Consider the following 57,671-nt stretch of genomic DNA (forward strand, 5'->3'; position numbering starts at 1 on the left):
GAAGTTATGCCAGCCAAGAAATATTCTGAGGCGTTTTTTAGAACTGCTGCGGGTCTACGTTAAAAACACTACAATCAACTCTAGAGCAGCTTGACACACTCAATGAACAATTCTATCCCCGCGATTATTTTTGACAATATCGAAAAAAGCTTTGGTTCCTTAAAAGTCCTCAAAGGAATCACAGGCGAAATCAAACGGGGAGAAGTTGTTGCAGTTATTGGTTCTTCAGGCTGTGGTAAAAGTACGCTCCTGCGCTGCTTCAACCGCTTAGAAAAGATTGACAATGGACGCTTGATAGTTAACGGGATCGATATATCGCAACCCACTGTCAACTATAGCCAACTGCGGCAACTGCGGACACAGGTAGGTATGGTTTTTCAGCAATTCAATTTGTTTCCCCATCTAAGTGTTTTGGAGAACATGACACTCGCGCCACGTAAAGTCTTGGGGAAAACACCGAAAGAAAGCGCCCAACTAGCAGGTTTATATCTAGAAAAAGTCGGTCTATTTGACAAAGCCTCTGCTTATCCCGAACAACTTTCTGGCGGACAAAAACAACGAGTAGCGATCGCCCGTAGTTTATGTATGAATCCGCAGATCATGTTATTCGATGAACCTACCAGCGCCTTAGATCCGGAACTGGTTGGCGAGGTTCTCCAAGTGATGCAACAATTAGCAACAGAAGGGATGACAATGGTGGTTGTCACCCATGAAATGCAGTTTGCTAAAGAAGTAGCGCATCAAGTGATATTTTTAGATAAAGGTATTGTGGCAGAACAAGGATCAGCCTACGAAGTTCTCACCAATCCGCAAAGCGATCGCCTGCGTACTTTCCTCAGTCGCCTCCAAATAATTCGTAATTCGTAATTCGTAATTCGTAATGACGCTCGTTCCGACGCTCGTTCCGACGCTCGTTCCGACGCTCGTTCCGACGCTCGTTCCGACGCTCGTTCCGACGCTCGTTCCGACGCTCGTTCCGACGCTCGTTCCGACGCTCGTTCCGACGCTCGTTCCGACGCTCGTTCCGACGCTCGTTCCGACGCTCGTTCCGACGCTCGTTCCGACGCTCGTTCCGACGCTCGTTCCTCGCTAACGCTTCGCTATCGCTAACGCTTCGCTATCGCTAACGCTTCGCTATCGCTAACGCTTCGCTATCGCTAACGCTTCGCTATCGCTAACGCTTCGCTATCGCTAACGCTTCGCTAACGTAATTCGTAATTAAAGACTTCTTTTAAGCTGCCTACTTTTGTACAAACGCGATTAATCGCATCTACCCACTCCCTATTCTTTACAGATATTCACGTAAGAAGTCAAAGGGGTCATCTTCCCAGCAAGGTTCAGGTATCAGCCAAAACAAATTAGTGTGGATGTCGTCTTCAATTTCATCACCATCATCTCTGTCAAAGAGTTCTATTAAAGCTGTCCAATCACGCTCTCTAAGTGATGTTAACGATGGGGTATATACCTGGAAATTAGTTGGGTAATTCACGCGCTAATTTGTAATTTAATGATACAAAATGCTAGTTTAATACTTTTTAAATAATTAGCTTCTAACTTTGATAACTCTAATTCAATAGATACTTTGATGCTATGGTCGATAGATGACTCCTACGAGTGTCTCACAATTTAAATCAAACTGGTATAGTATTTATTACATAATTTGCAGCTGAATTTATTTATACTAAAAAAATTCTTTAGGCTGTGATTCTACTATTTCTACTCCAAACACTTCTGCAAAGCACTGTGCTACATAAAAACGCACTTCTTCGCAAGTAATACTCGGAATCCATTCGGCTAAACTGCCTACAGGTTTATCAGAAATTCCACAGGGTACAATGCGCTCAAAGCCTGTCATATCCGGACAAACATTTAATGCGAAGCCGTGCATCGTAATCCAACGGCTAACTTTAATCCCAATAGCTGCAACTTTTCGTCCTTGTAACCAAACACCAGTAAAAGCCGGAATTCTTTCTCCCTGCAATTTATAAACTGCCAATACGCGAATTAACACTTCTTCAAGTTGCCGTAAGTACCAATGCAGGTCTTTACTGTAACGTTGCAGATTTAAAATTGGATACCCCACCAATTGACCGGGACAATGGTAAGTAACTTCGCCACCTCGTTCGACTCTATGCACATCATACACATTTTTGTCAATATCAAATTTAAGAAAATCTGAGTTGGCTCCTTGTCCTAAAGTATAGACGGGGGGATGTTCTAGGAGAATCAACACGTCATCTAAATTGGGGTCATGGATGCGATCGCCTTGGAGCGATCGCTGCCATTCATGAGCTTCTAAGTAAGGCATTAACCCTTGGTTATACAGCAAACAACGGTTTTTGTGTAGTTTACTACTATGGCTCATACTAAAAATCAACTGTGTAAGGAATGAAATATATTTCAAGTTGCAGGAATGCAATCAAAAAATGTCAAGCTTTGCAAAGGATTTTAAAGGAAAGTCAAGGGAAGATGCATTAGAAAATACAAAATGCTAGCTTGAATATATAACCTCAATAGGTGTTAGGAGGAATTCTCTACAATCAGCATCAGACCAAAAGAATAGAAATGAATGCACTGGCTGATGACTTTAGTAACATTGTTTGCATTTGAAATAAAATCTACTTCTACAAGACTTGTGTTCTTTATCAACAGGGAGCAAACCTCAATCGAACACAAAAGGAGCAATTATCAACAGTTCTGTAAGTTTTGCTTTCAACGTAAAAGTAGTTACAGCTGCTACTGCTAAGATTTATTTAACAAAAAGTTCTAAGTGGATATCGAATTGGATATCAGCGCAGAGATGAGGAGGTAAATTAAGGATATACTTGGCAAAAACTCATATGCAGTCAGCTTAGAGACAGTTTAGCAGTAATACATCACAATCACAATTTGTTTTGGCAAAAGTGATAGACCTTAAACGGAACTTTTCATCCAAGGCAAATTCACACATCAAAATATTCAGCGGGAGAGTTTACATGAAGCTTGTCATCCACGGCAAAAATATTGAAATCACCGATGCAATTCGTGAGTATGTACATCAAAAAATTGAAAAAGCAGTTAGTCACTTTCAGAATATTACAAATGAAGTGGATGTGCATCTTAGTGTAGCGCGGAATCCCCGAATTAATCCTAGACAAGCAGCTGAAGTAACTATTTATGCCAATGGTAGCATCATCCGTGCGGAGGAAAGCAGCGAAAACTTATACGCCAGCATTGACTTAGTGGCAGATAAAATTGCCCGTCAACTGCGGAAATACAAAGAACGGCGTCAAGATCACAAAACTCATGCCCAACCAACAGAAGAAGTTGTTGCAGAGTCGGTAGTCACAGACTTGATTGGCGATCGCACTCCTGAACTACCCAACGAAGTAGTCCGCACTAAATATTTTTCCATGCCTCCGATGAACCTTGCAGAAGCTTTAGAACAACTGCAACTCGTAGGACATGACTTTTATATGTTCCGTAATGTTGAAACAGGCGAGATAAATGTCATTTACGAACGCAACCACGGTGGTTATGGTGTGATTCAACCACATGGTAATGGTCATACCAATGGTAAGAATGGTAAGTCAGCCAATATCAGCACATCAGAAAAGTCGCATTCGAGTAAATAAGGACTAGTGACTAGGGACTGGGGATTGGGGGCTGCGGGAAATAAGCAAACAAGGTGAATAAGCAATAACTTGTAACAAGTCTTTCTTTTCCCCGTTCTTTTCCTTCCCCGCGTTCTTTTGCCAGTACCCAGTCCCCACTTCCCTATTTCACAAGTTGTTGCAGCGTTTTTAGCGCTTCCTCAACGTGACCTTTAAAGTTAAACATTGAATTAAATACATATTGCACAACTCCCTGTTCGTCAATGACGTAAGTAACGCGACCAGGGAACAAGCCGAAGGCTGCTGTTGCACCGTATAGTTTTCGTACTTGGTCGCCTTTGTCGGTCAACAGAGTAAAAGGTAGATTGTACTTAGCTGCAAATTTTTGGTGAGATTCTGTGGAGTCGCCACTGACGCCGAGAACTTCAGCACCAGTGCTTTTAAAAACTTCATACTGGTCGCGAAAGGCGCAGGATTCGGATGTACAACCGGGTGTGTCGTCCTTGGGATAAAAATATAGGACAACGGCTTTTTTGCCGCGAAAATCCTGGAGGCTAACTGTTGAGCCGTTTTGAGCAGGTAAACTGAAATTAGGAGCGGTATCTCCAACTTTGATTGACATAGCAAGTAGTATTAGTTAGTTAACAAAATTTTACCTTGTATCTAATTCTATAAATTTTGCTTGATTAGCTGCATCAAGCGGAGTAGCTTGGATACTCATCTAACACAAAATTCCGCTTATGCGCCTGAATTCACTGGATGTTTTTCGCGGTATCACCATTGCTGGGATGATTCTCGTCAACATGATGGGAGTTGCAGATGACGTATATCCTCCCTTCGCCCATGCTGATTGGCACGGCTGTACACCAACTGACTTGGTATTCCCGTTTTTTCTCTTTATTATCGGTGTAGCGATGACTTTTTCTCTATCGAAATACACCGAAGCTAATAAACCACACTCAACTGTTTACTTGCGGATATTGCGCCGCGCCGCCATTCTTTTTGTTTTGGGATTGCTATTAAATGGCTTTTGGAATCAGGGTGTTTGGACTTTTGATTTAAGTAGCATCCGGATTATGGGGGTGTTGCAGCGCATCAGCATTACCTATCTACTAGCTTCTTTAATAGTTCTCAACCTCCCGCGTAAAAGTCAATGGATACTAGCAGCAGTGCTACTCATCGGCTACTGGCTAACGATGATGTATGCACCAGTGCCAGATTATGGGGCGGGAGTGCTGACGCGGGAAGGAAATTTTGGTGCTTATGTTGACCGCCTAATTATTCCTAAAGCCCATCTATATAAAGGTGATGGTTTCAAGTTTCTGGGAGATCCGGAGGGACTTTTTAGTACTATTCCGGCGATAGTAAGTGTCCTGGCTGGTTATTTCACTGGGCAATGGATACGCAGCCAGCCTGTACAGTCGCGCACGAGTATTGGGTTAGGATTATTTGGAATTGGTTGTTTAATTATTGGTTGGGCGTGGGGATTGACATTCCCGATTAATAAAAAACTGTGGACAAGTTCTTATGTGKTATTTACAACAGGTTGGGCATTATTGTTGCTAGCAGCTTGTTATCAACTCATCGAAGTACGGTTGATACGTCGCTGGGGTAAACCTTTTGAAATTATGGGTTTAAATGCGATCGCTCTTTTCGTTGCCTCTGTTTTATTAATTAAAATCTTAGTCAAAACCACTATCGGCACAGGAGAAAACGCTCCTAATACCTACAATTGGATTTACCAGAATTTTTTCGCATCTTGGGCGGGGGCGCTTAATGGTTCCCTGTTGCTTGGAATGGTCACAGTATTGTTGTGGTGGGCTGTTGGTGTTTTGATGTATCGCCAACAGTGGTTTCTCAGGGTGTAAATGGGGAGATGGGGAGAGCTGACTTTTCACAGGAAGTGGTTATACTGTTTCACTTTAAAATTGATACAAATAGGGAGCAGGGGAGCAGGGGAGTAGGGGAGCAGGGGAGCAGGGGGCAGGGGGAAAGAATTAAAGACCAATCATTTATTTCGTGAAATGGGGTTAGCTCTTTTGTTGGTTTTTACAGATGACGTAAACAGTCAAATCGTTAATGGAGTTCAAAGGTTCATTAATGAAGTTGAAAGCCTCATTAATGGAGTTGAAAGCCTCATTAATGGAGTTGAAAGTCTCATTAACGGAGTTCAGAGGTTCATTAATGGAGTTCAGAGACTCATTAACGGAGTTCAGAGGTTCATTAATGAAGTTCAGAGACTCATTAATGGAGTTCAGAGACTCATTAATGAAGTTCAAAGCCTCGCGCGTGATGTGCTATTTCTTCCACTTCCTCTTTCTCTGACAATTTTTATGAGGCTGCCATCTTCTATACCCGGCCAGCTACTTTCCCGCACCAGATGAACTTTATCTGTAGACATACTAACTTGGTATTGATAATTTGGTTACAAAATGGAGACCAGGAAAAAGACGCGGGGAGGCTAAGAAAAACAAATGACTAATGACCAACTAATAATAACTGCCAGATTTACGGTGTTCGAGGGCTGTTAAACCATCGGTTGCTAAGATTTCACCTTTATCTATTCCGGCGTAAATTAACCATCTGTCACCACATTTCATTTGATTTTGGACGGTACATTCTAAATAGGACAATGCTTCAGTGAGAATCAGACAGCCATTCTCAGCAGTTTGACAAGAAAGATTAACAAAGGGATTATTTCCTAAAACACTATTACAGGAAAAATAGCGGCGGACATTTCTACCTTCTTTGAGAATATTTAAGACAAATTTATCGCCGGGATGACACATTAAATCTGCATTTTGTTCGTCACCAACAGCAATCATAATTCCTGGCGGATTAAAAGTTGCTTGAGATACCCAAGAAGTTAAAACTCCTTTGTGGCTTTCTTCATCACGAGTTGTTAAAACACACAAGGAACCAATAATCCGCCCTACAGCTTGTTCAGTACGATCTACGTGAGTTTCTGTAACAACTTGACGCGCAGTTCGCAATTTTTTAGTTTTTTTCAAGTTTTGGGCAAAAATAGCGCCCGCTTCTTGACACTGTTGGAGAATTTCATCTGTAGGAGTGAAGCGGACTCGAATTGTTTCAAATCCTAAACGATAATTGGCATCTTTAAACTTACTTTCTAGTAAATCAATTGCTTCTCCACTCCAGCCAAAAGAACCAAATACTCCTGCTAATTTTGTTTTAGCTGCTGTAGCCAGAACTATTCCTAAAGCTGCTTGAATTTGAGTTGGTGCATGGCCGCCTAAAGTGGGTGAGCCAATAATAAATCCGTCGCAAGCTTCCACAATGCGGGTAATTTCTGCTGGTTCTGCTAGTTCGCAATTGATGGACTGTACATTAACGCCATTTTCAATTAAACCTTGAGCGATCGCACTAGCTACAATTGCTGTATTTCCATAAGCGGAGGCATAAAGTAAAGCAACACTCAATTCTTGTAATTTTTGTCCTTGACACCATTGACGATAATCAAAAGTAAATCGGCTAAGACTATAACGAACAACAGGGCCATGAGCCGGAGCGTAAGATTTTGCTGGGAAAACCGAAAGCTTTTCTAAGGCGACTTCGACTTGTTTGGCTTGGGGGGCGTGGAGACAGTCAAAATAGTAATGACGTTCTGCATCTAAACTTTTCCAGTCTTCATCGAAGAGGGTATCTTCGCAAATATGAGCGCCAAAAAATTTGTCTGTGTAGAGAATTTTGGTAGCAGAATCATAAGTACATAATCCATCTGCCCAGCGAGGAGTAGGTACGCTCACAAATGTGAGATGATGTCCTTGTCCTAAATCCAGAGTATCCTCCGATCGCACAGCTTGAATGCGTGACTGCCATTCGGGAAAAGCAGTTTTGATGGCATTAGCAGCAGGGCGAGAACAAATTAAAGTAGCTTGAGTAGCTTGAGAAAGCAATACTTGTAGGGTGGTTCTGCGGTTGGGGTTGACATGACCAAGAACGATGTAATCTAGGGTAGCGAAATCTAGATATTGTGCCAGTTGTTGGAGATAAATTTCGGTAAAAGATTCGCCGGGAGGGTCGATTAAAGCCTTTTTATCAGCTTGAATGAGATAAGAATTTGCCGTAGTTCCTCGTTGGCGGGAATACTCAACCTCAAATTTTAGTCTCTCCCAAGTGCGCGATCGCAAAACCAACGTATCTTTACCAATTTCAGCAACCTGCACATCTCTGGGTCGACTGGTAATTACAGTATTAGCAGACATAGTAATCTCTCTCTGGGTATGGGGCATGGGGGAGATAAAACTCTTGTACAGACGAGATTAATCACGCTCTTGTACAGACGCGATTAATCTCGTCTCTCTAATTTCCATTGCTTTCAGCTAATTCTGATTTGACTCGATTTTTAAAGCGTTTAGCTATTGTTTGTTCGGGATCGATGCCTTCAAAGGTTGGGGGTAGCCAAACTCGAACTACAAGTATTATTCCTAAAACTAATAAGAAGGCACAAGTTGCTAAAATTTGACTCCAATTAGTTTCTAAAACTCCTTTAACAATTACTTCTCGCAAGGCAGAAACAATGGAGACTTCTACAGCTACGCCAATAGATATTCGTTGCTCTTGCAAATAAATAATCAGCAATCGAAATAACTCAACTAAAATGAGCAAAAAGAGAATATCAGCAGTAACAGTATGAAAATCTAATGGGGGAAGCAGGGAGAAAAACATATCTCTCACCTGAATTACCATGAAGGTAAACAAACCCATGCACAGAGAAATCACAATCAAATCTTGAATCAATTCCAAGGTTTGGACGACGCGTTTCCGATGCATTTCATATTGAGAAATTGGGCTATCTTCAACAGATTTATACATAGCTTTATGTGGGTATTGGGGAGTGAAGAGGACGTAGAGACGCAAAGAATAACTAATGATTAATGACCAATGACAAATTTAGTAATGATTGCCAATTTTGCGGTGATGAACGGCGGTGAATCCGTTGACTTTGGCGACTCGCCCAGTTTGGACGGTGCTATAAATAACCCAATGGTCTCCACAATCCATACGGCTGGTGATTTCACATTCGAGATAAGCCAAGGCTTCTGCCAAAATTGGAGATTCGTTGGTAGCAGCAGGATATGTTTTGATTCCAGCAAAGCGGTCTGCACCGGGAGCAAAACGCTTGAGGAAATGTTTCATTAATCCTTGATATCTGCCTTCTTCTAAAATATTTAAAACAAAGCGATCGCCAACGTGCATCAATGATTCTATCGCTCGGTCTTTGGCAACGGCGATGGCTACACCTAAGGGATTCAAACTTGCTTGTGTTACCCAAGAAGCGAGCATTGCACTTTGAACTTCTGCTTTTTTGGCTGTGATAATATACAATCCGGTGCTAATTCGCCCCAAGGATTTCTCTAATTCGCTGTTAATGGATTTGATTTGTTTGATAGTGCGATCGCGATTCAACCATTGACCCATATCTGTCCCTGCTTCATCGCAAAGTTGTTCTAATACTTTAGAGGGAGCTTCTTTAACTAAAATTGGCGTAAAAGCTTCAATTAATCCCAGTTCTTGAAACTTATTGCGTAAGGGAAAAACAGGCTCATCTTCTCCTCCTCCAGACTCTAATAAACCAATTGCTTGTTTATTGTGAGCAGCAGCTAAGATAATTTTTAAACCTGCCTGAGCAATATCTAATGATTGGGGAGGCATTCCAATAACTAAACCAGCAGCTTGGTCAACTAATTCTCGGACTTCTTGAGGTTCAGTATTATTTAGAGCTACTAATTCTACCGCCGCACCTGTTTTGGCAATTCCATGTGCGATCGCCCTGACTAAATACTCGCTATGTCCATAATCTTCAACGTAAAATAAAGCTACTAAAGTCTCTGTTTTGGCTTGCTCTAAACTCCAATTTTGATAGCGTCCCAGCCATTCTGGAATATACTCTTTTAATAAAGGGCCGTGTCCTGTAGCAACTGTTTTTATTTCTAACTTTTCGATTTTCTTTAAAGCTGCCAATACAGACCGAGCATTAGGAKCCATCAAACACTCATAGTAATATTTAAAATCTTCTTCGATGATGGCGATATTCTCATCATAAGTATGGTCATCACAGTAGTGCATTCCAAATACATCGCAGGTGTAAAGAGTGCCTGTTTTGTGGTCATAAGTCAAGATGGTATCAGGCCAATGTAAGTTAGGAGCCGAGATAAATTCTAATTGATGACCGTCGCCTAAATCTAATAACTCTCCACTTTTTACCACCTTTGATTTAAAAGGCTGGTGAATCATATTCTGCAAAAACTGAATCGCTATCTTCGCACCAACAATAGTAATATTAGGAGCTAGTTGTAAAATATTTTTTACTAAGCCACTATGGTCTGGTTCGGTATGACTAATAATCAAGTAATCTATCTTGGTTGGGTCAATTAATCCTGTTACTATCTCTGGATATAACTCCTCAAATTTGCCATGAGAAGTATCAATTAAAGCTACTTTTTCTCCCTGAATTAAAAAAGAATTATAGGTCGTGCCATTCCGTAAACCAAACTCGACATCAAAACGTTCTCTATCCCAATCGAGGCAACGGATAGCAGTCGTTTGAGAAGCAATTTCAACAGTTTCAATTGTTAAGCGTCCAGGATGAGAAATAATTTGAGTAAGCTGTGTGAGTGCAACCATTAGTTTTCTCCAATCAAGAGATTATCTAGAGCCAGTGTGCTTACTTCTTATATTTACTTGAAATGTTTAATTAGTAAAATCTCAATTTCTAAAGCTAACTATCAAAAATATTTATTGTTATTTCTCTCAATTTATCATTGAAAAAATTAATGATTATCATTAGTTTTTTCACAAAGATTGAATCTATTAAAAGATAAATACGCTTGAGTTAGTGATATTTAGCCCCAGAAGAAAGAGTTCGCCAAGTTCCTTATTTCTGCTATCAATGCTGCTAAGTAGCCAATTTTGTCTTGAATAAGGCGATAAGGCCAGAGGTCAAAATAATTCGTAATTGATAATGAGGCTCGTTCCTCGCTAACGTAATTCGTAGTTACAATCAGTGGGGGCTTGTACCCTCTTTAATTACGAATTACGAATTACGAATTACGAATTAGTAATTATTTGGTCACCTTTATTAAAGGCATCCATTGTTCCTGTTTTTATATTGGCAACAGTTTGGGCTGCTCGTACTCTGAGCAATTTAACATGGGTAAAAGTGAATACAGCGGTAAAGGGTATTGAAGATTTGAGTTCGGTGAAGAGGAATTTAGCGCTGGTAGTTTCTAGTGTTCGTTCAGGACTAATATTAACAATAATTTAGAAGACTTTAACACCAAGGTAAATAAGCGTCAATTCGACGAGTCAGATTGTGTCCATTTAATTACCCGTAAAAAAAGACCTCTGAGAGGTTTTTTGATTGAGCTTAGGATATGAGCTATCGAACTCACGTGAAATTACATCATAATTTCTTAAGTTCATTGGCTGCTGACGGTTAACACTCAACAGTCAACACGAATGAATTTTATATTCTTTAAGTAGTGTATTCTGCGTTAATCCTCACGTAGTCATAACTCAAATCACAACCCCAAGCTTTAGCTGTACCATAACCATTGCCAACGCTAACAGAAATTAGCACTGTATCTTCTTGAAGATAAGCACCCACCGCTGCTTGTTTCAAATAGGCGCTGGCTGCTACACGGTCAAATGGTAAGGGTTGCCCGTTTTCTAACATTAAAAAATTCCCAAGCTTAATTTGCAGGCTTTCTTGCTCAAAGGGCACACCTGCACGTCCGGCAGCTGCGGCGATGCGTCCCCAATTTGGATCGCGTCCAAAGATTGCAGATTTAACTAAGGATGAACCAGCGATGGTTTTGGCTATTTGTCTGGCTGAGATTTCATCAAGGGCGCCAGTCACTTCCACTTCTACCAGACAAGTTGCACCTTCACCATCACGAGCGATCGCTTTGGCTAAATGCTGGCAAACTGCTGTTAACATCGCTTCTAATCTCTCTGATTCTGCACCCACTTCTGTAATTGCTGGGGTGCGAGATTGACCGTTTGCCAAGGCGATTAAGCTATCGTTAGTACTGGTATCACCATCCACAGTAATCGAATTAAAACTTCTATCAGCTGCCCTAGCTAACATCTGCTGCCAAAGATTTGGTGAAACGGCTGCGTCACAAGTCACAAATGCCAGCATGGTTGCCATGTTGGGGTGAATCATCCCAGAACCCTTGGCAATACCGCCAATCCGCACCGGGCGATCGCCTATAGTTGTCTCTAAGGCAATGGATTTTGTGACTAGATCTGTGGTGATAATTGCACTGGCAGCGGCATCTGAGCCTGTTTCGGAAAGTGCTTCTACTAGCTTGGGAATCCCACTCCGCAAAGCATCCATCTTGATACGTTGACCAATCACGCCAGTAGACGCTAATAACACAGATTCAGACGGAATTTTTAGTGCTTGGGCTATTGCCATCCCCGATTCTAAGGCATCAAACCAGCCTTGATTTCCTGTAGCCGCGTTTGCTTGCCCAGCGTTGCAGAGGATGGCACGAGCGCTTTGTTTGGCTTGCAAGCGTTGGCGACAATATTCTACGCAAGCAGCTTTCACTTGGCTGGTAGTGAACACACCTGCTGCGATCGCTTCTACATCTGAAAATATCAAAGCTAAATCTGGTAACCCCGAAGGCTTCAGTCCTGCGGTAATTCCTGCCGCTTGATACCCCCTTGGTGCCGTGATCCCACCTGTTATTTTTTGCCAATCTGCCATAATTCTTCCTTACAACTGCTGAGTGCTGAGTTAGGAGTTATGAGTTAAGAGTTATTCTCCTGACCTATACGTCCTTACGTCTACCCACTCCCTAGTTGCTTTATTGTGAGTTTATTTGCTGATGGCAATAAATAATAATGCACTACTTGACGATTAGCATAATTATTTTTACCTTTCTTATGACGAAAGACAAATGCAAAAAAGGAGAGCTACTTAAGTCGCTCTCCAGATCATCAGGGTGCATCTACTTACCAGAGCATACCATTTTATGTATGCGTGTTGTCACCAGTTTAATTATAAAGATTCTGTAAAGAAACACCGGGAAAATACTTAGGTAATAGGGGATTGGAAGGATGGGGAGGTGAGACGGTAGAGAGATGAGAAGAGAATTTCACCCCATCTCCTCATCTCCCGCATCACCCTATCTCCTTAATCCTGACTCTAGGCGTTGAGTTTTTTCTCAACTAATTCGTTAGTCAGCTTTGGATCGGCACGTTTGCTTGTCTTTTTCAAAACTTGTCCAACGAAGAAGCCTTTGAGGTTGGTGTTACCGTTGCGATACTTTTCTAGTTCTTTGGGATTAGCGGCTATAACCTCATCAACGATCGGTTCGAGGACACTAGGATCGGTGATTAGTTCTTGTCCAACAAAAACTTTTTCTGGAGAAATACCATTGAGCAAATCTGGCAGTTTTTCTTTGGCTTGGGCGTTGCTAATTTTGCCCTTTTCAATTCTGTTGATGATATCTGCTAAATTGTTGGGAGTCAGGGCGATTTCACTGATAGTGAGTTTTTGCTTATTAAGGTATGCGGCGATATCTTGAGTAATCCAGTTGGCGGCAGCTTTGGGATTTGCTCCAGCTTTAATAGCCGCTTCAAAATATTCCGATACAGGACGATCTTCTGTCAATACTCGCGCATCGTAGGCCGAAAGTCCCAATTCATTTTCGTAATGATGGCGTTTTTGGGCTGGTAGTTCTGGTAGTTCGCTGCGCCATGTTTCTAATTCTTCGTCTGACACCTCAATTGGCGCTAAATCTGGTTCAGGAAAGTAGCGGTAATCACTCGAACCTTCCTTCACCCGCATACTACTTGTACGTTGTGCGCCTTCTTCCCACAGACGAGTTTCTTGGATAATGCGATCGCCTGCTTCGATGGCTGCGATTTGGCGTTCAATTTCGTAGTCAATCGCCCGTTGGATGGCGCTAAAGGAGTTCATGTTTTTAATTTCTACTTTCGTGCCAAACCTCTCTTGTCCTACTCGACGCACAGAAATATTGACATCGCAACGTAAAGATCCTTCTTGCATGTTGCCATCGCTAACACCGAGATAGCGCACAATCCGGCGTAGTTCTTGGGCATATTCAGCAGCTTCGAGTCCAGAACGCATGTCTGGTTCTGAGACAATTTCTACTAATGGTACACCTGCACGATTGTAGTCCACTAGAGAATAAGCAGAACCAGAAAGGCGATCGCTGCCTGCATGTACTAATTTTCCAGCATCTTCCTCCATGTGCAAACGCGTAATGCCAATGCGTTTGCGAGTGGGGTTACCCTCACCATCTACCAACTCAATTTCTAACCAACCATGTTCAGCGATCGGCAGGTCATATTGAGAAATTTGGTAATTTTTTGGTAAATCTGGATAAAAATACTGTTTACGGTCAAATTTACTATATTTAGCTATTTGACAATTCAGTGCCAAACCTGCTTTAACGGCATATTCTAATACCTTTTGATTTAGTACAGGTAAAACCCCAGGTAAACCCATACAAACTGGGTCGATGTTAGTATTGGGGTCAGCACCAAAAGCTGTAGAGCTAGTAGAGAAAATCTTGCTATTAGTACTGAGTTGACAATGGGTTTCTAGACCAATAATCGCTTCGTACTCAGTTTTTACAGTTGTAGCAGAGGTCATAATATCACTAATTTGGGCATAATCCTTCCTAGTGGTACTATTGTAGCGGCGTCTGGAGTTGCCCTGAAGACGGTTATTTGGGTGAATTATCCTGACTTAAAAAAAGTTAGTCAAGTGTTTGTCATTAGTCATTGGTCGTTGATTACTAACAAACGAGGAAACCTAACACCTTAATATCATATATTTTTACTATATAAATATTTCTCAAGGATTAGTTTGGCATTTCTTTGCAATACTTAACTACTTTCTAATTAAAAAAGATTAACATAGATTAAAAATAATAAATAACATCATAATTTATTAAGTTTATCAAGCTAAATTGAGAGTATGCTTAATCATTAGAAGTCTAGTTGAAAAATTAAGTAATTAGGTGCAAACAAAATTAAATATTTCTCTTGATGTTTTATAGTAATAAAGCAAAATTTATTTGTGCCAACTTACTAACTAGATTATCAAATTAAGACGGTGAAAATCCGATCGAGAGCAAGTAGTTATAGCGAGAACAAAAGTAAACTTAACAACAATCACGTAAGATGATACAAAAAATTTTGCTGGCTGTATCGGGATTGGGACATGCAGAAGAAATGCTCAAAACCCTCAAAGAAATCCCTTCAATTCAATCTGCAAAAGTTACAATTTTGCATGTTGTTCCTGCAAAAAGTACTGCTGCTACGATGACAGCTAAATGGGAAGATGGCGGGAAAATTTTGGCTAATGCCATTCAAACTTTAAACCTAGATCCTAGCCAGGTTTCTTCAATTTTGCGCCAAGGTGACCCTAAGGATGTGGTTTGTCAAGTAGCTGATGAAATCGACGCTGATTTAATTATTATGGGTTCACGCGGACTCAAGCGGCTACAATCAATTTTATCGAACTCGGTCAGTCAGTACGTTTTTCAGCTATCTTCTCGCCCCATGTTGCTGGTGAAAGATGACATTTATGTCAAAAGAATTAAGCGCATTATGGTGGCAATAGATAATTCGGATGCAGCAAAAAACTGCTTGAAGTTGGCACTGTTTTTACTGCGAGATATTCAGGGCGGTGAGTTGATTTTGGCAAATATTAGCGCAGATTTCGGCGGTAAAAAATCAGAAATAACTCAGGTTACTTCCGATAAAAGTCCAGTTTTGGCAGCCGCAGTTACAGAAGCTCAAAAATTAGGCATCCAACCTCGTTGTTATGTCAGCAGTGGTAAACCTGGTGAAGAAATTTGTCGATTAGCAGAGCAGCTGAATGTAGATTTATTATTACTCGGTTCTCCAGATCGCCGTCCATCGATCGCTAAGAGTTTTGTTGATATAGACCGACTCATTGGCGTTTCTTTGTCTGATTACGTTCGAGTCAATGCCACTTGTCCAGTACTATTAGCGCGAACCATCGATTAAGATAAACGCTGCTGAGTATCATAACTTTTGTACTCACATAGGAAGCAAGCCAGATTTGTCTTTACAACTAGGCAGGCTGATAAATAAAAACCCCTACAGTATTAATGCAGGGGCATTTATTTTATACACAAATTTTTAACTATCTTTTCCACCTTCGCGGCTAGCAGTTTGGATGTACAGAATTAGTAAAAACACAGTGGGCACAAGTACGAACAAAATGCTCGCTACGAACCCCAGGTCATTAACTTGCATGGCAAGAAAGCCTCTCTTAAATTTCCAGTCAACAACATTAGGATATCATCATCGATGACAGAGTTAGCTCAAATTTTTTACTCACTTGAATACTAACCACGCATAATTCCAAAAAAACTTAAGGCTTTGTGACCACACTCACAGGGCCATTTACTAAAGTTTGACAAGCAAGCCGATAATTTTCCGGCTTTTTCTTTAATTTTCGGTTCTCTACATCTGTGCGGGGGGAAAGATTCTGTTGTCCTTCCACTATCTCAATAATGCAAGTGCCACACTGACCATAGCCACCGCAATTTGTCATTTTGCCAATTAATGTATATATATCAATGTTATTTTCCATAGCTTTGAGCCGGAGATTTGCACCATCTGCCGCCACTACTTCTTTATTTTCTTTAACAAATTTGATATTACCCATAGCTGATTCCTCCTTGACTGTAAGCTTGGCTTTCAAGGCTTCATATTGACATGGCTTGATTCATATCTTACTAATTATAATAATTCATTACAAAATATTAATAAATATTAATTTTAAAAATATAATGCCACAAAAATAGGACAGGCATAGTACCTGTCCAAAAAAAATGCAAAATAAATTAACTTACCTAAACCCCACAGCCGCTTGCCAAACAAAAGCAAGCAACAGGAAGAATACGGGGATAACTGGGAGAACATCCACTAAAGGATCGAAGATTTGGTAAGCTTCAGGCAGTTTTGCTAATAAAAGTGCTGCTTCCATGTTTGTTTAAATCCACCTATCCAACACAGCGTTAATAATTGAGAAGTATCTTAACATGGTTTGGCCATCAGTCATTTGTCATTGGTGATTGGTCATATGTCATTTGTCATTGGGAGTCTTGACTGATGAGTTAAGAATTATTTTCTTTGTCCCCTTGTCTCCCCACCTCCCCATCTTCTCATCTCCCTCATCTCCCCATTCACTCAAGCCAGTGACCAAATTCACTGGTGAAGCGATCGCTTAATATTGCCTCTCTAATATGCTGCGTAAAACGAATTAGTTCAGTAATGTTGTGAATGCTCAACAAGGTGTAAGCTAAAATTTCTTGCGATCGCACCAAATGAGATACGTAAGCACGGCTGAAATTTTGACAAGTGTAGCAAGGACAAGTTTCATCTAAGGGCGCAAAATCTTCACGAAATTTAGCATTTTTTAAATTCCAGCGATCGCCTTGGACTATTGCTGTCCCATGTCTAGCCCAGCGTGTGGGAATTACGCAATCAAATAAATCAACACCAGAGGCGATGGCGATCGCCATTTCTCGATAAGTACCTACACCCATTAAGTAACGCGGCTTTTCGGGGGGTAGAAGTGGTGCTGTCACTCGCACAATTTCAGCCATCAATTCTGGCGGTTCTCCAACACTTACGCCACCAATGGCATATCCCGGCAAATCCAACTTAGCCAAAGCTTCAGCAGCACGACAACGCAAATCCAAAAACACGCCTCCCTGCACAATGCCAAACAACGCTTGCTCGCTACGCTGATGAGCTATTATGCAACGTTCTAACCAACGATAAGTCCGCTCAGTAGCAGTTTCTACCTCTTGGCGAGTCGCTGGATAGGGCGGACATTCATCAAAAGCCATGATTACATCTGCCCCTAAAGTATTTTGAATTTTAATGGATAGCTCTGGTGTTAAGTTAATAATTTGTCCATCATGGGGTGAGCGGAAAGTTACACCTTCTTCAGTAATTTTTCGCATCTCGCTTAAACTAAAGACCTGAAACCCACCCGAATCTGTGAGCATTGGCCCATTCCAACCCATAAACTTGTGCAACCCACCACCCCCTGCGACAATCGCTTCTCCTGGTTGCAGGTGAAGATGATAAGTATTCGATAAAATCATCTGTGCCCCAGTATCACGCAACTGAGATGGGGTGATAGTTTTAACATTTGCCAGCGTCCCTACTGGCATAAATCTGGGAGTTTCTACAATACCGTGAGGGGTAAAAAACACTCCTGCTCTGGCTTTTGTATGGCTACAGCAAGCAAGACATTGAAAAGAGAAATTGGCACTCATACCATTTTGGATTTCTGAAAATGCGCTTATATAACTTACGCCAAACTACACGATGCAGAGGCAAATTAGAAATTCCCCTAGAGCAATAAAGCCCAACCTCACGTAGAATTGCGATAAAGCTTACTAAGCGAATGTGCGTCAAAGTTACATATTCTCTGCTTAAAACCCTCCTTTGTCCAAAGTCCAATTGGTAATGACAAAGAACAGCCTTCATCAGTTGTTATACAATATTAAATATCTTTTAATTTATTTAAGGAACTGACAAATAAAAAATATCCCATTGCTTATAGTCAACAGTCATCAACTTCAAACGGGATAATTTATTAATTAAAGTTCTCTATATTTAAAAAGAATCAGAACAGTCATCATCCATTTCTGCATCCCATCTAGCTGAGAGTACTTGCTCCATCATCGCTTCTATGGCACTGACATTGAAGCTTCTTTCTCTTCGCTCTTGCAGAGGAGTTGACCGAGGAATCAACCGTAAACACACTCCTTCTTGCATCAAATTCAAGTATGTTTCTTGCTGCGACGACTGTTTGAGTTCTAAATAATCAAAACTACAAACATTCAAATATAACGCGTGGTTAGCGACTAAGGTAGACCTTTGCGGATTGGCAAAAACTTCCATTACATCCCCTTCACCCTCGCTCAGTACCTTGTCTTCTTGGGTGTAGATGTAGTGGACTCGACCTAAATCTGTCAGCAATCGCCGCATGTCGAGTTTATTCACAATGATGCCCGCATTCACAATGCACGGAGCTAATATTCTGGTGTCAGGTAGATGGTGACTCATAGGGAAATAGCAATTGAGCAAGGGAAAGTAACAACATAGTTAAACAGTCAAATTGAGTAGCTTGTTTACTCCCTATTTTAAAAAAATATCAATTTTCCGGGGTAATTGTCTATCGATACTCTCCCAAATTTGATTTGGGAGGTTCTTGAAGCAAAGAGTTCACTAGACTAGGTTCCTTGCGTCACCTAAGCTAGAGGTGGTTCTTTCTTCAAGTTTTGACTTGCCACCGCTAGGGCGGTAGTTTGTTGTTAAATACTATTCATCTAGTTCCCACGAAAATTTAACCTATTCCTGGGAAGGTAGCGGAGTGGATGAGTTCGTCAACATAAAGAAGCCAGCGCTGTGGGCGGATTTCCCGACTTGTTCGCGCAGCGTCTCCGATAGGAGAGGCCATTGGCGTCAACTGCCGTCAAAAACTAGAATTATGGAATAGAACCCCATATCTTCAATTGTCAAGGTGCAAAACAGCAGTTGCTCCAGAGGATACCCCAAGACCATACTGCCCTACTTGTAAGGTAGTAGTAGGGTTTTTTAAGTGGTTGATTAGTTTTACCACTATTAATATTTTACCATGTTGACGCTTTCTTAAAATCTGCGTTAGTGCTACATTTCCAATTTCAAGATATGGAGTTTTGCTTCTACCGCTCAAGGCGATAATCTAAAGTAAGTTCTTAATTCAGCAATACAAAATACAAATTTACTCCTTGACGGAATTGTAATGTTTTCAATCAAAATGTTTGTATAAGACGATACTCATAATTTATGAGTTACCACTGAAATTTAGCATAACAAAATTTTCAGGAATAATCTCTAATAGAAGTAAATCTTATCTAAAGCTTTAAAGTTTACTGATGTCAGTTGTACTGAAACTCAGACTAGTATCCAGCAACTAACTATTAATCTAACTCAAATGCTCGAACAGCACCAGTGGTGGAAAAACCTACTGTTAAAAATATCAGCAGGTATTATATTTTACACAATAATTCCCCTGCCGTATTTGAATGAATTAGACTTTCGAGGGGTAGCACGTCTTGCTTCAACTGTAGGGTTGATAATTGGGATAATTTTAGGGTTACTGGATACAGGGATGAATTACGTTGGTATACCAGTGCTAACTCGTAGTGCTTTGGTAGTAATTATTTGGATTGCTATAACTGGAGGACTGCACTTAGATGGGGCAATGGATACTGCTGACGGCTTAGCAGTAGGCGATCAAGATCGGCGATTGGAGGTGATGGTAGATAGTGCCACAGGTGCCTTTGGGGCAATGGCAGCGATCGCCTTAGTACTATTAAAGATAACAGCCTTAACAGATATTTCAGACAACCGTTGGCTGGTATTGATGGCTGCTTGTGGTTGGGGACGTTGGGGACAGCAGGTAGCGATCGCTCGATATCCTTACCTCAAACCAACTGGCAAAGGTGCTTTTCACAAACAAGCCATTCGTTCTTACAAAGATTTGTTACCAGGATTATTGTTGCTATTGGGTTTGAGTGGTTTAGTCTGGCTGATGGATAAACAGCAGTTATTTTTGGCAATAGGAATGATAGTAGCTGGAAGTGCGATCGCTACTTTCACAGCCGCTTGGTTCAACTACAAATTAGGTGGACACACAGGAGATACCTACGGTGCAGTTGTTGAGTGGACTGAAGCCTTATTTCTGTGTATATTGACAGCTTTTTAGGGAGTGGGAGTGTTCAGTTAGAAGTGGTGGCGAGCTGGGGAGATGAGGTGATGGGGGTGAAATTCTCTTTATCTCCCCATCTTTCCACCTCCCGATCTCCTCATCTGCCTCATCCCCACTCCCCCCTTCATTTAATCGGTTGCAACTTTGTCACCTTAAGCTTAAATGCCCCAACCCCAGTTTCTCCAAAAGAGCGGACGCGAATAACATAAGTCCCTGTCTCTACAATGCGGGTAAATAGTAGAGAATTGCTAGTACCATCAGGGCCATCATCATTTTCTGCCAAAGTTGAACCATCAGGTGACAGCAGTGTGATAATGCTGTCAAAGCTTTCAGATGAGAGGTCAACTGCTAAATTATCGCCTTTTTGTAGCTTGACTGCGTAATCACGGGCAAACCCACCTTGACCTGTGGGAATATCTTTGTCTGAAAGGCTATCGTCAATTTCAGTACTGTTAGGTACAACAATTGGACTATACAACTTATTTTGAGCAAAAGCTGCACTTGTACTTATACTTATTGCCAGTAACGTAGCAGGAACGATCCAGAACTCTTTTAAACCCAACCTAAAAGCTTTATTCATACATTTCAAGCAATTTTTCCATAAAAATACGGTAATTTGGTCAACTTATATGCTTTTGTGTCCAGGTTGCCGATTAATTCTTGATTGAGCCGTCTTTGACGGTAGTGGCTACTGCTACTAGTCCTAAGACTACAATTCCATACTCCCGAAGTGTTTGCACAGCAGATCTGGCAGTAGCACCAGTAGTATAAATGTCGTCCACTAATAGCACTGGGACATTTGGGTGACTATAGCGAAATTCTTGACTAACAGCAAAAGCTGTCTTCAAGTTTTGTTCTCGTTGAGATACTGATAAACCAAATTGTGCTTCAGTTTGTCGCACTCTTGTTAAACCATTTCGTTTCAATTTTAATCCAGTTATTTGGCAGAAGCTTTGTCCTATGAGTGCAGCTTGATTATATTTACGTTGCTTTTGCTTGCTAGCGTGGAGTGGAATAGGAACTACTATAGGTTGGCTATCTCGTCTCGGTGAATTCAACAACCAAGCTTCCCCTAACCATTGACCCAAAGGACGAGCTATTTGGGGTTGATTTTCGTATTTCATCGCCGCTATTGCCCTTTTGACTACACCCCCATATTCACCCCAGCTAAACACTGGTAGTGGTTCTTGCCACTGAGAAACCGGATCTTGACGCTGACATTTTTGGAGTTGTTTAGTGCAATTGTTACAGAATTCTTGAGAAGTTGAACGTTGGCACAGGGGGCAATGGGATTGGAGAAAAAGATTAAGTAAGCTTGTGAGATTTTGAGTCAAAGTGTGCATTTAAAATTATCCTTTGTCATTTGTCCAAAGTCCAATCGTGAATGACCAATGACTAATGACCATTGACTAATGACTTAAAATAGACACGATCGCAGCGTTTTGTTTCTACTCCCGTTGCTGGTTTGTAGCCGTTGCTTTCATACAGCTTGACTGCTTCCACCAAAACACTGGCGGTTTCAATCCAAATTTGCTCAAAACCACGTTCTGCGATCGCCGCTTCTAGCTGTTGTAACAAATATTTCCCCAATCCTAAACCCCTAATGCTGGGCAAAAGATACATTTTGCGGATTTCTACAGCTTTTTGTCCACGTTTTATGGGGTAATATGCCCCAGTACCTACTAATTGGCTTTGGTGTTCAATTACCCAAAACTCCCCGCCAGTAGCTAAATAAAATTCCTCTACTTGCAGCACGTCTTTGTCAGCACCATTTGGTTCCCAACCCAAACCATATTCTGATAATACATAACTGATGACTTGGACAGCTCTTGTGCGATCGCTTTCCACCCAATTACGAATTAAAAACTCTTGATAATATTTTTTCATACCATTTACTGGTCAAGTTTACCCAGAAAATTTTTCTGGTTCTATATCCCAATTTACTTAGCAAATAGCTTTTCTGGCAGAGTCTAGTTCTGGCGCTGCGAAATTAAAGTATGAATTGACATTCTTCGATATGACTAAACAACGATTCTTTGAGCCTTTGCGCGGTAAGCCAGTTCCCTACAAAGAGAAACCTTCCTTCAGGACTGAACTCACCATGCTGCCTTGCAAAGCCCTGAAACTAAGGGACTTCTAGAGAATAAAATATACAGTTACTTAAAATGATTATCATTTTAAGAGGATAAAAGCGGTTGCCAACAATAACCGCTTTTTCCCTCACCCTCAATAAATATTGCAAGATAAATGTCTACACTCAACAACTATTGAGTGTAATGAGCAGAATTGCTATGGACTATTTTGCAACGCATTGTCCCTCTCTTATATTGATTATCATTCTAAATAATTAGTGATTTTATTATTTGGAAGTCCCTAAACACTAAAATTGCGAACCTCCATAAAGATGAAAGCTTTTAGGAAAGAGTGCAAGGGTGCAGTCCATTCTGGCGACTGAATTCTTAGTTTTTTAATTGTCCCCAGCCCCAATCAAAAACAATCTTCTGACTAAAATTCCGCCAGAGATGATTTCAAGCGTTCTGCTAAGACTTGTAAATGAGGTTCCAAAATACATGTATAGTGATTACCAGAAACATCAATGATTTTTATATCTTCTGCATCCATAATAGAGAATAATTCCACCCATACCAAAGTTGGGTCGGAAGCCATAATATGCTTTTCTTTGGCTCTCAAAACAGTGACTTTTCCTGGATATGGCTGTGGCAGATAAGAATAAGTTGCTTTTAGCGTTCCAACTAATACATCAAGAATGCGTCGGTTTTGTTGGCTTTGATTTGATGGCGGTAATATCTTGACTTCTATTGCCTTGTCAAGGATGTAGTTAATTTGTTCGTTAATACTCAAGTGCTTAATTTCATCAGGTGTTACCAGATTATCTTGACCTGCTATTCCGCCAAAATATCTGGAAAGAACACCAACCAAATAGGGGGCGTCAATTTTCTTGTTTTTATCCAAGAGAATTGGAACATAAGAATCAACTATTACTAAAGAGACTTCCTGTCCCTGTTTGTGTAATTGTTGTGCCATTTCATAGACCACAACTCCTCCAAATGACCAACCACCAATAGAGTAAGGACCATTGGGCTGAAACTTCCTAATTGCTTGGATATACAAGCTTGCCATATCCTCGACTCGTGTGAGTGGTTGTTCTTCCCCATGAAACCCTTGAGCTTGCAAGCCATAAAACGGTTGATCGTCACTGAGAGAATGCGCCAATTTGAAGTAACACATAACATGACCTCCAGCAGGATGTACGCAGAAAAAGGCTGGCTTGTTACCTTTTGGCTGGATGGGAACTAGGAGGGAGTTTTCAAAAGTATCAGAACTAGTATTAAGAAGATTTGCAAACTTTTCAATCGTGGGATTGGTGAGGACTGCTGATAAGGGTAATTCCTTACCAAAGTGCTGCCCAATTGAAGCTATTAAGTAGATTGCTGAAAGAGAATTGCCACCGATTTCAAAGAAGTTATCTTTAACACCTATTGGCTGAATATTTAAAATTTCTGACCAGATTTTTGCCAGTTTCTGTTCGGTATCATTGCGCGGTGCGACAAATTCATTGTGTTGGCTGAAGCTAGAAAGTGTTGGCTTTGGCAAAGCGCGACGGTTGACTTTTCCACTAGGAGTTAAGGGTAATGCTTCTAAGATTACAAAAGCTATTGGCACCATGTAATCTGGTAGCTTCTGTTTGAGGAAATCGCGCAGGGTGTCAGGAGTTGGTTCATCCTGTTTAGTAGTGATATAAGCTACTATTTGTTTTTCTCCTGGTTGCTCACTACAGGTAATCACAACCGCTTCTCGCACTTGTGCATGAGCAGATAAAGCGTTTTCTATATCCCCAAGTTCGATCCGAAAACCTCGAATTTTTACTTGATTGTCTATTCGACTAACGTATTCAATATTGCCATCATCCAGGTAACGAGCTAAATCTCCTGTTCTGTAAAAACAGGAATTTTGCGAGAAAGGATTAGCAATAAACCGTTCAGCAGTGAGTTCAGGACGATTGAAGTAACCGCGTGCAACCCCAGCACCACCTATATACAATTCGCCCAAAACTCCGATAGGAACTGGTTGAAGATGGGAATCCAATATGTAAGTTTGTGTGTTGGCGATCGGATGACCGATGGGGACTAAAGCATGAGATAATTTTGCAGTTTCTACTTGACAGACAGTTGACCAAATAGTCGTTTCAGTCGGCCCATACAAATTCCATACAGTATCACCTTTTTCTAATAAATGCTTTGCCAAGTCACTATTTAAGCCTTCGCCACCGCAGAGAATTTTCAATTGAGGAGAACTAGTCCATCCAGCCGCAAGCAACATCCGCCAACTAGCTGGGGTGGCTTGCATAATCGTAGCACCAGAAGAATGAATTAGTTCTCTGAGTCGTCTGCCATCGCTAGCAACTTCTCGACTTGCTAATATCAACTTAGCACCCGTAATTAAAGGCAGATAGAGCTCTAGGGCAGCAATATCAAATGATATTGTAGTAACTGCCAAAAGGACATCTGACTCTGTGATTCCGGGTTCATGCTGCATGGATTTTAAGAAATTGACCACAGCACCGTGAGGAATTTCTACTCCCTTAGGCTTACCAGTTGAACCGGAGGTATAGATAACATAAGCCAGATTTTTAGCAGTTGCACATGGTGCAGGATTATCTTTACTATGACTCGCAATCTTTTCCTTATCTGTACGTAAACAGATGACTTTCCTATGTTCATTCTCAGCAAATAATTTTTGGTTATCTGTCAGTAACACTGGCACCTGAGAATCAGATAAGATTAATTCCAACCGTTCTTGTGGAAAACCTGGATCTAAAGGTAAGTAAGCTGCGCCAGCTTTCAAAATACCCAAAAGTCCCACCAGCATATCTAAAGAACGCTCAACGCAGAGACCTACTAAAACCTCTGGTTTAACTCCCAGTGTTTGTAAGTACTGCGCGAGTTGATTTGCTTTTCTGTTGAGTTCACCATAGGTAAGCTGTTCTTCTAGAAAAGAAACTGCGATCGCATTTGGTGTTCGCTCTACCTGTGCTTCAATCAATTGGTGGAGACATACACTCAAATCATAATTAGTCCTAGTCGCATTCCACTCAACCAGTATTTTCTCTTGTTCCTTCTGACTCAGCAATGGTAACTGAGCTACTGGCTGTTCTGGATTTGATACAATACTTTCTAATAAATTCTGGAAATGTTCGCTTAGATGAGCAACTGTCGCTTTATCTAACAAATTACTGTTGTACTTAAAGGAACTCTGTAATGATTCAGAAAACTCGATGACTTCTAAGCTTAAATCAAATTCTACTTGTTGCTGGAGTAGTTGTCGGTACTCTAGTTCGAGTTGACCACAATTTGCATTCTGTTTCTTGCCTGCCACCTCGAATAATTGTGATATGTCTTCGAGTCTATTGACATTTTGGAAAGTAAATGAAGTTTGACAAATAGGTGAATGACTTAAATCAGACTTTGACTGTAATTCTCTTATCAATAAAGCAAACGGATAATCTTGATACTCCCTTATTTCTAAAACAGTCTGACTAACTTGTTTCAAAAAGTTTTTAAATGATGTATTGTCTGAAATCAAATCTCGTGAAACAACTACATTAGCAAAGTTGCTCACAACTTTTGTCGATTCCGGTCTATCATGCTGAGTTAGTAGCAAACCAACAAGAATGTCTTTCTCACTTGTATAACGGTAAAGCAGAACTTTAAATGCTGCTAAAAGAAGGGTATCAATGCTAACTCTTTCACTATTTGCTAATTGTTTCAGTAACGCGGTTAGTCTATTGTTGATGACAAAAGTATAAGAGGAGCAATTGTAAGTTTTTATAGAAGAGCGAGGTGAACTAGTGGGGAAATTGAGTAAAGGTAATTTACCAAATAAGTATTTTTCCCAATATTCTTTAAGTTCTAAGTTAGAAAATGACGCTTTCATGCTTAACAATTTATTTCTGTACAATTGCAAATCTGACTATTAATTTTGGTTTTTAAGTACCGATGATGCTAAAGTTTTTCCCCACTCATGCTATCAGCAACGATCGCCGAAAAAACGAGGATACATCACCACCCACGATCGCGATGGGCAAAGCCCCGCCTTTGGCGATCGCATCCTGGAACTGATGAGCTGCATTGGGTTTGTCACCGACCATCCTCTCCTCGATAGCGACCTCGTTTGGTATGCTACCCAGTCCCTCATTATGACACGGGACGGCTTGCTGCGTGGGGCGGCGATGCCAAAACCAATTGGTGAATGCTTTTTCGTCAATGATTTGACCTGTGAAGAACTTGATACCGCTCTCAATGACCACAACTACATTTGTGCCGCCTATACCCACGCCGATGCTAGAATAAACGCTTACGCGGAAAGTCGCGAATAAACCTCTGTTGAGAGTGTAACAAATGTCTAGTGTTGTGAACGAGGAGAAAGCTCAAAGCGTCACGCTGCTAGGTATTAGCTTTACCATGAAGTTTGGTGGCTCAATTCAATCAGGTAACTAATGTCCAACACTATTAAGCAAGATTCGATGACAATACAGCAACTTATTGGCATCATGATCCTGTTTTACTTAATTCAAACTTACGGATGTTATCCAGGACTTTTCGGTCTTCCACTGACCATTTATCTTAAAGAGAGCCTTGGACTTTCACCAGCACAGTTAGCATCCTTCAGCACTTTAATTTTCATTCCCTGGTTAATTAGACCACTTTACGGAATTATTGCAGATGCCGTTTCATTATTTGGCTATCAGTTCAAAAGCTACTTTTTTATCTGCTATGCGCTAGCGCTTGCCGTCTTGTTAGGCTTAGGTGTCTTTCAATTTAACACAATTTTTCTACTGGCGATCGGTCTAATTTTAGTCAACTTATTCATAGCCTTTAGCGACGTACTAACAGATAAAATAATGGTCGTTCAAGGCAGGATTTTAAACAACACGGCTCGCTTACAGGCAGCTCAATGGACATCTTTAAGTTTTGGTCAAGCTTTGATGTATTATATCGGCGGATGGCTTGCTCAAAATTCTAATCTATCAATGGCGTTTCTGCTCACTGCAATTGTACCGTTGATTGGTTTAGTTGCAACCTTCCTATTATTTGCAGATGAGAAAAAAGAGCGAACAAATGTTTCAGTTAAAAGTAATCTGAAATCTATTTGGTTAGCAATAAAGTCGCGACGGTTTCTCGCTGTTCTGGGCTTTATTGCTTGCCTTGAGTTCACTCTCGTCCCACCTTTGGTAAATTACCTTGTCTATTACTACAAGGATGCTTTGAAGTTTGACGCTCAATTTATAGGGATTTTGGGTACGTTTGAAGCTTTGGCTAATGGTGTAGGCGCTCTCGTTTTTGGTATCTTTGCCTTTAGGATTTCCCGACAGCTACTACTAAATTTAGCAATTGGCTTAACTACCGTTTCTACCATTGGTTTATTATTTATACACAATACACAGAGCGCTATCTTGGTTAGTATATTTTTTGGATTTTTTGCCATGATAGCCATGCTGGGTGTCTTAGAAATTGCAGCAAGATCTTGTCCTGTTGGTGCAGAAGGTGCAACCTACGCAATGCTAATGTCAGTTTATAACCTGGTTAAACAACCGGGTCCCATTTTAGGAGGTCACTTATATAGTTGGGGAGTTCCAGTTTACATTCTTGTCATTATCAGTGCCGTATTTACAATGCTTTGCTGGTTTCTAATTCCTCTATTGAAATTAGAGCAAGAGTAATTGAGCACGAAGAGCAACAATTTTTTCAAAAGGCACGCAGCTCGCCTCTATTGAATCAGTAACAACAGGGGTAATGCTTAAGCTCTATCCGACCTAGTACCGCAAGGCGGAAGTCAAAAGTCAAAAGTATTATCGAATAAGCTCTTTAGGGATTTTAAATGGTGAACCAGCGCTACAGGAGGGTTAGCCCGACCTAGGCGACTGGTGTTAGCGCTGCGGTAGCGACGCAGGAGCGTCACCCGTTAGCGCAGCGTTAGCGATAGCGAAGCGTTAGCGACGGAGGAGCGTCGGAACGAGCGTCAGGGTTGCCCTATTTACGCCGTTCTGTACTAGTGATTTCAACGACTTGTTAATAAAGCGGGTTTGAAATCGCGAATGTTGCACATATTGCCGAAAGCAGTCAGTATTTTTCGTTTCAGTTTAGTATTGAGTCTACTATGAGCAACTTGTAGGTTATCGATTACAAGAATATCGCCTTGCTTCCACTGAAATATGACTGCATTTTTCCATTCAGCTTGCCCCAACTCTTTCGCTTCTGCTTCCGTCATATTGGTGCTTTGACCATCTTTGTTCAAAAAATATGCGTTCAAAGTACTAGTTCGTTTTTGCGAACCATCAACAACAGTTGCTGCTGTTGTTGCTCTTTGTAGAATATTTTTGTACAATTTGGCAGGCAGCAAGTTGTAATAGAGCCTTTGTTTAAATGAATACCGTTGCCCAATATTTCGATACCATTCTCTACTAACTAAACAATCAACAATACTAAGGCAAAAGCAAAGTCTATTCGTTCTTGGGTGACTGAATAAGGGAATATAAGAACATTCAAAAGAAATAGAGCCATCCTCTTCCCAATTAAAATCAAATCCTTGTTCCTGGAGAAGTTTGGTAATCTCCTCTGGCGAGAGATCCTCGAAGACCATTTCTAATAGATGGTTGGGAACATATCGCACAAACTGCTGAGGAAAGTTTCCAATTTTGTGCTGTAAGCTAGGAGATAAGTCATAAAATAGCTTTTCTGTATTGATGATGGGAGTCTCCCCATATAACTCTGGCTGAACTTGACAAAAAAAAGCAAGTACACTCGGTCGCACCGGCACCATATTGAGTTCATTGTGAGGAGCTATAATCACATTTGGTGGAGCTTCAGAAGAGGTGAAGACTTTATCAGTTATTCGTACACGATGAGCGCTGCCAAAATGATAAACTGACTCCAGTTGGATATTCAATAGCTCTAGGGCTTTTTGAAATTGCTCTGCACCCTCAACCTCAAATCCCCGAAACAAAATCGCTCCGTATGTATCTAGTTGTTTATTGAACCAGTCGCCACTTTCCTTCAGCAATGCTTTGAGAACTGCAAAGGATTTTTCTTTGACTGGCTCAATAACTAGAGGTAGTTCTTTTTCAGTACTGTCAACAGTTTTCTCATCATCCTGCAAAAACCGTAATCTCATATCTGAAGAAATTGAAATTGGGAGATTATAGATAGTATTCATAGAGTGAAAAAATCATATACTTAACAATCGACCAATAACCTTTCTCTTCCCCATTCTCCAATCTCTCTACATAGCTGATTCTACCTCTGACTTGATAGCAAATTCGCTAGATGAAGTTAGATATACCCCTGAAATAATCACAACAAAACTTATCAATGTAGACCAGTTGAGGCTTTCCGAAAAGATAACCCAAGCTTGCACAGAGCTAAAGACGGGAACAAACAGATCGCATAAGGAGACAAATCCTGAAGATAACTTGTTGAGGCTATAGGCATAAAGTCCCAAGCCTATTATTTGGCATATCAGGGCTAGGCAAATCGCGTAAAGCCACCCACTCAACGAATAGGGGAAAAGCCTATCTTCAGTAAGTAAAGCGATAGGTAAAAGTAACACCGAGCCGATCGCAGAACACCACGTCATGATTATTGTTGGACTCAATTGACTTCGTAGTTGTTCGACAATGAGTGGATAGAAACCAAGAAACACAGCTGATAGTAACGCCATTAGATCTCCTTGGAGTTTGTCACTCGTCAAGGAAAAATCATTGTATACTATAATGCCAGCACCAACAATAGCTACAAACGTACCGATAATAAATTTACCATCAAAGCGCTTCCCAAAAATCAGCCATCCTCCTAAGACGGTGAACAGTGGAGCCAAATAGTGCATGAGTGTAGCGTTAGCGACGTTGGTCTGAGTTAATGACAAAGCCCACAGAGCGAGAGTAGCAAATATTACAAAACTTCCTCCGATTAAGAGCAAAACTAGCCGGATTGGGTAAAGTTGTAGTTTTTCCGGTTGGTTATTAGATAGTCGCAGACGCGCAGCTGCGAATCCATTCCACAGCACTAAGGCGACAGTAGAGATCCAAAAGCGATTAAAGATTGTAGCATTTGGACCGAGTTCGCCTTCACTCAAGCGGATCAGAATTGGTGAGAAAGATAAGGCTACTAAGCTGACTACCAATGAAGCAACTGCTGCGGTAGTTGGTGTTGCTAATAACTGTTCGTATGGGAATTTCAGTTTAGCTTTGAGTATCAATATTTTTTAATAACATGACTAAGTGTACTTATCTTTCTGGCTACTTTGTTGGCTTGTTTAGTCAACTAAAGTAATATATATATACTAATTATCCTCACATCTAGCTGTTATGTCAAAAAACTACGTTTACACAATAGATTAAGTACAAATACTTAAATAAGTATACAGTGATTTGAGAAAATTGTTATCATAAAATATTACACCAAATTCAAATTATGCCGGGATATGTCTTTTAGCTTGCTAAAAGACATATCCGTAATTTTGGCGGTGGATGTAAAACTTTGTTTGTATTTGTGCGAGGCTCAAAACACTGTGCTAAATTCCATCACCGTCAGGCTAGTTCCCGTGTAAATGACTTTTTCGAGTTGAAAGCCACTAGTTTCAAACAATTCCTTATACTCTTGTTCCGTGCGCCAGTACCCCCCAGGATTTGTTACCATCATCTGAACTGCGGCAAGGGCTGGGATAGTGCCATCTGGATATTCTACTGGCGCACCACGAGGTGGAACAAGTGTCTGTAGAAGTACAACCTTACCTTGTTTTGGGAGAGCTTTTCTACACCCAGTTAGTACTTTAATTGTGTCTTGCGAACTGAATACGGAAAGAAAATACTTCATCACGATCGCATCTGCACCCTTTGGTATCTCCTCCAAGGCATTACCACCAATGACTTTCACTTCATTTTCGTCGAGTCCCTGCTTTGATAGGTAATCTGGTGCTGTCTCAACCTCATGCGGTAAATCAAACAATATACCTTTACAGCCAAATTTTTTGACAATATAGGCAATCAGTGCCCCTTGATTGCCTCCAACGTCCATAACTGTATCAAATTGACCGAAATCATAGACCTCAAACAGCGAATCAATTGCTTGATTCGTTAAAAAGCTCATGGCATTGTTGAACAGATTTCTGCTATCAGGGTTTTCCGTCATGAAGAATTCGTAGAATTTCTTGCCATGTGCCCTCTCAAAAGCTACTTCCCCTGTTTTCAAGGAATCCCCTAGTTCCCTCCAAGCATCCCACATACTGGGTTCTGTAATATGCATCAGGAAATGTCCAACAGAAGGTTCTGCATTTGTAATCAGCAGTTGGGACAGTTCTGTTGCTGCAAATACACGTCCGGGCTTTTCTACGAACACCCCTAAATGAGCTAAAGCACGGAGAAGAACATAAAGAGTTTCTACTTTCGTAGAGGTTGCTTTTGCTATTGCTTCTACAGTCATTGGTTCCGACTGTAAGAGGTTAGGTATACCTAAGTTTGTTGCTATATAAAGGCACTGGCTTTGCCAGTAACCATAGATCATTTGAGCAAGCTTCTTAGATGCTGAAGTAGTTCCTAACAAATTCTATTTCTCCGTGTAAAATAGTAGACGCCAATTATTTTTTATCTAGTCCAGTCCAAAATTACCAAGCTAAAATTCTCAGACTCACCTGCTTTTATAAACATGTATAAACATGTTGATTTATTGGATAACTCCAAGCACACTGCAAACTGAAACTAGTTTGTGAGGTACAAGCCGCGCCATGAACCGCAGTAAGAGATTACAACTAAATATCATTAACATCCCAGTCGATAACAATGCCAACGCAACAGAAACAAGTACATTTGTCAAGTGACGTATCTTGCCTCTGACTACAATAGTGACAAGTTTTTAATGTATTGCGTTGAGCAATTATATGAACAAAGTTTTTGGTTAAAACACGCTTGTATTTAAGTTACCTTCAGAAAAACCTCTAAATAATATACATACCATAATTAGTGACAAGTTAAAGAATCTAAAGCTATTTCATTTTCAAAAGTAGCACTTGATGACCTAATTTCAGATTATACCGTTTGTAAGGATTCTTCTAAAAGCTCTTAGCGCTCTTTCATTACTCTAAGCAGAGGAAAATAGAAAATCCTCATATTCATAGCAGTCTGGAACAGCGCCGCGCATTCGATTCATCAATGCAATTAGTGTTAAAAAACCATGTGACAAATGTGAAATAGGAAAAACCTTGAGCCAGGGTTTGATTAGATTAAAAAATTGGTATGGTTGGATAATCAGGCGTAGATTGTTGAGTATATTCTTCCAACCTAAACCAAAGTCCCACCAATCATGCTCTCGGAATTTCTTCACAACTGGGTCTATGGGATGGTTTATCCCTTGAACAGCAGTATTATTCCAAACTTGAGAATGAAGACTGACCATGAGATAAGCACTTATTACAATTTCCCACCATTTCTGAATTTGAGAATAGTCAGTCACTCGAAAATCAGCCCAACCCAATTCATTTTTACTTTGCTTCAGTCCATATTCAACCCAGTTCCTTAAGCCATATAAATTTCCAAATCTGTTGTACTCCCCTTCTTTGGGTCTCTTGTTTCATCAATAATTAGTATGATTTCATTTATTTTCTCACGAAAGTGATGGAAGAGCGCTAAACTTGATAGCAATAAATTTTGAAAAGCTCTTCTGTTCTAGATTACTATTAACACTTAAGCAGCAATTTAATTGTTGCTGCATCAAGTAAGAAGATAAATTTCTTCTACAACGTCCAGCGTCAATTCCACCTTAGTTTTTATTTTGTAACAGCAAGCACTCGGCTTGCGATCGCACCAGAAGCGCTTGTGCGTAGTTTTTATTACTTTTATGAGCAATCCTAAAGATTTCTCAAAAACCTCGCCACTCCTTGCCAAATTGAAGTTGACTTCCTATTACTCTCACTACCGCGACTCAAATCTGACAAAGTGGGAAACGATGCAGATTTAGCATAAACTCCATTTTGCAAAACTTTTGCTAGGGCATTATTATCTTCTCGCAACCCTTCATAAAAAAAGAATACCTCACCTTGAATACCAATTTGACGATTGTATTCAATTGCTTGTACCAAATATTCTGGACTAATACAATAATTGCCAAGCTTCATCAAAATTCCTGGCGCTAACTTGGACAAAGTTGCATCAGTGAACTGCTGAGTTACCAGTTGATTGGCGATCGCCTGATAACTTTTAAAGTCACGGCGATAAATCTGCGGGTTTATAATATCGACTATTCCCCGCTTCAGCCACGCAGGGGAATCTTGCAGATATTCCTGGAAAGCCCAATCATAAATATTAGGTGCGATCGCCACTAATAAATTAGGATTCACTGCTTTGACTTGCTGATACAGATGCGCCCAGAAATCAGTGAGAATATCAGCACGCCACTGTAGCCATTGCCTATCCTTAGGATTTGGCGGCGGATCGCGATCAAATTCCTGGCGGTAACGTGTTAAAGTTAATCGATCGTAGCCTCCTTCACTAGGGAATGCTGGCAAGCGATCGTCTCCTTGGATACCATCAACATCATAATTTTTTACAACTTCTAGTACTAAGTTTAATAAGAATTCTTGAACTTGCGGGTTGAGGGCATTCAACCATTCAAAGCCGTTTTTCTTTAGTAAATTACCATTGCGATCGCGCCCACCCCATTCTGGTTTTTGAGCTAAAAGAATACCGCCATTCAAATTATAGGAACTTGCAAAACCATATTCAAACCAAGGGATGACTTTCAACCCAACTCGCCGCGCCTCTACTACCACTTCTTCTAAAGGGTCGCGTCCTACACACATCGTGTCAATTTCAACTCCAAAAGTCTGCTGCATTGTTTGACTCGGATACAAAGTTACTGCTTGGTTCCAAACTACTGGAAACACTACATTAAATCCGGTTTGGGCAATAAAATCCATTGCCTTAGCAATACCTTGCTTTGACCTAAGAACTTTACTATCAGTAGTGGTCAGCCAGATACCACGTGTTTCTATTATTGCCATTTGCAGAAACTTAAATTATCAAAATTTGCAAGTTAATACTTGGAGTCTAGATTAGCTATTAATTATCAGAACTTATCTCTATCTTTGGATATTTTTTAAAATTTTTCTTATTCTATCTTTCAACAGATTTTATAATACTTTAAATATTTTTAAATATAGTAATAAAATCAAATAGTTTATTTAACTTAAATTATATTAATGATGTCTGAAATCGAACCTTCTTGGAAACATGAATATATAAATACTAATGGGGTGAAGCTACATTATGTTACCCAAGGCGAAGGGCCATTAATGTTGATGTTGCATGGTTTTCCAGAATTTTGGTATTCTTGGAGGCATCAAATACCAGAATTTGCCCAAGATTTTAAAGTCGTCGCCATTGACTTGCGTGGCTATAACGATAGTGATAAGCCAACAGAGCAATCAGCTTACGTTATGGATGAATTTATCAAAGATGTTGAGGGAGTAATTAAAGGATTAGGATATGAAAAATGCGTTTTAGTTGGACATGATTGGGGAGGAGCGATCGCTTGGGTTTTTGCTTATGCTCACCCGCAAATGATAGAAAGATTAATTATTCTTAACCTACCTCATCCTGCTAAATTTGCCCAAGGCTTACGCACTCTTCAACAATTGGTACGTAGTTATTACGTATTTATTTTTCAACTTCCGTGGATACCAGAATTACTTTTACAATTTTCAGATTACCAAATAATTGCAATAGCTTTTAAAGGTACAGCAATTCATAAAACTGCTTTTACGCAAGCAGATATTAATGCGTATAAAGATGCTGCGGCAAAACGCGGTGCGCTTACAGCAATGTTAAACTATTATCGCAATATTTTTCAGCAGAAAATGCTAAATCCAAATTGGGGAATTTTGGAAGTACCAACGCTAATGATTTGGGGAGAAAATGACACCGCACTTGGCAAGGAACTAACCTATGATACAGCAGCTTATGTTAGAGATTTTCAAATCAGGTATATTCTTAATTGTGGCCATTGGGTGCAACAAGAACAGCCACAGTTAGTTAATCAGTATATGAAAGAGTTTCTTCAGACTTAGTTTAACAAATACTATTAAGCAAAACGGTTAAATTCAAAGTATAAATACTTATTTAGATAGACCAGCTATACCAAGCAGTGTAAGCTTTTCGAGATATTTAATTCTAATTTAATATCAGCAGCTTTTCAAGGTTTATTCCGGTAAAATAGCCGAAAATTAGGATAAATCGCATTTTGGGTGTCCCTGTTATCCTTGTTTACTTATCACAACAAGCTTCCTGTGTCAATCTGGAACCTAAAGAACTTTGATGAGATAATAGAACTGTGAGGTAAAGAACGGACGCAACTTGATAATCAAGGGGGAAAATTATGAAACTCCAGCTATTAGTGGCCGCAGCCTTAGCAAGTCCCCTATTTTTCATTAGCTCGGTTAGAGCTGAAAATCCGCAGGACTTACAAAAACTACTTTCGACTGGGGAATGTATCCAGTGCGATTTATCGGGAGCTAACCTTAGTGGCGCTCATTTAATTGGTGCTGACTTAAGAGGATCGAAGCTTCAAAAAGCCAATCTTGTAGGGGCGAATCTCGAAGGTGCTGACTTAACTGGTGCTAACTTGGCGGGTGCTAACTTAACATCAGCTTACGTAACCAATGTAAACATGAAACAAACCAATCTAGATGGTGTAAATTTTACTCGGGCGACGATTCACGATTCTAATGTGTATAAAGCATCAATGAACGATCTGAATCTCACTGATGCCGAAATATTTAACACTGGAATCGGTATTGGTGGAGAAGATGCCGAGATTCCCGATTGGAAATAAGCTCAAGCAAGTGGGCGGGTTAAAATAAATACAACATAAGTTTTGAGGGATTTTTAATCAAAGAAACTAGTTGTTCGCAAGCATTTTCTTGAAACCTGCCTTTCCAATAATGTTAAGATAAGTAAAACCCTCTACCTTGCAGTTACTTCACCATGATTAAGGTAGAGGAATTTTTTTATAAAAATAGAATTACAATTAGTAATTATTGTTTAATAACTGTTTTAAAATTTTAACTAATCTGCTTGACTGTCTTCAATTAATTACTTAACTGTTGACTTGTGCGTTGGATGCGACAGTTTAAAGATAAATGAGGGCATAGCAATTTGTAAAGTTGTCAATACCCTCAAAATAAGCAAGCTAGATTTTTGTAGGAGCGTCTAATTTTAAGTTAGTGCCTGAGCAACTGCTGAAAGTGATTCGTTTGCTGCTTGCTTCAACAATTCCGCTCTATCTGTCTGTTCCCAAGGCAAGTCTAAATCACCCCGTCCAAAGTGACCGTAAGCCGCGACGTCCTGATAAAAACGTCCGCCTCGTTCATTTGGTAAGTTGCGTAGGTTGAAGGTATGGATAATTCCCGCTGGACGCAGTTCAAAGTGCTGCTTGATTAATTCCAGCAAAGTTTCTTCATCGACTTTGCCAGTACCAAATGTATCCACCAGAATACTAGTTGGTCGCGCTACGCCGATAGCATAAGATAGCTGGATTTCAACTTTTTCTGCCAACCCGGCGGCAACAATATTTTTTGCCACATAGCGAGCTGCATAAGCAGCAGAACGGTCTACTTTGGTGGGGTCTTTGCCAGAAAAAGCACCGCCACCATGTCGTGAATAACCACCATAGGTGTCAACGATTATTTTCCGTCCTGTAAGACCAGAGTCTCCTTGGGGGCCACCAACCACAAATTTGCCAGTGGGATTGACTAAAAAGCGTGTTTCCTCATTTGGCTTAACGTCGATGTCGCCAAAAACAGGTTCAACAACAGCTGACCATAGGTCTTGTTTAATTTTGGCTTGTACTGCCGCCTCATCTGTGATTTCCCCAATATTGGCTGTATGTTGGGTAGAAATCAAGATAGTATCAATCCCTACGGCACGTCCATCTTCATAAACTACAGTAACTTGGGTTTTGCCGTCAGGACGCAAGTATGACAATTCACCTGTTTTGCGAACTGCTGCCAATCGGCGAGCAATGCGGTGAGCCAGACTGATGGGCAAGGGCATCAGTTCTGGTGTTTCGTTGCTGGCAAAACCGAACATTATACCTTGATCGCCAGCGCCAATTTTGTCGAATTGTTGATCGCTATCTTCTTGGCGGGTTTCTTGAGCGGTGTTAACCCCTTGGGCAATATCAGGTGATTGTTCGTCTAAAGCTAGCAGAACGCTGGTGCTGTTCGCAGAAAAGCCGTTATCAGCATTTGTATAGCCGATTTCGGCAATTTTCTTCCGGGCAAGATTGACAAAATTTACATTCGCTTTGGTAGTGATTTCACCAGTAATTAGCACTAAACCAGTATTAACTACTACTTCAGCCGCCACCCGACTGCTGGGGTCTTGTGTCAGTAGGGCATCAAGAATGGTATCAGAAATCTGATCGCAGATTTTATCTGGATGACCTTCTGTGACTGACTCGGAGGTAAATAAATATCGACGAGACAAAGGTAATTCCTCCTTTGAGAGTATTTTCGCTGACTAAATATAGGTATTGAGTTCAACTACCTAATTTATGAAATCATAACAACATTTATACTGGAGTCGTTAGTGTCTTTTGAAGATCGAGTAAAACTACTGCATGAGTCGGATTTGATTGCGAAAAAAGATTACCAGAAAATACGGACGGGTAGATGAGAGCAAACAATGAGAAATCAGCATTTAGAAGCTGCGATGCTCGTAGAGAAAATCACTCAGCAAGCGATCGCCCAACTACAATAATTTATTAATTTTGATTCTTTGTTAGTGTCAGGTGAGGGACTTCCAATTAAAAAAATAATCAATCGCTTTTAAGCTAGGGGGGTATACTTCGACTACTTCGACTTCACTCAGTACAAGTGCGCTCAGTAACCGAGAGCTCTTAGCAGAGGGGAAAAAGAAGAATATCATTTAAATAAATTGATTAATTTATTTTCTGCAAGTCCCTGAGGAAAGTGTTGACACTCATGCTGGTTTATTATCACTACTTGGATGAAGAAATTTAAACAATTTTAGATGTGTCTAACCACCTGAAATGAGTATGCTTCAATCGAGCATATTCGGCGCAAATATAAAAATATATATTTATATAAATAAGAGTAAGAATATTTAATCCGATTCTCAATGCCACACTATAATTCCGTTACTATAACTGACCTGCTAGCAGCACAAGAGCGCATTTTAGGAATTGCCCACCGCACACCAGTGCTGACTTCTAGAATTGTTAACGAGCGCACTAATAGCCAAGTGTTTTTTAAGTGCGAAAATTTTCAACGCACTGGTTCGTTTAAATTTCGAGGTGCGTACAATGCCTTGGCGCAATTATCGGTAGCACAAAAACAAACAGGCGTTCTCGCTTATTCATCGGGAAATCATGCCCAAGCGATCGCTCTAGCTGGACAACTACTAAATATTCCCACCACCATTGTCATGCCTGATGATGCACCCACTGTCAAACAAACTGCAACTCGCAGTTATGGTGCAGAGGTGATTTTGTACAATCGCCAAACAACAAACCGGGAAGAATTAGCTCAAAATTTAGCAAAGGATAGAAATCTCACACTGATTCCGCCATACAATCATCCCCATGTAGTTGCAGGACAAGGTACAGCAGCTTTAGAACTGATTCAAGAAGTTGGTCAATTGGACTTACTATTAGTTTGTTGTGGCGGTGGTGGATTACTTTCCGGTTGTGCGATCGCCACCAAAGCACTTTTACCTAATTGTAAAGTCATCGGCATAGAACCAGCACTTGCCGACGATGCTACCCGCTCGTTTCATAGCAAAACCCTGCAAACTATCAAAAATCCTAATACTGTAGCTGACGGCGCCCGGACTCCTAGCCTTGGCCAAATTACTTTTCCTTTAGTATTGCGTTACGTCGATGACATGGTCACGGTATCTGAAGAAGCGATTCTTCAGAGCATGTTTTTTTTATGGGAACGTCTGAAAATTGTCGTAGAACCTACAGGAGTACTAGCCGCCGCTGCCTTACTCGAAGGTGTGGTAACAGCACCACAAACAAAGATTGGTGCGATCCTCAGCGGTGGGAATGTAGATTTAACCCAGATTGGTAAATTGTTTTCTTAATATTGATGAATTTAAGAATATAAAGTAAATCAAGAGTTTTTGCGAAAATTATTTACATATGTTAACATTGTGTCCTAAATTTAGGTGCAATTACTCATTATGACCCTGATTAAGGCCGATCTTAAGGATTCAGAGCAAGTGACTCGGTTGTTTTCTCACCTTGAATTTAATGAAAATAAGCTCAATCATCAACCAGGTAGTGTACTGGGGAGTACAGCGCTGATTGCAGGAACCACAGTCGGAGCCGGGATTCTTGCCCTACCTGCGGTCACTCTACCGTCAGGTATTTTGCCATCCACATTCGGGTTGATTGCTGTTTGGCTCTACGCTTTAATTTCAGGTTTATTGATTGCAGAGGTGACTCTGAGTGCCATGCGTCAAGAAGGGCGTGCAAGTATAGGTCTGTTGGGAGTTATTGAGAAGACTCTTGGAAAGTCGGGAGCGCAAGTTGCTAGCGGCGCATATTTATTTATGCACTATGCTCTTTTGGTAGCATATATTACCCAAGGTGGGGAAATTTTAGGTTCAGCGATCGCTAAACTTTGGGGTGTGCAGAACTCATTGCCTGTATGGGTAGGCACAACAACCTTCACGCTCATCTTTGGCGGTATTATGTATGTTGGACGAGAAAAATTTATTGAAAAATTAAATAGCGCCTTTGTGGGAATTGTGCTTGTTTCCTTTTTGGGACTATTATTGCTGGCTGGAGGACAAGTTAAAAGTAGCCAATTCTTAATTCAGGACTGGAGTGCGCTTGGTAGTGCGGTTTCAGTTATGTGTGTAGCACTGTTTTATCAAAACATTGTGCCGGTGGTTGTCACCCAACTCGAAGGAGATGTTCGCAAAATTCGTCAGTCCATCTTCATTGGTTCATTGATTCCCTTAATCATGTTCTTGGCGTGGAATGCTGTAATTTTGGCAAGCTTTAGCCCCGATATGGTACACAGCACATCTGGTGGTAAAACTGTTTTTGACCCACTGCAAATTTTGCGCGCTGGTGGTGCAGGACAATGGTTAGGAGTGCTAATATCGGTTTTTTCAGAGTTTGCGATCGCCACATCATTCATTGGATTTGTGTACGGTCTGCTGGATATATTCAAAGATATTTTTCTAATTGCACAGAGCAAAGTTTCTAGTCGCCTACCCCTGTATTCGCTAGTTCTTTTCCCTCCTATGACTCTTGGTACGCTCAATCCCAGCATTTTCTTTAGTGCCCTAGATTATACTGGAACATTTAGCATCTCAGTTTTAGGTGGAATTCTTCCAGCATTAATGACTTGGAAACAACGTCAAGAGCAAAAAAACTCGAATAGCATAAATCCACCACTCGTTCCTGGTGGAAAGCTGACACTGATTGTGATGATTGCAGTGGCATTAGTTTTGATGGTCAGACAAATTCTTTTAATTCACACAAATTAAAACTACTAATCAAAATTATAGTGTAATATATTAGGAAGAATTGTGTAACATATTATGCTACGGGTAAATTAGATGAGTGATTCTCGGTCAATCAAAATCAGCAAGTATCTTAGCAAATATCTGCGACACACACCAGATGCAATTGGAATCGAACTTGCTCCTGGTGGTTGGGTAGCTGTTGATAAACTACTTACAGCTTGCGCTCAAAATAAATTTCCTATCAGCCGTCATGAATTACAGTTAGTAGTTGAATCTAGCGATAAACAACGCTTTTCTTTTGACTCTACAGGTACTTTAATTCGTGCTAACCAAGGACACAGTACAGAAGTTGATTTACAATTGGAACCTATTGTTCCTCCAGACCAGCTTTATCACGGTACGGGACACAAATCTGTAGAGTCAATTTTAGAAACAGGACTTCGGAAAATGTCGCGTCACCATGTCCATTTATCTAAGGATATAGCTACAGCACAAATTGTCGGTGCAAGACATGGGAAACCAGTAGTTTTTCTCGTAGATGCTGCTGCAATGCATCGGGCGGATTATATCTTTTATTGTTCTGAAAATGGTGTTTGGTTAGTGGATAGTGTACCACCAGAATATCTCCAAAAAATTTGAGTTTTCCAAGCTCATTTAATTATAAAAATGCTATTTTTTTAATTTACCTTAAACCAAAAAATACTTATGTATTTTATTTAGTATTAATGGCAGAAAACGAAAAACAGAATTTTACTTTTATAGAAAAAGAATTCACTTTATCTAGTTTGGGAGCGTACACAATTAGCTACTAAGAAATATTTTTAAATGTCGTATAATATTCGGTAAATAACTAGTACCGTAATTCGTAATACTCGCCTCCGGCGAGAAGCAAGCTACATAATGACGCTCGTTCCTCGCTAACGTAATTATCTGTTTACAAGGGTTTCAGACATTTAAAATGGTTGGTTTATTTCCGGTCGCTGTACTAGTAATATCATGTCCCGCTAAATACTTATTATTACATTTGCCCTTGACGTTCCCGTGGGATACGCAGTGATCACAAAGTAAACTAATCGCAGACTGATGATGATTGCCTTGTTCCACTTGCATGGCATATCATAAGTGATTAAGCAGATTAATATAATATGTCTCAAGCAAGTGAAACATCATACTATGATATGCACATTTAGTGGTTATAATTGTTGACCGTGCTTGACTACACTAATTGATTCTAAATTCTCCATTCTTCAATACCTATATCTTACGGTAGAAGGAAAATAGTATTGTAATTTCTAAGCTAGTTATTAACTTTTCTTAGGAATTAAATTATGCTCAACATAATTGCTTGGATAATTCTGGGTTTAATTGCCGGAGCTATAGCGAAAGCTATTTATCCTGGTCGTCAAGGTGGCGGTATTGTTGCAACTATGGTCTTAGGTATTGTCGGTGCTGTAGTTGGTGGAATATTAGTTACTCTCTTGGAAACAGGTAGATTTCAATTAGCTGCTGCATCCCTCAGCATTCCTGGTATAATTGTCGCCGTAATTGGTGCAATCATTGCGATTTTTATATGGAATTTAGTAGGTGGACGTGCTAGTTATTAATTGAATCAAATTGTTAGATAAATTATGCTTGGAGCTAAGTTGTTAACAAATTTTTTCATCATAAAAAACTCCACTTACTCAAAAAGTAGTGGAGTAATTAGTGTTAGATAACAACTAATGATTCATAGCTAAAATAACGAGCTACATTGTACAAGCTAAATTAGCTTAAAGCTTTCTTGATTTCATCTTTAATGTTTTCTACAACATGAATAGACTGGGCTTCGGCTTGCTTTGCTTTTCCTTCAACTTTATCTTCGGGATTACCAGTGACTTCACCCACAACCTCTTGAATTTTTCCTTCAATGTTTTTTGCAGTCGCTTCGATTCTTTTTTCGGCACTCATGTTTTTGTCTCCGGCTTGTAGTTGGTAGAACTATTACTAAATGTAGTAATAATGTATTGTTACTTAGTTCCATCAAGGGAGATAAAATTTATATAAATTATAGTATCTTAAGATAGATATTGTGTAGTGTAATAGTATATAATATTAAAAATCAAAGCTTTATAAATAAAATTTATCTATGCTGTTTCCTGCTATATATGCAGGAATCATTGTTTTAAATTGAAATATTATCTAAATAAAAGGAAATTTAAAGAGTGGTAAAAAAACCTCAGAAAAATGTCTGGTGGAGTCAGATTAATGACATCATTCGGGGTGCTTGTGGAGGTTTTTTATTTGGCATACCCTTACTGTATACAATGGAGGTTTGGTGGATTGGATCGCTAGCAAAACCACAATTAATGATGATAGCGATCGCACTGATGTTTATTGTAGTTTTCTTGCTCAATCTCACAGAAGGTTTTCGCAAACGCAGATATACTTCCCAAGCTCGTCAAGCCGCAATGGATACCGTAGAAGCAATAGCGATCGGAATAGCTTGCTCTGCCTTTGTGCTATTACTATTGCGAGAATTGACGTTAGAAACTTCCCTCAGAGAATCTTTAGGAAAAATTATCTTTGAAAGTGTACCCTTTACTCTTGGTGTAGCATTAGCCAAACAGTTTTTGGGAGATACTAAAAACGGTAATGAAGAGGATAAAACAGCACACCAGGGAAATAGTTCAAGTAAAAATAACCAGAATGAGTTAAACGCCACCTTTAGCGATATTGGGGGAACTCTAATTGGTGCAACCATAATTGCATTTAACATCGCCCCAACAGATGAAGTTACGATGTTAGCAGCAGCGGTTTCACCAGTTTGGCAATTGGCAATCATCGCTGCATCTTTGCTGATTTCTTATGGCATTGTATTTCAGGCTGGCTTTTCTGACCAGCGAAAGCGGAGAGAACAAAAAGGAATTTTCCAAAGACCATCTAGCGAAACCATCATGTCCTACTTAGTATCACTATTAGCAGGCGCTTTCATGTTATGGTTCTTTCAAAAGTTAACTTTTAGCGACCCCTGGACAATGTGGTTAGATCATAGTTTGATATTAGGTTTACCAGCAACTATTGGTGGTGCAGCTGGTAGGTTAGCAATATGACTAACCCAGAGCAAGCCAAACGTTCCCTTGCTGAGTGGGTGACATTCAGCATCGCCTCGTTTATCCTCGCGATCATTGTGAGTTTGGTAGGCTACACTTGGGTGATCGAAAAAAATCAACCTCCGATTATTTCTGTCACTAAAAAAGAAGTAATTCGGGAAATTGATGGACAATTTTATGTACCTTTTGAAGTTGTGAATACCGGAGGAGACACAGCCGAGTCAGTTCAAATTATGGCTGAGTTACTAATTGACGGCAAAGTTGCAGAATCAGGAGAGCAACAAATCGATTTTTTATCTAGTGGTGAAAGTGAAGAAGGCGCATTTGTATTCAGCCAAAATCCCCGCCAAGGTAAGTTAAATCTGCGTATTGCTAGCTATAAATTGCCATAATGTCATTAGTCATAGGTGATAATCAAATGACAAATGACTAATAATGATCCCTAGTTTAAGCTTTTACTTTGGTTTTTGACCAAACGCCATTTTCATCTTCATCATATTGCTCGTGAACAGCTTGCCAAGCAGCTTGCTCCGCGCTAGATTCGTCACTTTTTTCATTGAGTACAGCGTTATAGCGCTCAATAAATGTACGCTGAGCTTCAATAGAAAGATGAGTGCGAACTTCAGGAGATAAGTCTTCTGGGCTGTTGCATATCCCCGGACAAGGACGAGCCAGTGTTTTTTCAATTACTTGAATTTCTTCACCACCAGCACTTTCGAGGAGTAATTGAAATTCCCCGGTGCGATCGCTTGGAACTTCTGTCATCAATAAAAACTCACCAGCTTGTAAGCGGGTTTGGTAAATAGCCGCTTTATCTTCTGGCATACCCAAAGTGGTCAAAACCGATACTAAACCGGCACCTGCACTACCTGCGATCGCTCCACTAGCAGCTCCTAGCAACACTGCACCAATTGGCCCTGCTGCCACAATTGAACCAACAAAAGGAATAAATAGTACACCTACACCTGTGAGCAAGCTGAGAAAGGAACCAAACAAGGAACCAAAAACCGCCCCTGTTCTCAAACCTCCCAGAATCACATCTTTTTTACTAATAAAGCCAGAAATTCGAGTTTCCGACTGAAAGTTTCTACCCATAACAGAAATATGATCTCTAGGCACACTTCTGTCTAATAAACGTCGAATAACATCATCAATTTGCTTTTGTTCTTTGAATACAGCAGAAATAGTACGTTCTGCTTTATACACCTCTGGCATTTGAATAATCCTCTTTTTATGTTGTTTTTACTGCGAACATAGTTAAGGGAGATGCAGGCGAATAGATGTTATATCAAGTTCGGCTAAATGGTTGGTTTTTTTGGTAATTGGTAATTACTAATTGGCAAGAGGTGAACAGTTGTGTTTTTCTTGCGCATTACCCAATACCAACCCTCACAGATATCATAAGTATCCAACGGAACATGATATTATTAGACTAGTTGAGGGAGGATTCATTCCTCCCTCAACTAACTACCTAAATTGCTTTACTCAGCTCAGAAATCGTGGAGTAGCTATACACCTACAGGGGTCTTAGCTTGTGCTACCGACTGTCTACCATCTGAGTCTATTGCTTGTCCTTCAATGAATGAACGCAGCATCCAAGCCATTTCCTCATGCTGTTCCATCAATCCAGTTAAAAAGTCAGAAGTTCCTTGATCGTGAAACTCTTCAGCAGAGCGATCTACATGGTCTCTGAAGTTACGAATAACCTGCTCGTGATCTTCCACTAAATTCGATACCATTCCCGTTGCGGTGGGAACATCACCAGCATGTTCCTTGAGGGTAGCAACCTTAAGAAATCCTTCCATTGAGCCAATCGGGTAACCACCTAAAGCACGAACCCGCTCTGCTAAAGCATCAATATTTAAAGTCAGCTTTTCGTAATGTTCTTCCCAAAGTTGGTGCAAAGAACGAAACTGAGGACCGACTACATCCCAATGATACTTTTTGGTTTTTACTAACAGTAGATACGCATCTGCCAAATCTTGATTCAACAGATTAATCACACCTTGACGTTGTTCTTGTGTCAAACCAATGTTTATCGGACGCATTGTTTTCCATTCCTAAGCAAACTTATTTAATAACATCTCAAATTTTGGACATAATCCACATCAACCAAAGGAAGCATTGTGAGTGGAAATTATTTAGCGCATTAATAATTGTACCTATGCCTTAATAGGTAGGTATTTTGATGAAATGGAATAATATAATAAATATATTTAATTTTTTCAGAAAATTAAGTATATTTTAATCTTTTATAATTCTGTTATCGGATTGGCTTTTGCTTCTCACCTACTTATAGAGGTAAGTTAATCAATCAAAATGGACTGCTATAGTACTTAGTTAGCTTGATTTAATTTTTGTTCAGTTATAACAAAATAATTTATGTTATTCTTAATTAAATTTATTTGTTTGTGATTGCTAATGATTAATGGGCGATTACATGAAAGTAATCACCCATTACTACTGAACAATTATGAAAGACAAGTATTAACTGTGTTACTTACCTGTAACTTTATCCAACGCATTCTTCAGCTTTTCTTCTATTGTGACTGCACTCTGTGAATTTTCAGGGTTCTTTTGCTTGTCACTGTCAGCAGATCCTTGAACTTCATTGAGTCCTTCGGTTGACTTCCTTTTAACCTCTTCAAGTCCAGCTGGTGGTTTTTTAGCGGCTTCGTCAGTTTCGCGCTGAATGTCAAGTAGTTGTGTTTCTCCCTCAGTAGACTTACTTTGGTAGCTATCGATCGCAAAAGCAGGAAAAGCACTAGATAGGAGTAGTAACGCACAAGTAAAACCGACAACTAGAAAACGTACTGGACGCAAAATAGATAAAACAGAAGCAATAACTTTCATCGTGAAATCCTCGATAACAGCGTTAACAACGCAAAACATTATATTTGATCGGCAGAGCTGATGATTCTATTCGGTAAATTTTATTTGGCAAACTTTACCAAAAAAACTAGCAAGCTACACTTCAATGTTAAACTTGTTAAAAAATTAACCTGAAGAAATTAGCTTTAGTATTTGTGTATTAACTCACGAATGGTTACTGGACAAATACTCTTGGTGAGTTCTTCATTCAATGTTTACTGACTTATTTTTACTTTTAAGACTCAAAGGTATACATCAATCTGTAGAATGAAGTTGTCGTTATCTCCAGTTATAAAAAAAATCACTCTCTAGGTATATCGACTTAATTGAGTGTGTCGTAAACAAGCTAGAATCAGGACAACGCTTTATAATTTTAACTTGTTTGTGTAGACACAGAGTAGGGAAGAAGCCTTTTAAGTTTTACCTAGCGAAAGTAAAAATCAAATACGAGTCCTATAACTCTTTTACCTAAGGTATCGATGCACGAACAGCCTTCAAGGCATTGTAAAGTAACTTGTAGCGCTCAAACCCTGCTTCATACAAAGGATTTGCCTGGGGCTGTACTACATTATCATCCGGCGCGAAGATTTTGAGTGCAGCTTCTAAGTTGGGGTAAGTACCAACCCCCACCATTGCCAAAATAGCTGCTCCGTAAGCGGCTCCTTCTTCGGCTTTGGAAGCAATCAGTTCTGTTTGCAAAACGTCTGCTAAAATTTGTAACCAAGTGTGAGAGCGTGCGCCTCCACCGGTTGCTAAGAGTTGATGAACAGGAGCGATCGCACTAATTACCTCCAACGCTGACCGCAAACTAAATGCAACCCCCTCTAGAACAGCACGGGTTATATCTGCTGGCGTATGAGTTAATGACAAATTCACCAAAGCACCACGAGTATCTGGATCGAGGTGGGGACTACGTTCTCCTGCAAGGTGGGGCAGAAATAGAACACCACGCGCACCAGGCTGCGATCGCTCTGCTATATCCATCAATTCAGTGTAGGATATATGCGGTGCAAATGTATCTCGATACCAACGCAGAGAACCACCTGCGGCTAGCGTCACTCCCAGTAGATGATACCCCCCATCCACATGACAGAACAAATGCACCCGACCTTCTGGATCGGGAATTGGGCGATGTCTATCGCGGGCTACGCCTACGCAGGGTGCAAAGATAGCTCCTGATGTGCCGATACTCAAACTACCCCGATTGAGGTTGCTTGATGAGATGCCCAAACCAATGGCTGCTGCTGCATTATCACCTCCGCCTGCGACCACAGGTAATCCAGCAGGTAATCCTACGCGAGTGGCTATTTCTACTTTCAACCGTCCGGCGATCGCGGTAGATTCGATGACTGGAGGGAACAACGCTGGATTGAGATCAAGAGTATGGAGAATATCTGTATCCCATTGCCGATTTGCTAAGTTCAGACAGCCGACACCAGACGCATCAGATGGTTCTGTAAATATTTCGCCAGTTAGCACATATCCCAGATAATCTTTTGGTAAAAGAATCTGCCACAACCGAGAGTAGGCTTGTGGTTCTTCAGTCCGCAACCATAAAAGCTTCGGCAGTTGAAAGCCAGTAATTGCCGGATTTCCAGTGCGCTGGATTAATTCCTGCCGGGGAATACTGGCTTCAATCTCAACAACAGCTTTACCTGTGCGTTGGTCATTCCACAAAATTGCTGGTCTAATCACTTTGCCTTGAGCATCAAGAGGAACCATACCATGCATTTGTCCAGACAAACCCAGGGCAATTGCTTGGTATCCCTGTAGCTGTTGACTCACATCAAACAAAGCATCTAAACTGGCTTCCACCCAATCTGCTGAGTTCTGTTCTGTCCAACCGGGTTGTGGAGTTAACAGAGGATAGCTTCTGGTTGCTTGAGCGATAACTTGCCCTTGTAGATCAACTGCGATCGCTCGCACTCCTCCTGTACCCAAGTCTAAGCCAACTACGATATCAGTCAATTTGTCCCTCCTAAATTATCAAGCTTAAATTTAAGGTTGGTAGGGCGATCGCAAGACGGAAATAAAACTTCCGCCTGAAAAATTCGCAGCTTTAATCTGGTTAAGTTTTCTCTAAAAATCGGGTTAATGTTTCTTTAGCTCCAAACTCATACAATCTGCGTAAATGATTTGCAACTGCATCAGCAAAAGGCGACTGCGATAAATCGCCAAAAATTTCAGTCAGGTTGAGCAATGGTTTGGCATCAAAACCACTAGAATGAGCTAGTTTAGTTAAAGTACCTGCTATTGGGTCATCAATGGGAATGGCGTTACCTTGGTCATCCTTTCCATTCAAGTAACGGAACCAAGCAGCAACCGTGAGGCTCATGTAATCAATTGCCACATTTCTACGTAGTGCGTCACGAACTGAGCCTAAAACAAATTTTGGTATTTTGGCGGAACTATTTAGGCAAAGGCGGGGCAGTTGATCCTGAATTTTAGGATTGGCAAAGCGTTCAATTAAGGTTTTTTTATAATCGTCTAAATCAATTCCCGGCACAGATTGCAGTGTTGGCGTAACTTCTGCCATCAAATTATCAACGGCTTGCCGAATTAACGGATCAGCCATCACCTGATGAACGTAAGTGTAGCCTGCTAAAGTACCGAGATAACCAATCAACAAGTGACTGGCGTTCAATAGCCGGATTTTCATCATCTCGTAGGGATGAACATCGTTGGTCATCTGCACACCAACAGATTCCCAATCCGGTCTACCTGCACAGAAATTGTCTTCGACTACCCACTGAAGGAACGGTTCGGCAACAACTGGAAAAGCATCATCGATATTAAACTGTTCTGCCACCATTTTGATATCTGCTGGGGTGGTAGCAGGAGTAATGCGATCCACCATGCAGTTGGGAAAGGCTACTTGTTCGGCAACCCAACTTCCTAACTTTGGGTTCTGCATTTTGGCAAATGCAGTCAACATTTTCTGGGCAATGTTACCATTACCTTGCAGATTGTCGCACGATAACACAGTAAACGGTGCAATTCCTTGTTGACGGCGGCGATTGAGGGCTGCTGTCAAAAAGCCGTATACGCCAATTGGCTCATCGGGATGCTGCAAATCGTACTGAATTGTTTGGTGATTGGCATCGAATTCACCGCTACCTTCAACATAGTAGTAGCCGCCTTCGGTGATTGTGAGGGTGACGATGCGGCATTTGGGGTCTGCTAAGGTGTTAATTACTGCTTGGCGGTTATCTGGGGCAAACAGATATTTTGTAATTGCCCCAATTACACGAGCGCGATCGCCTTCTAGCGACTTTTCCACTAAGGTATATAAACAATCTTGTAAACTCAGTGCATCCCGCATTCGTTTGTCGAATTCTAATAGCCCTACCCCGCAGATTCCCCAATCACTGCCGGAATGCTGATGAAAGTAATTATCGAGATATAAAGCTTGATGTGCGCGATGGAACCCACCAACACCGATATGGACAATACCGTTAGTAATTTGATGGCGATCGTAATTGGGTACGCGGACGTTATTTCCTAAACTAGATAGAGATGCTTCATTCAGCTTGATAGCTGAGTCTTTGCTGATATTGCTGTTCATGGGATTCACTAATGGTTAGGTGATGGCGATCAATATCGATAAAGCTGAGGCACTGAGAATGAAGGTAAAGTTTTTAACTCTAATGAATTTGCGTGCATCTGGATTCAGCAAGTTATACCGTTGAAAGGAAAACCATCCAACAGCCCTGTGGCGACGGTTGCATCTACCCACACCCCGCATTTTCCTGTGGAGAATATGGAACTTTCTCCATAAAATGGTACAGCGTAAAGTTTACCATTGTTGGAAAGCCCTTCTCGTATGGGTTTGAGTAGGTCATTTACATCGTAATCTGCACCTAAATCCAAGGGTCTTAACCAATTTCGCCTAGCCCAAATTCGGGTTTCATCGGAATCCAGCGAGGAATGCAGCCAACACTTTCGCGAAGTGGGAGATACGCATCGCATAATTCCTTTAAGCTAAAAAATCTTAGGAATTAAGTTTTTGATTTTATGCTTTAATTTTGGGCAAAAGCTCAATAATAGAAATCATATCAATCCCACGTAAATGACAGCTATTTGCAACAATTCTTCAATAAAAGGTTAAAAATATGACGGGAAAAGCAACTTATCAGTTTGCAGGCAAGATGATCTTGATTACAGGCGGTGCGGGAGATATTGGCAAGGCAACTGCACATCGTTTTGCTGCTAATKGTGCAGGTGTAGCTCTGCTAGATTTGAATGAAGCGAGGATGGCAGATGTGGCTGAGGAACTGAAACCTTACAACGTACCAGTCGGTAGATTTTACTGTGATGTTACATCTGCTGATGATGTTGCCAAAGCCTTTACTAGCGCTATTGAGCAACTTGGGCGAATCGACTATATATTTAATAATGCAGGTTATCAAGGAGTCTTTGCTAAAACCGACGAATATCCGGAAGATGACTTTGAAAAGGTGATTAATATTAACGTTATCGGCGTTTTTCACATTCTCAAAGCTGCTGCCCAGCACTTGCGCGATGTAGGTGGAGGTGCAATCGTCAACATGGCAAGTTATGCGGGTGTAGTTGGGCCGCCAAATATGCTGGCATACGGCGCTTCTAAGTTTGCGGTGATTGGAATGACTCAGACAGCAGCCAAAGATTTAGCTCCTGACAATATTCGAGTCAATTCGCTCTCCCCAGCGTTGATTGGGCCTGGTTTCATGTGGACGCGGCAAACAGAATTACAAGCAGCAGTTGGCTCACAGTACTTTGATGCCGATCCTAAAGTAGTGGAGCAACAGATGATTGATTCAGTAGCAATGCGCCGTTTGGGAAGCTTGGAAGAAGTGGCGAATGGAGTAGCATTTCTGATGAGCGAAGAAGCAAGCTATATTACTGGGTTTAACTTGGAGGTCACTGGAGGGTTATAGAAATTTCCAAATAACTGAGCAAAAATTATATATTTGGGCAAATATGCAGAAATCATTCTTTTGGTAAGTAGATAATTTTTGAAGGTGGATATGGGAGAACCTTTATTGGAGCGGTGCGATGCCAGCAAAGCTGGCTTGTCCTTTAGGACTCGCAAGTTGGATCTAGCTGCTCATGCTGCTTGGCTCTATTACATCGCAGGCAATACACAAGAAGAAATTGCAACAAAGCTCAATGTATCCCGGCAAGCTGCACAACGCCTAGTTGCATTAGCAGTTAGTGAAAAATTAATCAAATTTAGCCTCGATCATCCCCTGAGCGAATGTATTGCTTTAGCTGAGTCATTACGTCATAAGTTCGAGCTGTCGTTGTGTGAAGTAGTACCAACTGACGCAGGCAGCAGTGATACACTCAATGGCATAAGCGTTTGTGCTGCCAGCCACTTAGAAGCTTACCTGATCGCAAAAACCCCGACTATACTGGCGTTCTCCTCAGGTCGGATATTGCGAGGAATGGTCGAGCAAATCCCTTCAATGAATCAACCTCAGCATAAAATTGTTTCAATTATTGGCAATATGTCCCATTGTGGACGTGCAGGTCGCCACGAAGTAGTGATGCATTTATCGGATCGCATCGGTTCCCAAGCTTACCCAGTGCCGACTCCGGTTGTAGCGACTAGCATTGAAGAACGGGAACTTTTGCAGACTCAGCGATCATTTATTACTGTCAAAGCTTTTGCAGAGCAAGCCAAAGCAACGTTTGTCGGAATTAGTCACATCGCCTGGAATGCTCCATTACATCAAAACGGATTTATCAATGACGATGAAGTGGCTGAATTAATTGAACTAGGAGCGGTAGGAGAAATTGCAGGTTGGACTTACGATCGCTACGGAGTATTGCTGCACAAAGGAACCAACAGCCGGGTTACCAGTGTAGCACTCGAACAACCGGCTCATCGACTGATTATTGGTGTGGCAGGTGGCCTGAAAAAGGCGGAGGCTATTTTGGCTGCTCTGCATGGCAAGTTAATTACAGGACTAATTACCGATGAAGCAGCTGCCGAATTTATTCTGAGTAAAATTTAGTACTTGTTTGCGTTCAATCTTCAGGTCATATCTGTTCAAGTCAATGGGGCACTAGACTATCAAATACCATGACTTTTGCCAATTACCCAATTACGTCGGAAAAATCTAGCTAAAGCAGACTCTTCCAGCGATAAATAAATTGGGCGTCCATGAGGACAGGTGCGGGGGTTGCGAGTGCGTTGCCAATTATCTAAAAGTGTCTGCATTTCTTGCAAATTCATGGGTGTACCATTACGAATAGCACTGCGACAGGCGACAGCTACTTGGGCTGTTTGTAAGTCACCTCCCAAACTTAATTCTAAAATTGCTTCGGCACAATCTTGGCGTTGCTGCAAGATTGCAGGTAGATTACGAACTGCCCAAAGTTGTTCGCCAAAGGGTTCTATATCTAAACCGATGCGTTGCAATTGCGATACTTGCACTGGCGACAATTGATAAAGAATAATTGGCGGTTCGACACAAACGAGTTGCCAACTATCACATAATTGCTCGTACAAAACTCGCTCATGGGCAATGTGCTGTTCCACTAACCATATCCCAGCAGCATGTTCGGCAACAATATAAGTATTACTCACTTGCGCTACAGCTTTTAAAGAGTGAGGAGTAGAGACGCGATTAATCGCGTCTCTATCAGAGTTAGGATTTTTATTATCCTCGTTGGAATTTTGAGAATTTAAATTGTAGCCACCTTTGGCCTCGGCGACTTTGAGTAATTTACTAACTCGTGTTGTGTGGACAGTTTCTTTGAAATTCACAGAAGAAATTCGCAGTGCTTGATTAATTCCTTGAATAATTTGCTCTTGCCAATAAGTGATTTGATTGAGATAAATTTCTGTTTTTGCTGGATTACGATTCCAGTTTATTTGATCTGGGGAAATAGCAAGATGTAGAAAACAAATTGGATAGCGATCGCGTGGTAATGTTTTGTGAAACGCTGATAATATTGTTTGCTCTAGTTCTGCTGACTTAATCATCCGTCCGTTAATCGCTACACGTACCCAATCTGGACGATGACGGTGACAGCGGTCGGGTAATCCTACCACTAAGTTTAGTGCTGAGAGGGGACTGGGAACTGGGGATTGGAAATTGGGGATTAGGGAGTGGGCATTAGGGATTGGGGACTGGGGATTGGGGACTGGGGATTGGGGAAGGTGGGGTCCCCCCTGGGGATAAGGGGTAATGGGGAGTGAAGAGTTAGGAGTACTGAGTTCTGAATTTACAGGGTTGGGGACTTCGAGTTTCAATTCGTGTAAATCAGCCTGTCGGACTTGGCGTAAAATCTGTGGTAATAGTTGCCCAGTTGTGGCGGCTGGGGAAATGGTAAACCATTGACGGTCATTTTGCCAAATCTGCCAGGTGACACGGGGATGACATAGGGCAATTTGGTGAATTGTTGCTTGCACGGCTTTCATTTGCTGTGCTATTGTCGGCAATCCTTGACGACGAGATGAACAGTTACCAAAAAGACTAGAGACTGTGACTACTGTACCAGGTGCGATCGCTGTTGCTTCAACTTGCACAACTTCCCCGCCATACCCATAGACAAATCGCCATCCTAATTTTCCAACCACACAATGACTCAAAATTTCTAAATCTGCCAAAGTGGTTAAACTGTGCAACGCCTCACCACGAAAACCCAAACTGTTAATTTTCCACAAATCGCCACTAGAGCGAATTTTACTGGTGCTGTGAGCTGTGGCTGCTTTATGTAAATCATCTAGGTTCATTCCACAACCATTGTCGGCAACACGAATTCGCCATTGCTGCGGCCATAGCGAAACCACAATTCGTGTTGCACCTGCGTCTAGGGAATTTTCTACCAATTCCCGCACTACAGAGGCTAAAGAGTCAATGACCTCTCCCGCTGTAATCAGATATACAACTTCTGTTGGTAGAGCTTGAATAGTAGATGCCATAAATTATAGTTTATAGCTTCTGGTGACAAGGCCGGATCGTTGGGGCAATATCTATTCCATTAGCAGATTTAGCTCTCAATACTAAATCTGCTCATACAAAAGCCACATCTATATTTATGGCGTCAGTCGCCAGAATTCATAAATCTTATTAGCGACTGGTGGATGTAGCTTGCTTGTTTATAGGAGTATAAATTAGGTTTAACTCCTCCACTAAATTAATTCTGAATTTTTAATTTTGACTTTTGACTTCCCTGCCGGGACTGACTTGTGTATTCTGTTTTTGAATCAAGCTTTAATTTATGATGTAAAACCTGATACAGCCGATTGCAGCTAAGTGAGGTAGAAAACCCAGGACTGATTCATTACAGATAAAGAGTTTCTACCTCCTGCCTCCACCAATAACTGCCTCAAAACCTGTAACTTTGTACTTCATGCAAATGAGAACTGCTGTAACTCATAACCGTTAATTAGTATCGCTCATTGCCAAAACTTTAGATGGTTCAAGTTTGAGCAATCCATTCAATAACGATGCTGGACGTTGCTTATAAGGCCAAGCAAAAGCATGACGAAAAGCTGCATCCTGACAAGCTTGGAGTTGTTCAAAACTAATAATGTCGTAAGTCAAGAGATTTTCATATTCCCAAGGCAAACGCACATTGTGTAAACCAGCATTATCAGTACAAATAGCGATATCAACCCCAGCATCGAAACAACGGTCAAAAACTAATTTCAGTTGACGTATATCCTGTAAAGTACCAGTTTTCAAATAAGTTGTCGGGCAAACCTCCAAACACTGCCCGCGTCTAGCTACATCGTTAAGTAACTCTGGATACAATAAAGGAATTTGGATGCCATGACCGATTCGCATCAAATAGGGTAAGAGTTGGGGATAACAACCAGCAGTAGTTTCAAACAGATGTCCTGTAGTATTAACGTCGAGCGATCGCGCATAATCATATAGACTAATCCATTCTTCAAAGCGATCGGCATAATAGGTATCACCACCAGCTACATCTACTCCACAGATATACTGCTTATTTTGCGCCGCCAAATCAACAATCGCTTTGTTCACCTCATAGGGTAGACGCGTGTGCATACAAAGAATTTGGCTAGTAACAATCGGATATTCTGGCAGTTGACTAGCTTGTCCTACTACCTGCACAATTTCTGTCATTTTGTCAATTCTTTGTGATTGACTCAGATGCTCAGGTGTTCGTAAATAGGGAGTATAACGCAGTTCCAGATAAGCCAAATTTTCAAAAATGTAAGCACCTCGCACCAAACGATAGATAAAGTAAGGCAAAGTTTCCACAGTTTGCACACTTTCTACCAAGGTGTGCAATTCTAGATACTCATCTAGGGTATTGCGTGGGCGAGTGTAAAAATCTTCAAATTCTGAATAGTCGGCAAAGCGGGAAATCAACTCCGAAGAATGTCGCTCAAAATATCGCCACAAAACTCGTGGTACGACCGAACCACCCAGGTGTCTATGTAATTCAGCATATAAAGACATAATGGTATTTTTAGGGAAAAATTTTACTAATTGTAACAAAAACATAGAAGAAAAAATTTAGACTCGAAAATTCCTGAGTGCTGAGGATTAACTCTCAACAGCCAGTACAAAAAGATAATGCTTTCTTAAATCAACGGCAGCTTACTAGCTTTCCCGAACCAGCAAAACCGATTTCACAGGACGCTTGATTGGATTTCCTTCTAAATCAACCTTCCCGTAAAAGGTTTTGCCATTGTAGTAGAGTGAAGACGAACTCCCTCCATCTAGATTCATTGCTTTATCAGCACCAAGGGTTTTCATCAAATCAGCTAATGCTGGCAAAGATATCCCATTTGCCGGAACCGACGGTTTTTGAGCTACCATAACTAAAATAACGCTGCCATCACGGGTGATACCGACGGCAGTTCTGGCATTGGGTTGATTGCTGCCAAGTGCATCTCGTTTATTGGCATTATCTACAAAGCCCTCTTGTACTGAGGTAAGTTTTGGTAACAGGCGTGGACCTGCGCCTATGGCATCGACTAGCTGGCAACCTGCTGGTGGTGACTCACTATGTAGGGCAATCGAATAGCTGATAGTTTGCCCACATGAGTAGCGGCGAAATTCTGCGCGATTAAAAATTTGATTCAGGTAAGGCTTTAAATTGGGATTGTTCACCAACCGCTCGTTTTCCTTAGGGTCAGCTACCAACTTTCCTTGTAAGACAACATAGGATGTAGATTTTTGGTTAGCTGGGTCAAAAAAGCCTGCGTTTAAAATAGCTACTGCCCGATACTTCTKGGCAAATTCTTCTACAGTAGCTAGCTTCTGTGATAGTGCAGGAGTTATCACAAATCTGCTATTAGCTGGAATCAACAGGATATGAGCTATGCTTTGGGGTAAAGTGCGCTCGAAGTAGCGGATAGTTTTTGATGGTGAAGATACAACACTCGGTATTGACGGTGTTAAGGAACGGAAATTAAACCACAACACCATTGCAAAACTAATTAATATCAAACCTAGTATTTTGATTTTTCTGACTTTTAAACTCACTTGCGCTTAGCTCAAATAAAGTTGATTAAACTATAAGTACAAAATTTATACACTCTTCAGTTGTAATTCTTTGTGAAAGTCAGTTAAGTGGTATAGGTAGCAATAAAACACAGTATCTATATTTAAAATTAAGTATATTTAAATACAAAAAGATTAATTTGATTAAGTGGAAAGGTAGGAAAAGTAAGATGTTTTATTAAAACCCTTGATTATGTTGTTGATAAGCTGTAATTTAATGCATAGCAAATATTTGGCAAGAGTAACTTGTGA

Annotated in this window: 49 protein-coding genes and 3 pseudogenes; 18 read left to right on the top strand and 34 right to left on the bottom strand. The window is 40.7% G+C overall.

All coding sequences use genetic code 11. The features are described 5' to 3' along the window. The first annotated feature begins 102 nt into the window (after positions 1-102). Positions 103-867, top strand: a complete 765-nt coding sequence (locus tag FCR06_RS02875) for an amino acid ABC transporter ATP-binding protein (RefSeq protein ID WP_138497352.1) — start codon at positions 103-105, stop codon at positions 865-867. Positions 868-880: 13 nt separating this feature from the next. Continuing rightward, a complete protein-coding gene (locus tag FCR06_RS32360) occupies positions 881-1,093 on the top strand; it encodes a hypothetical protein (RefSeq protein WP_189523303.1) in 213 nt (70 codons plus the stop codon). Positions 1,094-1,288: 195 nt separating this feature from the next. Here the strand turns inward: FCR06_RS32360 and FCR06_RS02885 are convergent, their stop codons facing one another. Then, positions 1,289-1,489 carry a hypothetical protein gene (locus FCR06_RS02885; protein ID WP_138497353.1) on the bottom strand — a complete coding sequence of 67 codons (201 nt, stop codon included), beginning with the start codon at positions 1,487-1,489 and terminating at the stop codon, positions 1,289-1,291. A 192-nt stretch (positions 1,490-1,681) separates the two neighbouring features. Then, positions 1,682-2,365: a lipoyl(octanoyl) transferase LipB gene (lipB, locus tag FCR06_RS02890; protein ID WP_138497354.1), complete on the bottom strand. Its 684-nt coding sequence runs from the start codon at positions 2,363-2,365 to the stop codon at positions 1,682-1,684. A gap of 610 nt (positions 2,366-2,975) precedes the next feature. On the opposite strand from lipB, the gene hpf reads away from it, so the two are divergent. Further along, positions 2,976-3,614, top strand: coding sequence for a ribosome hibernation-promoting factor, HPF/YfiA family (gene hpf, locus FCR06_RS02895; RefSeq protein WP_138497355.1), 639 nt, complete (start codon positions 2,976-2,978; stop codon positions 3,612-3,614). A 142-nt stretch (positions 3,615-3,756) separates the two neighbouring features. Here the strand turns inward: hpf and FCR06_RS02900 are convergent, their stop codons facing one another. Then, positions 3,757-4,215: a peroxiredoxin gene (locus FCR06_RS02900; RefSeq protein ID WP_138497356.1), complete on the bottom strand. Its 459-nt coding sequence runs from the start codon at positions 4,213-4,215 to the stop codon at positions 3,757-3,759. Between the two features lie 118 nt (positions 4,216-4,333). Between FCR06_RS02900 and FCR06_RS02905 the strand changes: the two genes are divergently transcribed. Beyond that, positions 4,334-5,461: an acyltransferase family protein gene (locus tag FCR06_RS02905; RefSeq protein ID WP_138497357.1), complete on the top strand. Its 1,128-nt coding sequence runs from the start codon at positions 4,334-4,336 to the stop codon at positions 5,459-5,461. 621 nt (positions 5,462-6,082) lie between these two features. Here the strand turns inward: FCR06_RS02905 and FCR06_RS02915 are convergent. The 6 genes and pseudogenes from FCR06_RS02915 to gatB form a co-directional block, all read right to left on the bottom strand. After that, on the bottom strand, positions 6,083-7,819 hold the full coding sequence (locus FCR06_RS02915) for a diflavin flavoprotein (RefSeq protein ID WP_138497359.1): 1,737 nt from the start codon (positions 7,817-7,819) through the stop codon (positions 6,083-6,085). A gap of 97 nt (positions 7,820-7,916) precedes the next feature. Then, positions 7,917-8,429: a phosphate-starvation-inducible PsiE family protein gene (locus tag FCR06_RS02920; protein ID WP_138497360.1), complete on the bottom strand. Its 513-nt coding sequence runs from the start codon at positions 8,427-8,429 to the stop codon at positions 7,917-7,919. 78 nt (positions 8,430-8,507) lie between these two features. Further along, positions 8,508-10,241 carry a diflavin flavoprotein gene (locus FCR06_RS02925; protein WP_138497361.1) on the bottom strand — a complete coding sequence of 578 codons (1,734 nt, stop codon included), beginning with the start codon at positions 10,239-10,241 and terminating at the stop codon, positions 8,508-8,510. A gap of 444 nt (positions 10,242-10,685) precedes the next feature. Next, positions 10,686-10,847: pseudogene (locus FCR06_RS33335) on the bottom strand (bicarbonate-binding protein); the annotation flags it as partial. A gap of 244 nt (positions 10,848-11,091) precedes the next feature. After that, positions 11,092-12,333: a bifunctional ornithine acetyltransferase/N-acetylglutamate synthase gene (gene argJ, locus FCR06_RS02935; RefSeq protein ID WP_138497362.1), complete on the bottom strand. Its 1,242-nt coding sequence runs from the start codon at positions 12,331-12,333 to the stop codon at positions 11,092-11,094. Between the two features lie 441 nt (positions 12,334-12,774). Continuing rightward, entirely contained in the window at positions 12,775-14,250 is a 1,476-nt protein-coding gene (gatB, locus tag FCR06_RS02940) for an Asp-tRNA(Asn)/Glu-tRNA(Gln) amidotransferase subunit GatB (RefSeq protein ID WP_138497363.1), read from the bottom strand. Between the two features lie 533 nt (positions 14,251-14,783). On the opposite strand from gatB, the gene FCR06_RS02945 reads away from it, so the two are divergent. After that, on the top strand, positions 14,784-15,635 hold the full coding sequence (locus FCR06_RS02945; RefSeq protein ID WP_138497364.1) for a universal stress protein: 852 nt from the start codon (positions 14,784-14,786) through the stop codon (positions 15,633-15,635). Between the two features lie 135 nt (positions 15,636-15,770). Here FCR06_RS02945 and psbM read toward each other — a convergent pair whose 3' ends face one another. The 5 genes from psbM to FCR06_RS02970 form a co-directional block, all read right to left on the bottom strand. Beyond that, the gene (psbM, locus tag FCR06_RS02950) at positions 15,771-15,887 is read right to left on the bottom strand and encodes a photosystem II reaction center protein PsbM (RefSeq protein ID WP_138497365.1); all 117 of its coding nucleotides are present in this window, start codon (positions 15,885-15,887) and stop codon (positions 15,771-15,773) included. 118 nt (positions 15,888-16,005) lie between these two features. Next, positions 16,006-16,302, bottom strand: coding sequence for a 2Fe-2S iron-sulfur cluster-binding protein (locus tag FCR06_RS02955; RefSeq protein ID WP_138497366.1), 297 nt, complete (start codon positions 16,300-16,302; stop codon positions 16,006-16,008). A gap of 183 nt (positions 16,303-16,485) precedes the next feature. After that, positions 16,486-16,623: a photosystem II reaction center protein K gene (locus FCR06_RS02960; RefSeq protein WP_006195022.1), complete on the bottom strand. Its 138-nt coding sequence runs from the start codon at positions 16,621-16,623 to the stop codon at positions 16,486-16,488. Positions 16,624-16,822: 199 nt separating this feature from the next. Next, positions 16,823-17,926, bottom strand: a complete 1,104-nt coding sequence (tgt, locus tag FCR06_RS02965) for a tRNA guanosine(34) transglycosylase Tgt (RefSeq protein ID WP_138497367.1) — start codon at positions 17,924-17,926, stop codon at positions 16,823-16,825. Between the two features lie 343 nt (positions 17,927-18,269). Beyond that, entirely contained in the window at positions 18,270-18,722 is a 453-nt protein-coding gene (locus FCR06_RS02970) for a hypothetical protein (RefSeq protein WP_138497368.1), read from the bottom strand. A gap of 910 nt (positions 18,723-19,632) precedes the next feature. Here FCR06_RS02970 and cobS point away from each other — a divergent pair. Continuing rightward, complete coding sequence (gene cobS, locus FCR06_RS02975; protein WP_138497369.1) at positions 19,633-20,406, top strand: adenosylcobinamide-GDP ribazoletransferase; 774 nt, start codon at positions 19,633-19,635, stop codon at positions 20,404-20,406. 127 nt (positions 20,407-20,533) lie between these two features. On the opposite strand, the gene FCR06_RS02980 is transcribed toward cobS, so the two are convergent. From FCR06_RS02980 to FCR06_RS02995, 4 genes are all read right to left on the bottom strand, one after another. After that, a complete protein-coding gene (locus tag FCR06_RS02980) occupies positions 20,534-20,989 on the bottom strand; it encodes a PPC domain-containing protein (RefSeq protein ID WP_138497370.1) in 456 nt (151 codons plus the stop codon). Between the two features lie 73 nt (positions 20,990-21,062). Continuing rightward, the gene (locus FCR06_RS02985) at positions 21,063-21,752 is read right to left on the bottom strand and encodes a ComF family protein (RefSeq protein WP_138497371.1); all 690 of its coding nucleotides are present in this window, start codon (positions 21,750-21,752) and stop codon (positions 21,063-21,065) included. A 52-nt stretch (positions 21,753-21,804) separates the two neighbouring features. Further along, positions 21,805-22,296 carry a GNAT family N-acetyltransferase gene (locus tag FCR06_RS02990; RefSeq protein ID WP_138497372.1) on the bottom strand — a complete coding sequence of 164 codons (492 nt, stop codon included), beginning with the start codon at positions 22,294-22,296 and terminating at the stop codon, positions 21,805-21,807. Positions 22,297-22,914: 618 nt separating this feature from the next. Continuing rightward, on the bottom strand, positions 22,915-26,364 hold the full coding sequence (locus FCR06_RS02995; RefSeq protein WP_138497373.1) for an amino acid adenylation domain-containing protein: 3,450 nt from the start codon (positions 26,362-26,364) through the stop codon (positions 22,915-22,917). 84 nt (positions 26,365-26,448) lie between these two features. Between FCR06_RS02995 and FCR06_RS33340 the strand changes: the two are divergent. Further along, positions 26,449-26,806: pseudogene (locus FCR06_RS33340) on the top strand (3-dehydroquinate synthase); the annotation flags it as partial. Between the two features lie 120 nt (positions 26,807-26,926). Further along, positions 26,927-28,150, top strand: a complete 1,224-nt coding sequence (locus FCR06_RS03005; protein ID WP_138497374.1) for an MFS transporter — start codon at positions 26,927-26,929, stop codon at positions 28,148-28,150. A gap of 338 nt (positions 28,151-28,488) precedes the next feature. Here FCR06_RS03005 and FCR06_RS03010 read toward each other — a convergent pair whose 3' ends face one another. The 5 genes and pseudogenes from FCR06_RS03010 to FCR06_RS03030 form a co-directional block, all read right to left on the bottom strand. Continuing rightward, positions 28,489-29,601 (bottom strand): TauD/TfdA family dioxygenase, encoded by a 1,113-nt coding sequence (locus FCR06_RS03010; RefSeq protein WP_223280018.1) that lies wholly within the window; start codon positions 29,599-29,601, stop codon positions 28,489-28,491. A 108-nt stretch (positions 29,602-29,709) separates the two neighbouring features. Next, positions 29,710-30,684, bottom strand: a complete 975-nt coding sequence (locus FCR06_RS03015; protein WP_223280019.1) for a DMT family transporter — start codon at positions 30,682-30,684, stop codon at positions 29,710-29,712. A gap of 302 nt (positions 30,685-30,986) precedes the next feature. Further along, positions 30,987-32,027: an acetylserotonin O-methyltransferase gene (locus FCR06_RS03020; RefSeq protein ID WP_223280020.1), complete on the bottom strand. Its 1,041-nt coding sequence runs from the start codon at positions 32,025-32,027 to the stop codon at positions 30,987-30,989. Positions 32,028-32,863: 836 nt separating this feature from the next. Next, positions 32,864-33,020: pseudogene (locus FCR06_RS34740) on the bottom strand (IS701 family transposase); the annotation flags it as partial. Positions 33,021-33,327: 307 nt separating this feature from the next. Then, complete coding sequence (locus FCR06_RS03030; RefSeq protein WP_138497375.1) at positions 33,328-34,479, bottom strand: glycoside hydrolase family 10 protein; 1,152 nt, start codon at positions 34,477-34,479, stop codon at positions 33,328-33,330. A gap of 201 nt (positions 34,480-34,680) precedes the next feature. On the opposite strand from FCR06_RS03030, the gene FCR06_RS03035 reads away from it, so the two are divergent. Together FCR06_RS03035 and FCR06_RS03040 are read left to right on the top strand one after the other, a co-directional pair. Continuing rightward, on the top strand, positions 34,681-35,544 hold the full coding sequence (locus FCR06_RS03035) for an alpha/beta fold hydrolase (RefSeq protein WP_138497532.1): 864 nt from the start codon (positions 34,681-34,683) through the stop codon (positions 35,542-35,544). Positions 35,545-35,852: 308 nt separating this feature from the next. Further along, complete coding sequence (locus tag FCR06_RS03040) at positions 35,853-36,308, top strand: pentapeptide repeat-containing protein (protein ID WP_138497376.1); 456 nt, start codon at positions 35,853-35,855, stop codon at positions 36,306-36,308. Positions 36,309-36,691: 383 nt separating this feature from the next. Here the strand turns inward: FCR06_RS03040 and metK are convergent, their stop codons facing one another. Next, the gene (gene metK, locus FCR06_RS03045; RefSeq protein ID WP_138497377.1) at positions 36,692-37,963 is read right to left on the bottom strand and encodes a methionine adenosyltransferase; all 1,272 of its coding nucleotides are present in this window, start codon (positions 37,961-37,963) and stop codon (positions 36,692-36,694) included. Positions 37,964-38,617: 654 nt separating this feature from the next. On the opposite strand from metK, the gene FCR06_RS03050 reads away from it, so the two are divergent. The 4 genes from FCR06_RS03050 (at position 38,618) to FCR06_RS03065 (ending at position 42,585) form a co-directional block, all read left to right on the top strand. Next, complete coding sequence (locus FCR06_RS03050) at positions 38,618-39,583, top strand: threo-3-hydroxy-L-aspartate ammonia-lyase (protein ID WP_138497378.1); 966 nt, start codon at positions 38,618-38,620, stop codon at positions 39,581-39,583. Between the two features lie 99 nt (positions 39,584-39,682). Continuing rightward, a complete protein-coding gene (locus tag FCR06_RS03055) occupies positions 39,683-41,002 on the top strand; it encodes an amino acid permease (RefSeq protein WP_138497379.1) in 1,320 nt (439 codons plus the stop codon). 72 nt (positions 41,003-41,074) lie between these two features. After that, positions 41,075-41,620: an RNA 2'-phosphotransferase gene (locus FCR06_RS03060; protein WP_138497380.1), complete on the top strand. Its 546-nt coding sequence runs from the start codon at positions 41,075-41,077 to the stop codon at positions 41,618-41,620. 689 nt (positions 41,621-42,309) lie between these two features. Continuing rightward, the gene (locus FCR06_RS03065; protein ID WP_138497381.1) at positions 42,310-42,585 is read left to right on the top strand and encodes a GlsB/YeaQ/YmgE family stress response membrane protein; all 276 of its coding nucleotides are present in this window, start codon (positions 42,310-42,312) and stop codon (positions 42,583-42,585) included. A 160-nt stretch (positions 42,586-42,745) separates the two neighbouring features. Here the strand turns inward: FCR06_RS03065 and FCR06_RS03070 are convergent, their stop codons facing one another. Beyond that, positions 42,746-42,928 carry a CsbD family protein gene (locus FCR06_RS03070; protein ID WP_138497382.1) on the bottom strand — a complete coding sequence of 61 codons (183 nt, stop codon included), beginning with the start codon at positions 42,926-42,928 and terminating at the stop codon, positions 42,746-42,748. 254 nt (positions 42,929-43,182) lie between these two features. Here FCR06_RS03070 and FCR06_RS03075 point away from each other — a divergent pair, with 254 nt between their 5' ends. Further along, positions 43,183-44,070 carry a TIGR02587 family membrane protein gene (locus tag FCR06_RS03075; protein ID WP_138497383.1) on the top strand — a complete coding sequence of 296 codons (888 nt, stop codon included), beginning with the start codon at positions 43,183-43,185 and terminating at the stop codon, positions 44,068-44,070. Beyond that, positions 44,067-44,462: a TIGR02588 family protein gene (locus tag FCR06_RS03080; protein WP_138497384.1), complete on the top strand. Its 396-nt coding sequence runs from the start codon at positions 44,067-44,069 to the stop codon at positions 44,460-44,462. Before FCR06_RS03075 ends, FCR06_RS03080 begins: the two co-directional genes overlap by 4 nt. A 55-nt stretch (positions 44,463-44,517) precedes the next feature. Here FCR06_RS03080 and FCR06_RS03085 read toward each other — a convergent pair whose 3' ends face one another. The 6 genes from FCR06_RS03085 to FCR06_RS33350 form a co-directional block, all read right to left on the bottom strand. Next, on the bottom strand, positions 44,518-45,285 hold the full coding sequence (locus tag FCR06_RS03085; protein ID WP_138497385.1) for a ChaB family protein: 768 nt from the start codon (positions 45,283-45,285) through the stop codon (positions 44,518-44,520). 293 nt (positions 45,286-45,578) lie between these two features. After that, positions 45,579-46,118: a Dps family protein gene (locus tag FCR06_RS03090; RefSeq protein ID WP_138497386.1), complete on the bottom strand. Its 540-nt coding sequence runs from the start codon at positions 46,116-46,118 to the stop codon at positions 45,579-45,581. 448 nt (positions 46,119-46,566) lie between these two features. After that, the gene (locus tag FCR06_RS03095; RefSeq protein ID WP_138497387.1) at positions 46,567-46,923 is read right to left on the bottom strand and encodes a hypothetical protein; all 357 of its coding nucleotides are present in this window, start codon (positions 46,921-46,923) and stop codon (positions 46,567-46,569) included. Between the two features lie 486 nt (positions 46,924-47,409). After that, positions 47,410-48,909: a xylulokinase gene (xylB, locus tag FCR06_RS03100; protein ID WP_138497388.1), complete on the bottom strand. Its 1,500-nt coding sequence runs from the start codon at positions 48,907-48,909 to the stop codon at positions 47,410-47,412. 100 nt (positions 48,910-49,009) lie between these two features. Beyond that, positions 49,010-50,506: a mannitol dehydrogenase family protein gene (locus FCR06_RS03105; RefSeq protein ID WP_138497389.1), complete on the bottom strand. Its 1,497-nt coding sequence runs from the start codon at positions 50,504-50,506 to the stop codon at positions 49,010-49,012. 104 nt (positions 50,507-50,610) lie between these two features. Beyond that, positions 50,611-50,910: a hypothetical protein gene (locus FCR06_RS33350; RefSeq protein WP_223280021.1), complete on the bottom strand. Its 300-nt coding sequence runs from the start codon at positions 50,908-50,910 to the stop codon at positions 50,611-50,613. Positions 50,911-51,053: 143 nt separating this feature from the next. Between FCR06_RS33350 and FCR06_RS03115 the strand changes: the two genes are divergently transcribed. Continuing rightward, positions 51,054-51,857, top strand: coding sequence for an SDR family NAD(P)-dependent oxidoreductase (locus FCR06_RS03115; protein WP_138497390.1), 804 nt, complete (start codon positions 51,054-51,056; stop codon positions 51,855-51,857). Positions 51,858-51,947: 90 nt separating this feature from the next. Beyond that, positions 51,948-52,940, top strand: coding sequence for a sugar-binding transcriptional regulator (locus tag FCR06_RS03120; protein WP_138497391.1), 993 nt, complete (start codon positions 51,948-51,950; stop codon positions 52,938-52,940). A 59-nt stretch (positions 52,941-52,999) separates the two neighbouring features. Here the strand turns inward: FCR06_RS03120 and mutL are convergent, their stop codons facing one another. The 3 genes from mutL to FCR06_RS03135 form a co-directional block, all read right to left on the bottom strand. Next, positions 53,000-54,856 (bottom strand): DNA mismatch repair endonuclease MutL, encoded by a 1,857-nt coding sequence (gene mutL, locus FCR06_RS03125; RefSeq protein WP_138497392.1) that lies wholly within the window; start codon positions 54,854-54,856, stop codon positions 53,000-53,002. A 463-nt stretch (positions 54,857-55,319) separates the two neighbouring features. Beyond that, entirely contained in the window at positions 55,320-56,369 is a 1,050-nt protein-coding gene (locus FCR06_RS03130) for an adenosine deaminase (RefSeq protein ID WP_138497393.1), read from the bottom strand. Between the two features lie 144 nt (positions 56,370-56,513). Next, positions 56,514-57,344, bottom strand: coding sequence for a phosphodiester glycosidase family protein (locus FCR06_RS03135; RefSeq protein ID WP_138497533.1), 831 nt, complete (start codon positions 57,342-57,344; stop codon positions 56,514-56,516). Positions 57,345-57,671 lie beyond the last annotated feature (327 nt).

It is taken from the genome of Nostoc sp. PA-18-2419 (assembly GCF_005869855.1).
Classification (GTDB): domain Bacteria; phylum Cyanobacteriota; class Cyanobacteriia; order Cyanobacteriales; family Nostocaceae; genus Nostoc.

What these genes read in the sequence shown, in the direction of transcription:
- FCR06_RS03070 (WP_138497382.1), bottom strand. Translation starts at nt 42,928, where the DNA reads ATGAGTGCCGAAAAAAGAATCGAAGCGACTGCAAAAAACATTGAAGGA.
- FCR06_RS02945 (WP_138497364.1), top strand. Translation starts at nt 14,784, where the DNA reads ATGATACAAAAAATTTTGCTGGCTGTATCGGGATTGGGACATGCAGAA.
- FCR06_RS02900 (WP_138497356.1), bottom strand. Translation starts at nt 4,215, where the DNA reads ATGTCAATCAAAGTTGGAGATACCGCTCCTAATTTCAGTTTACCTGCT.
- FCR06_RS02990 (WP_138497372.1), bottom strand. Translation starts at nt 22,296, where the DNA reads ATGAAAAAATATTATCAAGAGTTTTTAATTCGTAATTGGGTGGAAAGC.
- FCR06_RS03065 (WP_138497381.1), top strand. Translation starts at nt 42,310, where the DNA reads ATGCTCAACATAATTGCTTGGATAATTCTGGGTTTAATTGCCGGAGCT.
- FCR06_RS03095 (WP_138497387.1), bottom strand. Translation starts at nt 46,923, where the DNA reads ATGAAAGTTATTGCTTCTGTTTTATCTATTTTGCGTCCAGTACGTTTT.
- lipB (WP_138497354.1), bottom strand. Translation starts at nt 2,365, where the DNA reads ATGAGCCATAGTAGTAAACTACACAAAAACCGTTGTTTGCTGTATAAC.
- FCR06_RS03080 (WP_138497384.1), top strand. Translation starts at nt 44,067, where the DNA reads ATGACTAACCCAGAGCAAGCCAAACGTTCCCTTGCTGAGTGGGTGACA.
- cobS (WP_138497369.1), top strand. Translation starts at nt 19,633, where the DNA reads ATGCTCGAACAGCACCAGTGGTGGAAAAACCTACTGTTAAAAATATCA.
- FCR06_RS03120 (WP_138497391.1), top strand. Translation starts at nt 51,948, where the DNA reads ATGGGAGAACCTTTATTGGAGCGGTGCGATGCCAGCAAAGCTGGCTTG.
- tgt (WP_138497367.1), bottom strand. Translation starts at nt 17,926, where the DNA reads ATGAGTGCCAATTTCTCTTTTCAATGTCTTGCTTGCTGTAGCCATACA.
- mutL (WP_138497392.1), bottom strand. Translation starts at nt 54,856, where the DNA reads ATGGCATCTACTATTCAAGCTCTACCAACAGAAGTTGTATATCTGATT.
- FCR06_RS32360 (WP_189523303.1), top strand. Translation starts at nt 881, where the DNA reads ATGACGCTCGTTCCGACGCTCGTTCCGACGCTCGTTCCGACGCTCGTT.
- FCR06_RS03060 (WP_138497380.1), top strand. Translation starts at nt 41,075, where the DNA reads ATGAGTGATTCTCGGTCAATCAAAATCAGCAAGTATCTTAGCAAATAT.
- FCR06_RS03010 (WP_223280018.1), bottom strand. Translation starts at nt 29,601, where the DNA reads ATGAGATTACGGTTTTTGCAGGATGATGAGAAAACTGTTGACAGTACT.
- FCR06_RS03130 (WP_138497393.1), bottom strand. Translation starts at nt 56,369, where the DNA reads ATGTCTTTATATGCTGAATTACATAGACACCTGGGTGGTTCGGTCGTA.
- FCR06_RS02920 (WP_138497360.1), bottom strand. Translation starts at nt 8,429, where the DNA reads ATGTATAAATCTGTTGAAGATAGCCCAATTTCTCAATATGAAATGCAT.
- psbM (WP_138497365.1), bottom strand. Translation starts at nt 15,887, where the DNA reads ATGCAAGTTAATGACCTGGGGTTCGTAGCGAGCATTTTGTTCGTACTT.
- FCR06_RS02955 (WP_138497366.1), bottom strand. Translation starts at nt 16,302, where the DNA reads ATGGGTAATATCAAATTTGTTAAAGAAAATAAAGAAGTAGTGGCGGCA.
- FCR06_RS03050 (WP_138497378.1), top strand. Translation starts at nt 38,618, where the DNA reads ATGCCACACTATAATTCCGTTACTATAACTGACCTGCTAGCAGCACAA.
- hpf (WP_138497355.1), top strand. Translation starts at nt 2,976, where the DNA reads ATGAAGCTTGTCATCCACGGCAAAAATATTGAAATCACCGATGCAATT.
- FCR06_RS03030 (WP_138497375.1), bottom strand. Translation starts at nt 34,479, where the DNA reads ATGGCAATAATAGAAACACGTGGTATCTGGCTGACCACTACTGATAGT.
- argJ (WP_138497362.1), bottom strand. Translation starts at nt 12,333, where the DNA reads ATGGCAGATTGGCAAAAAATAACAGGTGGGATCACGGCACCAAGGGGG.
- gatB (WP_138497363.1), bottom strand. Translation starts at nt 14,250, where the DNA reads ATGACCTCTGCTACAACTGTAAAAACTGAGTACGAAGCGATTATTGGT.
- FCR06_RS03105 (WP_138497389.1), bottom strand. Translation starts at nt 50,506, where the DNA reads ATGAACAGCAATATCAGCAAAGACTCAGCTATCAAGCTGAATGAAGCA.
- FCR06_RS33350 (WP_223280021.1), bottom strand. Translation starts at nt 50,910, where the DNA reads ATGCGATGCGTATCTCCCACTTCGCGAAAGTGTTGGCTGCATTCCTCG.
- FCR06_RS03055 (WP_138497379.1), top strand. Translation starts at nt 39,683, where the DNA reads ATGACCCTGATTAAGGCCGATCTTAAGGATTCAGAGCAAGTGACTCGG.
- FCR06_RS03005 (WP_138497374.1), top strand. Translation starts at nt 26,927, where the DNA reads ATGTCCAACACTATTAAGCAAGATTCGATGACAATACAGCAACTTATT.
- FCR06_RS03085 (WP_138497385.1), bottom strand. Translation starts at nt 45,285, where the DNA reads ATGCCAGAGGTGTATAAAGCAGAACGTACTATTTCTGCTGTATTCAAA.
- FCR06_RS03040 (WP_138497376.1), top strand. Translation starts at nt 35,853, where the DNA reads ATGAAACTCCAGCTATTAGTGGCCGCAGCCTTAGCAAGTCCCCTATTT.
- FCR06_RS02915 (WP_138497359.1), bottom strand. Translation starts at nt 7,819, where the DNA reads ATGTCTGCTAATACTGTAATTACCAGTCGACCCAGAGATGTGCAGGTT.
- FCR06_RS02960 (WP_006195022.1), bottom strand. Translation starts at nt 16,623, where the DNA reads ATGGAAGCAGCACTTTTATTAGCAAAACTGCCTGAAGCTTACCAAATC.
- FCR06_RS02995 (WP_138497373.1), bottom strand. Translation starts at nt 26,364, where the DNA reads ATGAAAGCGTCATTTTCTAACTTAGAACTTAAAGAATATTGGGAAAAA.
- FCR06_RS02980 (WP_138497370.1), bottom strand. Translation starts at nt 20,989, where the DNA reads ATGAATAAAGCTTTTAGGTTGGGTTTAAAAGAGTTCTGGATCGTTCCT.
- FCR06_RS02985 (WP_138497371.1), bottom strand. Translation starts at nt 21,752, where the DNA reads ATGCACACTTTGACTCAAAATCTCACAAGCTTACTTAATCTTTTTCTC.
- FCR06_RS03035 (WP_138497532.1), top strand. Translation starts at nt 34,681, where the DNA reads ATGTCTGAAATCGAACCTTCTTGGAAACATGAATATATAAATACTAAT.
- FCR06_RS02970 (WP_138497368.1), bottom strand. Translation starts at nt 18,722, where the DNA reads ATGAGTCACCATCTACCTGACACCAGAATATTAGCTCCGTGCATTGTG.
- FCR06_RS02875 (WP_138497352.1), top strand. Translation starts at nt 103, where the DNA reads ATGAACAATTCTATCCCCGCGATTATTTTTGACAATATCGAAAAAAGC.
- FCR06_RS03090 (WP_138497386.1), bottom strand. Translation starts at nt 46,118, where the DNA reads ATGCGTCCGATAAACATTGGTTTGACACAAGAACAACGTCAAGGTGTG.